This window comes from Phyllobacterium sp. MT110, assembly GCF_058792715.1.
The window spans coordinates 1-57,671 of record NZ_JBXAFE010000004.1; the positions used below are offsets into that span (position 1 = coordinate 1).

47 protein-coding genes and 1 pseudogene (1 of these 48 running past the window's edge) are annotated in these 57,671 nt (G+C 55.9%); 19 read left to right on the forward strand and 29 right to left on the reverse strand.

Going from position 1 to position 57,671, the window contains the following annotated elements; all coding sequences use genetic code 11:
• Positions 1 to 47: 47 nt before the first annotated feature.
• The gene (locus tag AC1Q5O_RS17930) at positions 48 to 1,022 is read right to left on the reverse strand and encodes an MraY family glycosyltransferase (RefSeq protein WP_492564804.1); all 975 of its coding nucleotides are present in this window, start codon (positions 1,020 to 1,022) and stop codon (positions 48 to 50) included.
• A gap of 539 nt (positions 1,023 to 1,561) precedes the next feature.
• On the opposite strand from AC1Q5O_RS17930, the gene AC1Q5O_RS17935 reads away from it, so the two are divergent.
• From AC1Q5O_RS17935 to AC1Q5O_RS17960, 6 genes are all read left to right on the forward strand, one after another.
• Positions 1,562 to 2,401 carry a helix-turn-helix domain-containing protein gene (locus tag AC1Q5O_RS17935; RefSeq protein ID WP_492564806.1) on the forward strand — a complete coding sequence of 280 codons (840 nt, stop codon included), beginning with the start codon at positions 1,562 to 1,564 and terminating at the stop codon, positions 2,399 to 2,401.
• A gap of 714 nt (positions 2,402 to 3,115) precedes the next feature.
• The gene (locus AC1Q5O_RS17940; protein ID WP_492564808.1) at positions 3,116 to 5,137 is read left to right on the forward strand and encodes an AfsR/SARP family transcriptional regulator; all 2,022 of its coding nucleotides are present in this window, start codon (positions 3,116 to 3,118) and stop codon (positions 5,135 to 5,137) included.
• A 33-nt stretch (positions 5,138 to 5,170) separates the two neighbouring features.
• Positions 5,171 to 5,407 (forward strand): hypothetical protein, encoded by a 237-nt coding sequence (locus tag AC1Q5O_RS17945; protein ID WP_426137087.1) that lies wholly within the window; start codon positions 5,171 to 5,173, stop codon positions 5,405 to 5,407.
• Positions 5,408 to 5,813: 406 nt separating this feature from the next.
• Entirely contained in the window at positions 5,814 to 7,070 is a 1,257-nt protein-coding gene (locus AC1Q5O_RS17950; protein ID WP_492564811.1) for a YcaO-like family protein, read from the forward strand.
• On the forward strand, positions 7,067 to 7,813 hold the full coding sequence (locus AC1Q5O_RS17955) for a TfuA-like protein (protein WP_492564813.1): 747 nt from the start codon (positions 7,067 to 7,069) through the stop codon (positions 7,811 to 7,813). Before AC1Q5O_RS17950 ends, AC1Q5O_RS17955 begins: the two co-directional genes overlap by 4 nt.
• A 245-nt stretch (positions 7,814 to 8,058) precedes the next feature.
• Entirely contained in the window at positions 8,059 to 8,925 is an 867-nt protein-coding gene (locus AC1Q5O_RS17960) for a Hint domain-containing protein (protein WP_492564815.1), read from the forward strand.
• Positions 8,926 to 9,098: 173 nt separating this feature from the next.
• On the opposite strand, the gene AC1Q5O_RS17965 is transcribed toward AC1Q5O_RS17960, so the two are convergent.
• From AC1Q5O_RS17965 to AC1Q5O_RS17995, 7 genes are all read right to left on the reverse strand, one after another.
• Positions 9,099 to 10,748, reverse strand: coding sequence for an FAD-dependent oxidoreductase (locus tag AC1Q5O_RS17965; protein ID WP_492564817.1), 1,650 nt, complete (start codon positions 10,746 to 10,748; stop codon positions 9,099 to 9,101).
• A 358-nt stretch (positions 10,749 to 11,106) separates the two neighbouring features.
• Complete coding sequence (locus AC1Q5O_RS17970) at positions 11,107 to 12,027, reverse strand: carbohydrate kinase family protein (RefSeq protein ID WP_492564819.1); 921 nt, start codon at positions 12,025 to 12,027, stop codon at positions 11,107 to 11,109.
• Complete coding sequence (locus AC1Q5O_RS17975) at positions 12,024 to 13,058, reverse strand: ABC transporter ATP-binding protein (protein WP_492564821.1); 1,035 nt, start codon at positions 13,056 to 13,058, stop codon at positions 12,024 to 12,026. Before AC1Q5O_RS17975 ends, AC1Q5O_RS17970 begins: the two co-directional genes overlap by 4 nt.
• The gene (argH, locus tag AC1Q5O_RS17980) at positions 13,058 to 14,572 is read right to left on the reverse strand and encodes an argininosuccinate lyase (protein WP_492564823.1); all 1,515 of its coding nucleotides are present in this window, start codon (positions 14,570 to 14,572) and stop codon (positions 13,058 to 13,060) included. The genes AC1Q5O_RS17975 and argH overlap by 1 nt, the downstream gene beginning before the upstream one ends.
• 5 nt (positions 14,573 to 14,577) lie before the next feature.
• The gene (locus AC1Q5O_RS17985) at positions 14,578 to 15,435 is read right to left on the reverse strand and encodes a carbohydrate ABC transporter permease (protein ID WP_492564825.1); all 858 of its coding nucleotides are present in this window, start codon (positions 15,433 to 15,435) and stop codon (positions 14,578 to 14,580) included.
• Position 15,436: 1 nt separating this feature from the next.
• On the reverse strand, positions 15,437 to 16,381 hold the full coding sequence (locus AC1Q5O_RS17990; RefSeq protein ID WP_223615318.1) for a carbohydrate ABC transporter permease: 945 nt from the start codon (positions 16,379 to 16,381) through the stop codon (positions 15,437 to 15,439).
• Positions 16,382 to 16,393: 12 nt separating this feature from the next.
• A complete protein-coding gene (locus tag AC1Q5O_RS17995) occupies positions 16,394 to 17,641 on the reverse strand; it encodes a sugar ABC transporter substrate-binding protein (protein WP_492564828.1) in 1,248 nt (415 codons plus the stop codon).
• Positions 17,642 to 17,897: 256 nt separating this feature from the next.
• On the opposite strand from AC1Q5O_RS17995, the gene AC1Q5O_RS18000 reads away from it, so the two are divergent.
• Positions 17,898 to 19,121, forward strand: coding sequence for an ROK family protein (locus AC1Q5O_RS18000; RefSeq protein WP_492564830.1), 1,224 nt, complete (start codon positions 17,898 to 17,900; stop codon positions 19,119 to 19,121).
• Positions 19,122 to 19,137: 16 nt separating this feature from the next.
• Positions 19,138 to 21,537: a PIG-L family deacetylase gene (locus tag AC1Q5O_RS18005; protein WP_492564831.1), complete on the forward strand. Its 2,400-nt coding sequence runs from the start codon at positions 19,138 to 19,140 to the stop codon at positions 21,535 to 21,537.
• Positions 21,538 to 21,599: 62 nt separating this feature from the next.
• Here the strand turns inward: AC1Q5O_RS18005 and AC1Q5O_RS18010 are convergent, their stop codons facing one another.
• Positions 21,600 to 22,403, reverse strand: coding sequence for an anti-sigma factor family protein (locus AC1Q5O_RS18010; protein WP_492564833.1), 804 nt, complete (start codon positions 22,401 to 22,403; stop codon positions 21,600 to 21,602).
• Positions 22,400 to 23,005: a sigma-70 family RNA polymerase sigma factor gene (locus tag AC1Q5O_RS18015; protein ID WP_492565281.1), complete on the reverse strand. Its 606-nt coding sequence runs from the start codon at positions 23,003 to 23,005 to the stop codon at positions 22,400 to 22,402. Before AC1Q5O_RS18015 ends, AC1Q5O_RS18010 begins: the two co-directional genes overlap by 4 nt.
• Before the next feature lie 496 nt (positions 23,006 to 23,501).
• Between AC1Q5O_RS18015 and AC1Q5O_RS18020 the strand changes: the two genes are divergently transcribed.
• The 3 genes from AC1Q5O_RS18020 (at position 23,502) to AC1Q5O_RS18030 (ending at position 25,443) form a co-directional block, all read left to right on the forward strand.
• Positions 23,502 to 24,476 (forward strand): MBL fold metallo-hydrolase, encoded by a 975-nt coding sequence (locus tag AC1Q5O_RS18020; protein WP_492564835.1) that lies wholly within the window; start codon positions 23,502 to 23,504, stop codon positions 24,474 to 24,476.
• Between the two features lie 75 nt (positions 24,477 to 24,551).
• Positions 24,552 to 24,962 carry a tetratricopeptide repeat protein gene (locus tag AC1Q5O_RS18025; RefSeq protein ID WP_492565283.1) on the forward strand — a complete coding sequence of 137 codons (411 nt, stop codon included), beginning with the start codon at positions 24,552 to 24,554 and terminating at the stop codon, positions 24,960 to 24,962.
• Positions 24,963 to 25,029: 67 nt separating this feature from the next.
• Entirely contained in the window at positions 25,030 to 25,443 is a 414-nt protein-coding gene (locus tag AC1Q5O_RS18030; protein ID WP_492565285.1) for a DoxX family protein, read from the forward strand.
• A 25-nt stretch (positions 25,444 to 25,468) separates the two neighbouring features.
• Here AC1Q5O_RS18030 and AC1Q5O_RS18035 read toward each other — a convergent pair whose 3' ends face one another.
• From AC1Q5O_RS18035 to AC1Q5O_RS18060, 6 genes are all read right to left on the reverse strand, one after another.
• On the reverse strand, positions 25,469 to 26,257 hold the full coding sequence (locus tag AC1Q5O_RS18035) for an ABC transporter permease (protein ID WP_492564837.1): 789 nt from the start codon (positions 26,255 to 26,257) through the stop codon (positions 25,469 to 25,471).
• Positions 26,254 to 27,105 carry an ABC transporter permease gene (locus AC1Q5O_RS18040; RefSeq protein ID WP_492564839.1) on the reverse strand — a complete coding sequence of 284 codons (852 nt, stop codon included), beginning with the start codon at positions 27,103 to 27,105 and terminating at the stop codon, positions 26,254 to 26,256. The genes AC1Q5O_RS18035 and AC1Q5O_RS18040 overlap by 4 nt, the downstream gene beginning before the upstream one ends.
• Positions 27,106 to 27,137: 32 nt before the next feature.
• Positions 27,138 to 28,214 (reverse strand): ABC transporter substrate-binding protein, encoded by a 1,077-nt coding sequence (locus AC1Q5O_RS18045; RefSeq protein ID WP_492564841.1) that lies wholly within the window; start codon positions 28,212 to 28,214, stop codon positions 27,138 to 27,140.
• A gap of 1 nt (position 28,215) precedes the next feature.
• The gene (locus tag AC1Q5O_RS18050; RefSeq protein ID WP_492564843.1) at positions 28,216 to 29,097 is read right to left on the reverse strand and encodes an ABC transporter ATP-binding protein; all 882 of its coding nucleotides are present in this window, start codon (positions 29,095 to 29,097) and stop codon (positions 28,216 to 28,218) included.
• 28 nt (positions 29,098 to 29,125) lie between these two features.
• Positions 29,126 to 30,481, reverse strand: coding sequence for an LLM class flavin-dependent oxidoreductase (locus AC1Q5O_RS18055; RefSeq protein ID WP_492564844.1), 1,356 nt, complete (start codon positions 30,479 to 30,481; stop codon positions 29,126 to 29,128).
• A 152-nt stretch (positions 30,482 to 30,633) separates the two neighbouring features.
• On the reverse strand, positions 30,634 to 31,053 hold the full coding sequence (locus AC1Q5O_RS18060; RefSeq protein WP_492564845.1) for a winged helix-turn-helix transcriptional regulator: 420 nt from the start codon (positions 31,051 to 31,053) through the stop codon (positions 30,634 to 30,636).
• 100 nt (positions 31,054 to 31,153) lie between these two features.
• Between AC1Q5O_RS18060 and AC1Q5O_RS18065 the strand changes: the two genes are divergently transcribed.
• Positions 31,154 to 32,275, forward strand: coding sequence for an NADH:flavin oxidoreductase (locus tag AC1Q5O_RS18065; RefSeq protein ID WP_492564847.1), 1,122 nt, complete (start codon positions 31,154 to 31,156; stop codon positions 32,273 to 32,275).
• 279 nt (positions 32,276 to 32,554) lie between these two features.
• On the opposite strand, the gene AC1Q5O_RS18070 is transcribed toward AC1Q5O_RS18065, so the two are convergent.
• Positions 32,555 to 33,523 (reverse strand): NAD-dependent epimerase/dehydratase family protein, encoded by a 969-nt coding sequence (locus tag AC1Q5O_RS18070; RefSeq protein WP_492564849.1) that lies wholly within the window; start codon positions 33,521 to 33,523, stop codon positions 32,555 to 32,557.
• Positions 33,524 to 34,115: 592 nt separating this feature from the next.
• On the opposite strand from AC1Q5O_RS18070, the gene AC1Q5O_RS18075 reads away from it, so the two are divergent.
• Positions 34,116 to 36,785: an autotransporter outer membrane beta-barrel domain-containing protein gene (locus tag AC1Q5O_RS18075; RefSeq protein WP_492564851.1), complete on the forward strand. Its 2,670-nt coding sequence runs from the start codon at positions 34,116 to 34,118 to the stop codon at positions 36,783 to 36,785.
• A gap of 196 nt (positions 36,786 to 36,981) precedes the next feature.
• Here the strand turns inward: AC1Q5O_RS18075 and AC1Q5O_RS18080 are convergent, their stop codons facing one another.
• Together AC1Q5O_RS18080 and AC1Q5O_RS18085 are read right to left on the reverse strand one after the other, a co-directional pair.
• Positions 36,982 to 39,459, reverse strand: a complete 2,478-nt coding sequence (locus AC1Q5O_RS18080) for a glycosyl hydrolase family 28-related protein (RefSeq protein ID WP_492564852.1) — start codon at positions 39,457 to 39,459, stop codon at positions 36,982 to 36,984.
• A 254-nt stretch (positions 39,460 to 39,713) separates the two neighbouring features.
• Positions 39,714 to 40,253 (reverse strand): acyltransferase family protein, encoded by a 540-nt coding sequence (locus AC1Q5O_RS18085; RefSeq protein WP_492564854.1) that lies wholly within the window; start codon positions 40,251 to 40,253, stop codon positions 39,714 to 39,716.
• Positions 40,254 to 40,933: 680 nt separating this feature from the next.
• Between AC1Q5O_RS18085 and AC1Q5O_RS18090 the strand changes: the two genes are divergently transcribed.
• Positions 40,934 to 42,196: a hypothetical protein gene (locus AC1Q5O_RS18090; RefSeq protein ID WP_492564856.1), complete on the forward strand. Its 1,263-nt coding sequence runs from the start codon at positions 40,934 to 40,936 to the stop codon at positions 42,194 to 42,196.
• Positions 42,196 to 43,158 carry an SGNH/GDSL hydrolase family protein gene (locus AC1Q5O_RS18095; protein ID WP_492564858.1) on the forward strand — a complete coding sequence of 321 codons (963 nt, stop codon included), beginning with the start codon at positions 42,196 to 42,198 and terminating at the stop codon, positions 43,156 to 43,158. Before AC1Q5O_RS18090 ends, AC1Q5O_RS18095 begins: the two co-directional genes overlap by 1 nt.
• 273 nt (positions 43,159 to 43,431) lie before the next feature.
• Here AC1Q5O_RS18095 and AC1Q5O_RS18100 read toward each other — a convergent pair whose 3' ends face one another.
• Complete coding sequence (locus AC1Q5O_RS18100) at positions 43,432 to 44,658, reverse strand: acyltransferase family protein (protein WP_492564860.1); 1,227 nt, start codon at positions 44,656 to 44,658, stop codon at positions 43,432 to 43,434.
• 595 nt (positions 44,659 to 45,253) lie between these two features.
• Between AC1Q5O_RS18100 and AC1Q5O_RS18105 the strand changes: the two genes are divergently transcribed.
• Positions 45,254 to 45,922 (forward strand): FkbM family methyltransferase, encoded by a 669-nt coding sequence (locus AC1Q5O_RS18105; protein WP_492564862.1) that lies wholly within the window; start codon positions 45,254 to 45,256, stop codon positions 45,920 to 45,922.
• Between the two features lie 232 nt (positions 45,923 to 46,154).
• Positions 46,155 to 47,822 (forward strand): glycoside hydrolase family 140 protein, encoded by a 1,668-nt coding sequence (locus AC1Q5O_RS18110; protein ID WP_492564864.1) that lies wholly within the window; start codon positions 46,155 to 46,157, stop codon positions 47,820 to 47,822.
• A 165-nt stretch (positions 47,823 to 47,987) separates the two neighbouring features.
• On the opposite strand, the pseudogene AC1Q5O_RS18115 reads toward AC1Q5O_RS18110, so the two are convergent.
• Positions 47,988 to 48,177: pseudogene (locus tag AC1Q5O_RS18115) on the reverse strand (NADP-dependent oxidoreductase); the annotation flags it as partial.
• On the opposite strand from AC1Q5O_RS18115, the gene AC1Q5O_RS18120 reads away from it, so the two are divergent.
• A complete protein-coding gene (locus AC1Q5O_RS18120; protein WP_492565316.1) occupies positions 48,118 to 48,339 on the forward strand; it encodes a hypothetical protein in 222 nt (73 codons plus the stop codon). The pseudogene AC1Q5O_RS18115 and the gene AC1Q5O_RS18120 sit on opposite strands and share 60 nt — an antisense overlap.
• 49 nt (positions 48,340 to 48,388) lie before the next feature.
• Here AC1Q5O_RS18120 and AC1Q5O_RS18125 read toward each other — a convergent pair whose 3' ends face one another.
• The 4 genes from AC1Q5O_RS18125 to AC1Q5O_RS18140 all read right to left on the reverse strand — a co-directional run bounded on the left by AC1Q5O_RS18125 (position 48,389) and on the right by AC1Q5O_RS18140 (position 53,008).
• Complete coding sequence (locus AC1Q5O_RS18125) at positions 48,389 to 49,159, reverse strand: pyrroline-5-carboxylate reductase (protein ID WP_492564866.1); 771 nt, start codon at positions 49,157 to 49,159, stop codon at positions 48,389 to 48,391.
• A gap of 271 nt (positions 49,160 to 49,430) precedes the next feature.
• The gene (locus AC1Q5O_RS18130) at positions 49,431 to 50,729 is read right to left on the reverse strand and encodes an MFS transporter (RefSeq protein WP_492564867.1); all 1,299 of its coding nucleotides are present in this window, start codon (positions 50,727 to 50,729) and stop codon (positions 49,431 to 49,433) included.
• Between the two features lie 42 nt (positions 50,730 to 50,771).
• Complete coding sequence (locus AC1Q5O_RS18135; protein ID WP_492564869.1) at positions 50,772 to 51,707, reverse strand: dihydrodipicolinate synthase family protein; 936 nt, start codon at positions 51,705 to 51,707, stop codon at positions 50,772 to 50,774.
• On the reverse strand, positions 51,704 to 53,008 hold the full coding sequence (locus AC1Q5O_RS18140) for an MFS transporter (protein ID WP_492564870.1): 1,305 nt from the start codon (positions 53,006 to 53,008) through the stop codon (positions 51,704 to 51,706). Before AC1Q5O_RS18140 ends, AC1Q5O_RS18135 begins: the two co-directional genes overlap by 4 nt.
• A gap of 152 nt (positions 53,009 to 53,160) precedes the next feature.
• Here AC1Q5O_RS18140 and AC1Q5O_RS18145 point away from each other — a divergent pair, with 152 nt between their 5' ends.
• A complete protein-coding gene (locus tag AC1Q5O_RS18145) occupies positions 53,161 to 53,847 on the forward strand; it encodes a FadR/GntR family transcriptional regulator (protein WP_492564872.1) in 687 nt (228 codons plus the stop codon).
• Positions 53,848 to 53,860: 13 nt separating this feature from the next.
• On the opposite strand, the gene AC1Q5O_RS18150 is transcribed toward AC1Q5O_RS18145, so the two are convergent.
• The 4 genes in view from AC1Q5O_RS18150 to araH are tightly spaced (at most 19 nt apart) and all read right to left on the reverse strand, a layout consistent with a single transcriptional unit that may run on beyond the window.
• Complete coding sequence (locus tag AC1Q5O_RS18150) at positions 53,861 to 55,573, reverse strand: IlvD/Edd family dehydratase (RefSeq protein WP_492564874.1); 1,713 nt, start codon at positions 55,571 to 55,573, stop codon at positions 53,861 to 53,863.
• Positions 55,574 to 55,592: 19 nt separating this feature from the next.
• Positions 55,593 to 56,375 (reverse strand): SDR family oxidoreductase, encoded by a 783-nt coding sequence (locus AC1Q5O_RS18155; protein WP_492564876.1) that lies wholly within the window; start codon positions 56,373 to 56,375, stop codon positions 55,593 to 55,595.
• A complete protein-coding gene (locus AC1Q5O_RS18160) occupies positions 56,372 to 57,286 on the reverse strand; it encodes an aldose 1-epimerase (protein WP_492564877.1) in 915 nt (304 codons plus the stop codon). Before AC1Q5O_RS18160 ends, AC1Q5O_RS18155 begins: the two co-directional genes overlap by 4 nt.
• Before the next feature lies 1 nt (position 57,287).
• Positions 57,288 to 57,671, reverse strand: the final stretch of a protein-coding gene (gene araH, locus AC1Q5O_RS18165; RefSeq protein ID WP_346305398.1) for an L-arabinose ABC transporter permease AraH. The gene runs 567 nt beyond the window's last position; 384 of the gene's 951 nt are visible here — the last part of the coding sequence; the start codon falls outside the window, past its right edge — the gene reads right to left on this strand; its stop codon occupies positions 57,288 to 57,290.

Below are 57,671 nucleotides of genomic sequence, written 5' to 3' on the forward strand. Positions count from 1 at the left end.
CCCCGGAAGACCGGCGGCCGCAGCACCTGGGGAAGATTCAAACGGCACTATTGGGGAGTATTGATCCGGTAGTGACAGGCCCCCACCAGAATACCGACGGCCCCGACGCCACCGCAAATCGCAGACGATGCCACTATGATATTTGTGGTCATCGCGTGGGAGTGCGATCTGTCCAGCAGCAGGTGATGCAGATGCCAGCGGTCAGCCGTTAGCGGATTGCGCCCCGCATGCAGCCTTCTCACGATAAGACTGATGGTATCTGTGACCGGCACAATGACGATCCATAGCAAGACAGGAAAGGCAATCTCGCTCTGCCGCGACAAAGTGATGATCAAATAGGCAATGGCTGCACCCAGCGCTGTACTGCCGGCATCGCCAAGAAATATTTTGGCCCGTGCAGACCAGGGGCTTCGCATGTTGAACAGGAGAAAACCGCAAACCGCGGCGAGAAGAACGAGGCCGGAAACACCCAGTTCTCCGAGCCCCTTATAGAACGAAAGCAGACTTATCCAGAAAAGGGCAGCTGCAGCACAACCACCTGCAAGTCCATCCACGCCATCAATCATGTTCCATGAATTGACCAGCCCAATAACGAACAGAATAGCAACGATCGTGAGGACAGGCAGCGCTGAACCAATAAGGGCCAGTGGCAGCATGTTTGCTACATAGATACTCGGTGCTGCCAGCGGGATTATCAGAATGGCGCTTGCCAAGAATTGCACAACGAGCCGCGTTCGAGCCGAAAGTTCCGTTCGATCGTCCATCACGCCGATGCCCAGGATTATCAGAATCCCGATCCAGAAACTGACCGGAAAAGGCGCTACGCCTCGGGATAAAAGACTGACCAGAAAAAATGCGGAAAAGATCGCGATCCCGCCGCATAACGGAACAACGTTTTCGTGTTGTTTTCGGCTATCCGGATAATCGACGAGCGCCAATGTATGGGAAGCCTTTTTGAGAAATCCTATAAGCAATACCGTCATTGACAGCGTTGCAAGACAGCTGGTGAACCAGAACAACAAGGTCTACCCCCACTTGGTCGTGCATTCACCAATGCCAAGTGTCATCACCTTCATTGTTGACGTGAATGCTTTTCCCAAAAAGGTAGCGCCACACTCAAACCAATTCCATTTAGGAGAAATGACGAGAAGGTCCGCCTGAAGTATGAGGTGGCATGGACCTTTTGAGTACGGTCACAAAAATGGACGCCATCATTTCTGTCCCGCACCGTGTTTCCTTCGCATACTCCGCGAACAAGGCCTACTAAAGCTTTGGTATAACAAGCCTATCAGACTATATTTTCCCTCCAGGTAAAAACTTTGAACTACCGAAACTATGACACTGGCCGGAATAAGCAAACTATCTGGCCTATCTGAAACAGATCCAAATAATCAATCTACGTAGTCAAGTCACGCCCGCGTCACTCTCAAATAACTAAGTTAATCTTTATTAATGCCACATGCGCATTTCCACGTAGATCAATCTTATTGATTACTTGGGTAAAAATAACAGAAAAAACAAAAAACTTGCAGGTCTATTCCTGCCAAAAATGGGGGCAAGCATGAACGGTAATGTACCTTTTAATTTAAGTGAGTGCGTGAACTACGAACCCGGAAAGAACTTTGAAAGCAAATCTGAAAATGCCATCTTCATTTATGCTGAAACGGGTGTCGTCTTCCAAGGACTTGTGAAGTCATTGGAAAGAACATTCGCTGATATTCGGATAACACTGTCGAGTTTTCTGCCGGATTCCCAGGACCCCGACACGGGCGTTGGATTGGTCCTTTTGCAGACCGAGCTGATCACCGACCTCCCGGATTGCATTGAACGCTGCAGGACATGTTTTCCGAATGCATCCATCACGCTCATGATCAATGGCGACGGATTTGCATCGCAGGGGTTGAACAGGTTGTTCTGCGACCGACGAATCCAGGGCCTGCTTCCGTTTACCTTGAAGCTTGACATCTGGCTGGCTGCCATATGGCTGCTGCTCAATGGTGGCGAGTATTACCCATACGGTGCCATGCAATCGCTGGAAAAGCTGGCGAAGGACGGCCACGCCCGCCATCAGCAACCGTCACTCGTGGAGGGTAAAAGGGGACCGATGTCCGGCACCAAGCCAATCGATACATTGACGTTGCGCGAACATCAAATTCTTGAGCTTCTCTCCGAAGGACTGCAAAACAAGACCATCGCCGACCGGCTCAGCCTTTCCGACCACACGGTCAAAGTCCATGTTCACAATCTCATTCGGAAGCTCAAGGTACACAACCGTACACAGGCCGCGGCAGTATACCGTAATCACCTTGATCACGAATCTCTGCAATCGGCTTTCAGCCGGAATACCGAGCGAGCCTTCAGCCGCAATACGGAGATAACGGAACTAATGATCAATATCTGAAGGAGAGCGCCGTGAACCGGCCTGTCTCAGAATGACATGGCGCTCTTCGAATTGTTCAATCCAACCGAACCCATCCCCACGCAACGAATGTCGGATGTTGCCTTATGAACCTGCTTTCCCCCACAGCGGTGGGCCGTCAAACGGCCTCAACCATCGACATTGGCATGACCTGTGCCGCGGCCGGGCCATGCACAATGTCGATGCGAGTTGGATGAGCGGGCTTGGCGCGCACTCGTCAACGGCGATACGCACAGACGTGGAATACTCCCCAACACTGCCAACATCACTCAATATAAATATATTTCGCAGTATCTTTTGTATATAATCACCATATTTGGTATTCATATATTTATGGGAAATCATAATTATGTGAATACCAAATAATATAAAAATAAAATACAATGAATCAATAAAATTGACTTATTTATAATTGATTCGTTATATCACCCGTTTGCGCCGCGCTCGAAGCGATCCAAGGCCGAACGCATTTTATATCAAAATCAACCATTTCAGGGTAATTTTAAGCTGAGCATACATCATTGGGTGAAATGGCGACCGCCCTGCTTAATTCCAATTTATTACGACTTAGGTTGATAATTACTATAGAGAACTACTGCAACCTATAGTAGATTTGATTGTGAGGACAGGAAGTAAACAACAATAATACGCATCTCTAATCATAAATAAGGGTGACATACGGGGGCATTGGCCATCATGCGGTTGACGGTTTTAGGAGAGGCTACGGTTAGTATCGGCGGGCACTTGGTCCCGCGCGCACCTACGAACTTCCTGCGCATTGTCACCTACATCCTCCTGGAGAGCAACTGCCACTCGGTATCGCGCGCTAAGCTGGCACAAATACTCTGGTCGGAAACCGACCAGGCGCACGCCAGCATGAACTTGCGTCAAAGCCTCGCGCGCATTCGCAGATTTCAGGAACAATTCGGCATCACCCTGATTGAAAGCGATGCTGCCTATGTCAGGCTCAATCTGGCCTCCGTCAGTCAAGGCCTTCTCGAAATAGACCTTGTCGAGTTTTTCAACTGCGCCGAACAAGGGGGGCCAGAATCCGCCCTCAAGATCTCCGAACTTTATCATGGCGATCTTCTGGCGCAGAATGAGCCAGACAACTCTGATTTCGACGAATGGCTGGATATCAAACGCGCTAAACTTCGTGACGATGTGATCCTTACTCTGCGGTCCAGTCTTGATCTGCCGCATTTCAGCATTGATGAAAGGCGGCAATGTGCACGCAAGCTGATCGAAATCGATCCCTACCAGGAGATCGGCTATCGCACGCTCATGCAAACTGCATCCCAACTTGGGATGATCACAATGATCGAGAGAACCTTCCGGGAATGTGCTAAAAAATTACGCGATGACCTGGATATCGATCCAGAGGTCGAAACAATCGAGCTTTACCAGAACCTGCATTCGAAACGATCTCTCAACCTGCCGCAAGTTGTCAGCCATGCACCGCTGCTGGGGTCCTTGTCTCTCAATGATGTGGACCATCACCGGTCGTATTTTCTTCAACCATCAAATGCCCTCGAATTATCGAAGCAACCCATACTGCCAAAAATCATTGTGTTGTACCTGCCGCAAAGCCTTGCGGACCCCATGGAGCAATTGGCCGCTTCTCTGGTTGATGATATCACGATAGGATTATGCCGGTTGCGCACGCTGTCAGTGGTTGCGCCCTACACGTCCATCCGGGTTGTCACGGAATCCAGCATCAATGGCTTTTCTGACCTTCACGAACAATTGGGCGTGGACTTTGTTTTCGACAGCAGGCTCATGCGCGGCGATGGCTTTTGTTTCCTGTCGGTAAAACTCATCAACACGCGTACGCGGGAGATCGTCTGGGCGGAAAAGCAGAAATTTGATTATACATTGCCCGAACAGCAGTATCGCCATCTGTCCATGCGCATCGTTCTATCCATCGTTTCCACCATCGAAAGAGAAGAGCTGGATCGCTACAACAGGCTGATTCAGAATCCCGATGCCTATTACTGGTACCTTGTCGGCAAGAGAGAGATCGACAGCCTGGATCTTACAAAAGTCCGCACGGCGCGGGACGCTTTCAAGAACGCCTTGACCGCAGCGCCAGACTTTGTGCCGGCGCTGAGCGGTGTCGCGCGAACGATGCAGCGCGAATGGCTTGTTCTGGCGCGCAATGAAAAGGATATTCTGCTTGAGGGTGAGCAGATCGCCAAGAAAGCTGCACCAAACGACCCGGATGACGAGCGGCCTTTGCGTGAGCTTGGCACCATCAATATGTATCTTGGCAAGTATGACGAAAGCCTGGAATATTTTGATCAGAGCGAAGCGCTCAACCCGCAACACGCCGACCTTCTTGCCGACTATGCCGATGCCTTGACCCATTCCGGCGAGCTTGAGTTGGCTCTCAGCAAAATCCAGCATGCGATCGCTTTAAACCCGCTGGCGCCGGATTATTATTATTGGGTCGGCGCAGGCACCTTTCACTATCTCGATCGCTATGCCGAGGCCATCGCGTTTATTCAGAAGATGAAAAATCCGCGCGCGGCAGCCCGCTTGATGGCAGCGTGCTGTGCAAGATTGGGTGAACACGAACAAGCCGCAGAATACAGAAACTATGCTCTGCAAGATAACCCGTCGTTCCGAATTGATGAATGGGTAAAGTCGATGAGCCTCAGAGTGCCTGCCCACCGTAGGATGTATGAAGAATCTTTACGCGAAGCGGGATTCCAGTGACAAAACGTCCAATCCAAACAGGGGAAAACATGCATGGAAAAGTATTTTATCATCGGGGAAGCCGGGACTGATGAACTTTGGCTTGTTAACACGAGCGAAAACCGTGTTGAGAAGTTGAGCGGCATTGCCGCAGGGCCCGTTATCGAAACAATCAATACAGCACGGAAAAACGGATTGACGCTCATCAAAGGCATAAGTATCGCGATTGCCACAAATAGCCGAACGGGCGCGGATGTGAAAATGTCAGTTACCGACCCAACAGTTAAGTAAAATAGAAATGTCGTTGGATAAGAAACCTTATCAATAATAATGAATTGATCTAGAAACGAATCAACGTACGGTTGCTATGTGGTTCTCCTTCATGGAAAGGTTACTCGCATGGCAAAGTTTTACATTATCGATGAGCCCGAGACCGACACGCTTTGGCTGGTAAATCTGGAAGAAAAAACCGTTGAGAGTCTTGATCGGAGCATGATTGAATGCTCTGGATCGGCCGGGCATGACTTCATAAAGACTATAAGTAGCCGTTCAGAAAACATAATGATTACTGAAGGTTACCGGAACGGACCCGCAGAAAGACTATCGTCCGCTAGCCCCTTGCAATAGGCTGCGCTATTCCAGAGGATCATCGCATTTATCGATATGGTCACGATGATATCGGTTCGCTGGAGTAACAATGGAGCAATTGGCCGCGACTTCAATTCTGGATAGGCTGGCGGCGGACGAGGTAAATCTTTGTTCCGCCGCCAATGTGGAACAGCAGTCTTCGACGAGATTGATGGACGCAGATTTGACGGTGCAGAAATTGCGCCCATATTTTTCCCGTTTGGGTATTGTCCGGCTAGCTGAGACAACAGGGTTGGACCGGATAGGAATACCCGTGTGGATGGCGGTTCGCCCGAACAGCAAGACCCTGGCGGTTAGCCAGGGCAAGGGGATCACCACAGCTCACGCGCGCGCTTCCGCTGTGATGGAAGCTGCTGAGATTGCCATAGCCGAAAACATACCGCTCGCGTCTATCAACGCCACCCGCCAGGATTTACTGCATGCCGGCAAAGCAGTCTTTGACGGCCGGATGCTGATTATGAAGGGCGCCGATGAACCTGCGTCCGACGCGGTTGATGAATGGCTCGAGGGCTATGATCTCCTGAAAAAGAGCAAGGTTTTCGTTCCGAAAGAACTCGTATCTCTGGATTTTACCTCCGCGCGAAAGTCTCGCCATTACTGCCAGTCAACCGATGGCCTTGCCTCGGGCAACTGCCTGCTTGAAGCTGTTATTCATGGTCTGTGCGAGCGGGTTGAACGCGATGCCACCGAATTATGGCGTTTCAAGCGTGACGGCGCAGTCCATGCCCAATGCGTTGACCCCGCCGTGTTCTCAGATGCCGGCATCAGTTGGTTGGCGGAGAGGATTGCGCATGCGGGTTTTCTGCTGCGTCTTTTCGATATTCGTTCAGATATTGACCTTCCGGCATTCATGGCAACCATCAACCCCATCGCACGGAAGGGCACCTATCTGCATTTCGATCTTGCTGCGGGGTATGGTTGCCACCTGTCGCCGCGCGTGGCTGCCATGCGGGCAATCACCGAAGCGGCCCAGACGCGTATCACCAATATTTCAGGCGCGCGGGACGATTTCGATCCTTCGGAATATGCACAGCGCCTCGCTCCGGACCTTGGTGTTTATATAAACGCAGAGCCAAGGGCTCATTGGCAGTTTGATGAACCGGTGCCGTCTCAGCGCGCTCGTCTCGATACTTATCTCGACCCTTTGCGCAGACGCGGTATCGGCAGTGTGATTGTTGTTCCGCTCGGCGGCGAAGAGTGCGGAATGTCCGTTTGCCGCGTCCTGATCAATGAGCTGGAAAGTCCGGCCGGGATACGCAAACATCGCTTTGGTGGAAGGGCGCTGAACGCCATGTTGCTGCAATGAAGATCCTGTTTGCAGGCCCAAGTCTTTCGGGAACCGAGTTTGTGCCGCTGCGCTCAAACGAAGACCGGTTGCTGCCCCATCTTTCATTGACATGTCGAGGCCCTGCGAAGTGCGGGGATCTCACCCGAGCGGTGGACGAAGGTTACAACGTGATCGGGTTGATCGACGGCCGATTTGAGGACGTTGCTGCGGTCTGGCACAAGGAAATACTGTATGCGCTTTCGCGCGGCGTTACGGTCCTTGGCGCAGCGAGCATGGGCGCGCTGCGCGCTGCCGAATGTCATCCATTCGGCATGATCGGTATTGGGGATGTTTTTGCGCGCTACGCTTTCGGCGGATTGGAAGACGACGCTGCAGTGGCACAAGTGCACGCGCCGGCCGAGTTTGGCTATACCGCCTTCACGGAAGCCATGGTCACCGTAGATGCCACCCTGGATGCCGCATTGGCTGCGTCGGCGATCGCTCCCGGGGAGCATGCGCTGATCCGCGACAAAGCCAATGCAGTGTTCTTCAAGGACAGGAGCTGGGCTTATATATTCGACGTCCTGGCTTCCGATATCGTTCACGCCGCCGAGCGCCTGAAGCCTTTCATTCGCAATGTCAAAAGACAGGATGCACAAGCCTTGTTGAAAGTGCTGCTTGAAGGCAAACACCCGGACGAAGCCAAGAAGTCAGGGGCGCCTCTTACCGGCTGGTTGTTCAACGAAACGACGCAGTGGCAAAAACTCCGGGCTCAGCACTGAGGCGATCAACCGGGGCGGCAAAAAGCCTATCCTTGGAAGATATAAGCGCCAGCACATCTTAGATGTATCATCCCTCCTCCAAAAGGATGCGGCTTTCGCTCCTGGTTGGTTTTTTTCAGCACCCAGTAGGCCGATTTCAGCATCGGACAGCCGCCAAAATCCAAAGCGTTTCCCGCCATGCCTTCCGATAGGATGGTCATCGGAATATTTGGATTGAAAGTTGCACTGTAACCACGGAGGGGACTATGTCACCAACTACAGAGCGGCACCGGCCACTCAGCCACGCGCGACGGCACTTTCTCGGCGTGGTGGTTTCCACAAGCGTCAAGGTCGCGGCAATCACCGGCCTGGCCACGGCCATGTCTTCCTTCCCCGCGCGGGCCATGGGGAGGAGATGGTGGAGACATAGCGGCGAGCCCAGCCACAACCCGGGCGGCAACAATCAGAACTGCTTTCTCCGGGGTACCTCCATCAAGACCCCGACAGGTGAGGTTTGCATTGAAGATCTTCGGATCGGCGATAACATTGAAACCATGAACGGCAAAGCTGCCACCGTGAGATGGATAGGGCGCCAGGTTTACAAAAGGAACAGCCCGTCCTGGGCAGCCAGCGTGATGCCAATCCGTATTTCACGCCACGCTTTTGATCAACGAACACCCCACTCGGATCTCTACCTCTCCCCTAATCACGCGCTGTATATCGATGGCGTTCTCATCCGTGCAAAAGACCTGGTCAACGGCCTCTCCATTGCACCATCCCTTCCCGCTGACCGTCAGATCATCGAATATTTCCACATTGTGCTTGATACCCATGAGGTGGTCTTCGCCGAGGGTGCACCTGCCGAAACCTTCCTGCTCCGCGACAGCAATCATGAAAGCTTTACAAATTTCGCTGAATACACGCGGCTCTACCCTGCAGGCCTCTGCCCACCCATGGTGCCGTTCGCACCGATCGTTGGTTATGAAGGCGGGCGGGAGAACCTGATGGCTCTTCTGCGCCTTGGCATACCCCGCTTCATGGGCTTGCGTGACCCGGTTCAGCATGCCCGCGACAGGTTTGCCCTGCGTGCACGGGAAACCGCCGGCGCTGGCCAACTGTACGACATCGCCTAAGCGGGGAACGCCACGGCAAGGAAGCGGTCATACGCTGCAGGCTGAGTGTTACAAGCAGGTGTTTCCTTCCGGGAACACCTGCTTTGAAACGTTCAACAATGATCTTGCATGTTATTTGCAAGGCGTTCCCGGCACCGCAGAATGCGCTTGCCTGGCCGGAACCCGTCAGTTCTTTACACGGCTTGAGCGCGTTCCTCGCCTGCCCCAAAAGCTCCGATACTCTCATGAACGCCATGCAGAGCCTTGATATGATCGGCAAGGCGCAACGCCAGCGCGACAATTGTCAATGTCGGCATATCATTGCCACATGTCGGAAACACCGAACTGCCGGCAACGTGCAGGTTGTGGATGCCATGCACCGTGCAGTTCTGGTCCACGACGCCCATATGCGGGTCGATATGCATCCGGGTCGTTCCCATATGATGATTGCATCCGATGATTGAAAGCTCCGGCTCCATGGCCGTCCGTTCGAGATCGACATGTCCGACGCCGGATGCTTCAAACTCGTCCTTTATCAATCCCAGCATCCGTGAGTGGGTGCGCTTTTCCAGATCACCAACACGCCAATCAAGCGCTGCCCGATTGAGACCCAACCTGTCCCGTTGCTCTGACAGGGTAACCCTGCTCTCTTTGTTGGGAACGGGTTCGATAACACTCTCAATCTGAAAATAATCGGACTTCGCGGCAAGCCGCAACTTCCGATAGAGCAAGGATGCCATCAGATTGGGGCTGCCGAGCGCGACAGTGGCAAACGTTCTCAGTTTGAAGTCGCGATAGTGCCGCCAACAAATGGCGTTGTATATCTCGTGGAACCGCTCGGTGAGTTTGCTGTCTTCGCCAGCCCGGCACGCCCGGAAATATGTACGGCATTGTACCAGTTCTTCATCCCGCTGAACCTGTTCGGTCAAGCCGAGATGCGCGCTTGCGCTGGTACCATCCACGGCTAACTTGGGGTTGTGATAGGTGTAGCGGGCATCATAGAAGCGAAACGCGGCGGCATTGACCGCAGGTATCATCTGGCCGCGGCGAATACGCGGGTGCTCCATGAAATAGCGGCCAACCACATCGTGCTGATTGCCAAGCCCTCGCTGATCACGCCGATTGGAAAGCAGGAGAAGACGCGCGTTTTCGATCCCGCCCGCGGCAAGAATTACCCTATTGGCCCGCACGAACATCATCTTTTGCCCATACGTTGCCACATGCACGCCGGTCACGACCGATGGATCTTCAAGCGTTGCAATCTCTGTCGCATTGGCGTTCAGCAGCACTTTCGTCGTTTGGGCGGTGCGTAGAAACATCCGATAGTCGCGGCCAAAACGTGTCGGCGGGCTAAACTTGCTTACCATTGTCTCAAGCGAGGCGTCATTCAGCTCAAGCAGTATGGAACGGTCACCCACGAGGTGTTTGTGCCAGAACTGCGGTTCAAAACCATGATCATTGACCTGAACCAGGTTGCTAGCACGTGCATAGAACCGCTCCAACTCCGTCAGATCAAACGGCCAGCCGCTGTTGGGCACCCAGTGCCGTGGCTCAAAATCAATGCCGATGAACGGTCGTATCCACCCGCCCCAGCAATTGGAACTACCGCCGAATTGCCGGGTTCTGGTCGCTTGAAGGTCGTAAGGGATACCAAGGTTTTCGCCTTGGTAAAGGGATTGCGACGCGGCGTTGAAGTTCAATCCGCCGCCTTCGAGAACGATTGTTTCAATGCCCCGCTTCTGGAATTCGAGCGCAAGCGTGATCCCTGCAACACCACCGCCAATGATGCATATTGCAGCATCCAGGACCGAACCCGCTGGAAGTTCTCTGGCGTCAACAAACATGGCGTGAAAGCCCCGATTGAGCAAAGCTTAAAACAATATTGAGCGATATGACCTGTTCCATTGCCGATCGACCTCAAGCCAGAACGAGCAAGACGAATTTTATTGCTCACAGAGACAATCCGCCGGTTGGCGGCTTGTCTGTCCCCATTGGATATTTGAAGGCGATTATAGGGCTGGATGGCCTCGAAGCGGAATATGCTGCGGCGGTTAGGACAAGTAGCCCTTTTGAGTAGCGCCCTCCCCATTCGGGCTACCGCTTACACACCCGATTAGATAAAATCGAAAGCCAGACGGCCATTTCTTTTGAGACCTGACGTGCCAAGGCATTTCCCGAAATGCGGGCTTGGACAGCCAGCAATTATGATGCGATGCCAGCCACATCCATTGCCTGCCCGAGTGCTGTGGCGCCGCCGGCGGCCTGGACAGCCAAACTTCCCAGAGCAACACCGGCATCAAGGCAGGATTGCGGATTCAGCCCGTTGAGCCAGGCATTGATGAACCCGGCATCGAATGCATCACCGGCACCCGTCGTGTCAACGACCGCGACGCTCGGAGCAACGCTGTAGAAATAACGGCCGTCCACCATCAGATGGGCACCGCGCGCGCCGGATTTGACGACAACGATCGGAAAGTCTTCAGCGAGCTTGCGCAGGCTTTCAACCGGGTCGGACAGTCCGGTGATCGCCGTCGCCTCTTCCTCGTTCGGCAGGAAGATGTCCACATCCGCGCAGTTTCCAATAAAGGCAGGATCAAAAATCAGGGTTTCATCCCAGCTGGGATCGAGAGAAACCGTCAGGCCATGCGCTTTCGCATTCCGGACCAGATCAGGAATCTCAACGAGAGTGGCATATTCAGCGATATGGAGATGTGTCGCCTTCTCCCAGGCGAGAGCCGGCAGCAACGCCGCCGGCCGTGCTGAACCGGCCCGCCGCGACAGGAACGCCCGCTCGTCACTGTGATTGATCGCAACGGAGACCTGGGGACCAGCATCCGGTGCCTGTTCAAGAAAGCGCAGATCAACGCCGCTTGTCCCGAGTTGATGCAGCAGTCCCACGGACAGGGAGTCCGTACCAAGCCGGGCAAGGAGCGCCGCGGTCCTGCCCGTATGGGCCAGATAGGCCGCGACGATGAACGCGCCGCCGCCGCCGGTGATGGCCATGTTGCTGGCAAAGACTTCACGCCCGAGCACCGGCATTGTCTCAAGCCCGGTAAAAATCAGGTCACAGTAAATCCTGCCGATACTCAGAACGGCGTTCATTTCGGGTGAATTGGATTTCATAAACGGCCCAGCGACTTCTCGGTTTTTGCATCGAAGAGGTATAGTGCCGTAGGCACGGCATAGGCAGTGACCATGCTTCCTGTCGCCGGGATCAGTTTGCCCGGTGCTGTTGCAATGACCGATTGTCCTGCGACATCGAAATGCACCAGCGTTTCGGATCCAAGCGGCTCGACCGCCGACACGACGCCCTCCAGTTTGAAACTGCCCAGCGCGGCCTCCCCGATCACCAGATCGTGCGGGCGAATACCGATCAGCATGGCGCCACCGGCTTCCACAGTGACGCCCGTATCTGTCCGACGCCCTGGAATGAGGTTCATTGAGGGGCTGCCGATGAACTTTGCGGTAAACACATCCAGCGGGTTTTCGTAGATTTCCATCGGCGTTCCGGTCTGCAGGATGTGGCCGTCGCGCATGACCACGATCCGGTCGGCCATGGTCATGGCTTCTACCTGATCGTGGGTGACATAGACGATGGTCGTGCCCAGCCGCTGATGCAGACGTTTGACCTCGATGCGCATTTGCGCCCGCAGTTGCGCGTCAAGATTGGACAAAGGCTCGTCGAACAGGAAGGCAGAGGGATTGCGCACCATTGCACGGCCGATGGCGACGCGCTGGCGCTGGCCGCCGGACAATGCCGAGGGACGCCGTTCGAGCAAGGCGGTCAGCCCAAGCATTTCGGCAGTCTCATCGATGCGCTTGTCCTTGTCTTCCCTCGACATTTTCGAGGTATAAAGACCAAAGCCGATATTCTGCCGGACGGTCAGGTGCGGATAAATGGCATAGTTCTGGAACACCATGGCAATGTTGCGCTGCTTGGGTTCCCGCTCATTGACCACATCACCACCGATACGCAGCGTGCCTCCGGAAATATCCTCGAGGCCCGCAATCATCCGCAGCGTCGTTGATTTGCCACAGCCGGACGGACCGACGAAGACAACGAATTCGCCATCGGCGATCTCTAGGTCGATGCCGTGGACCACATCGGTCTTGCCATAGCGCTTGACCAGGCCCTGAAGTTCAATTGTCGCCATCAGGCAGCTCCTACCAATGCTTTGAAATTACGGTCAAGTTCATGGGCCGCCCGGCTCTCGCTGGCTGCATGATCGGCAGCCAATTTCGCGAACGCCGAAGCCCTGTCGCGATAGGACGATAATGCCTCGGCCATGGGTTCGGCGGCAGGACCGCCGAACCGGCTGCGGACACGGACAAAATAGTCCGGCGATACAATTTCCGCGAACTGATCGCGATCAACCGACGGCTTGCGCCCGGTCGCATGTTCGAACGCCGCCAGAAACGGCTCGAAGCCGTCGGTGGGCAGATCTCCTTGTTTGGCAACGACTGCCTTGGCGACCGTGGCGGCGATTTCATGCGCTTCCCGGAACGATAGGCCTTCGCGACGCACCAGTGAATCGGCAAGTTCGGTGATGGTAATGCAGGAGCGGCGGATATTGCCGGCGACACGCTCGGAATCGATACGGATCGCCGACACGAAGGACGCCATGAGATCAAGAACGCGCCCGGCGGAAACAAAGGCCTCATAGCCCATCGACTGGGTTTCGCCCTCGCTGTCATTCATGTCGGTGAACGGTGTGTTGTGCATGACGTCAAGCACGGTCCGCGCCCGGCCGAATGTCTGGCTTGCCAGCAGCCGCATGTGCTCTATGGGCACCGGATTGCGCTTCTGCGGCATGATGGACGAGATTTGCACCAGCGCATTCGGGACATAGACCTGCCCCACTTCAAAGCTCGTCCAGAACTGGAAATCCTGGATCAGCCGGCCAAGGTGCAGGAACAGCAATTCGATGGCACTGTAGGTTGAGGTGATATAGTCGACCGCGGCGATGCAGCTGTAGGAATTGCGCAACGGGGCGGAAAAACCGAGAAGCTCCGCCACGCGGGCGCGATCGATCGCAAATCCGGAGGTGGTGATCGCTGCGGCACCCATGGGGCTGAGATCGACGATCTGCCGCGCTTCCTCGAAACGGTTCATGTCGCGTATCAAAACTTCGATGACGGCAGACAGGTAATGGCCGAAGGTCGTCGGCTGGGCCGGCTGGCCATGGGTATAGGCAACGATCAGCGTTGCCTTCTCGCGCTCGGCGGCATCGATCAGGGTATCAAGCAGATGGCGCGCCTTGCCCATCAGTGCATCGATACGTGTCTTCAACCCAAGCTTGAAAAGCGTATGATCGATATCATTGCGCGAACGGGCCGTGTGGAGACGTCCTGCAATATCGGCTCCAATCCGGTGTTTCAGTTCCTTCTCGATCAGGAAGAAGAAGTCTTCCACCTCTCCCGTATAGACGAGCGAGGCCGGATCGATGTCGCGGTCAATGGCTTCGAGCGCTGCCCCGATCTTGGCGGCCTGATTGCGCTCGACGATACCCGTTTCCACCAGCATCACCAGATGGGCGCGGTCGATGCGGCGGAAGCCATCGACATGATGCGACTTGGCGCCGTCAAACAGGGGGCGCAGCACCGCTTCCTTGTAGACCGGATCGGGAAAGAGGCTTTTGTCCGAGAGACGCGGATCATTCAACGTCATGGCGATTATCCTTTCAGTCCGGCCAGCATCACGCCGCGTACGATGTAGCGCTGCAGCACCAGGAAAACGATGAGCGTCGGCAGCGTGGCGATGGCAGCACCCGTCATGATCAGCTCCCACTGGATCGACTGTTCGACGGCAAAGCTCGAGAGGCCGACGGGAAGCGTGTAAAGTTCCTTGCTCGTGGTCACGATCAGCGGCCAGAAGAACGCCGTCCAGTTGCCAAGGAAGGTGAAAATGGCAAGAGCAGACAGCGCCGGCGTAACCAGCGGCATCGCCACCTTCCACCAGATCTGGAACTCGTTCAGACCATCGATCCGCGCAGCTTCCAGAAAGTCGTTGGGGATGGTGTCGAAGAACTGCTTCATCAGAAAAGTCCCAAAAGCCGTCATCATGCCCGGGAACATGATGCCCCAATAGCTATCCAGCCAGCCGAGCTGGCTTGACATGAGATACCACGGAATAACCAGCATCTCGGTCGGAATCATCAGCGTCGACAAGATGGCAAGGAAAATCAGGTAGCGGCCGCGGAATTCGAACTTGGCCAGCGTGTAGCCGACAAGGCTGTCGAAGAAAACGTTGGAAAGCGTCACCGTGACGGCGACAATGCTGGAATTGAGAAACCAGCGCATGAAGCGGCCGTCGAGCAGCACCTTGGCATAGTTCTCCAATGTCGGCGCTGTAGGAATGATGCGCAGATCGTAGACCTGACCTGCCGTCTTCAGCGAGGTGGAGAACATGAACAGCAGCGGCGTGATCATGATCAGACCGCCGATCAGAAGAAGCGTCCAGACAATGATCTGCGCGGGTTTTATGTTGGCGCGGTACAATCCTGCCGGCTTCGGGAGCGTAGCACTCGTCATATCATTTATCCCTCAAGACGCGCAGCTGCAGCAATGACACCACCAGCAGGATGGAAAACAAGACAACCGTCTGTGCCGCCGCATAACCCATCTGGTAGGATGAAAACGCTGTCTGGAAGATCATCAGCACCAGGGGTTTCGTCGAGCCCAAGGGACCGCCGGGATCGTTGGTGGTCATGTTGTAGACCTGATCGAAAATCCGCAGGAAGCCGATGGAGGAAAAAACCACCAGAAAGACCGTCGTTGGTTTGAGCAACGGCAAGGTGATGCGGCGCAGGATGGCCCACTCGCCGAGGCCATCGATGCGGGCGGCTTCATAGTAGGTACCGGGAATGGCGCGCAGACCAGCCATGAAGATAATGATCTGGAAGCCAAGACCAGCCCAAATCGAGGTCACCATGATGGATGGCAATGCCTGACTGACTGATCGGATGAACGGCTGCTGCGGCAAGCCGAAAAGCCCGAGGACATCGTTGATGACGCCGATCGGTGCCGGCTGATAAAACCATCGCCATACCCAGGCCATGGCGGCTGCCGTGGTCAGAAACGGCAGGAAATACAGCGCCCGGATGAAGGCGTGCATGAACCGCACGCGATCGAGATAATAAGCTATGGTGAATGCAAGGAGCAGGCTGATTGGTGTGCCGATCAACAGATAGGTGAAGGTATTGCGGAAGACTTTCCAGAACTGCGGATCGGTGAACAACCGCTCGTAATTGCCCAGACCGATGAACACCGGCGGCCGCATCAGATCCCAATCCGTCAGCGACAGCCAGAAGGCTTGCAGGGTCGGATAGAAACGGATGACGCTGTAGAACAGGATGGGCAGGGCGAGAAACGACCAAACCCAGATCAGCCGCTTGGTTTTCATGGACAGCCGGTCCCACACGGGCCCGGTGGGGCGGCTTGCGACCGCCCCTTCCGTATTGACAGGTGTGGAGACCATTGGACGGTGCCCTTACTTCTTGGCAGAATCGATGATTGCCTGTTCGGCGGTTGCCGCCTGGGCAATCGAGGCTTCCGGCGACTGTCCTTCCAGAAGAACACGGTTGGTCATGTCCATGGCCGTCTGGCGTTGCGCGGCCTCGTCGACGAATTGCGTGGTATGCGCATATTCAAGACCCTTGAGGAACGGGCCAAAGATCGGATCGGCCAGATTGGCTTCCGTCAGGGCGGCGGAACGGCGCGCGGGCAACTCGCCCACTGTCTTCAGCCAGATGTCCATGGCTTCCGGTGACGAGATATAGGCCAGGAACTTCTTCGACGCTTCCAGTTTTTCCCCGCTGACGCGTGCGCCGATACCATTGGCGAAATAGCTCGCATAGTTCGACCGCACGCCTTCCGCATTGGCTGGCAGTTCGGTGACGCCCCATTCGAAGGTGTTGATCGTCTTGAAGGAGCCGAGACGGAACGTCCCGTCGATGGTCATGGCCGCCATACCAGCGCGAAACGCCGCCTGGCCTTCGTCCATGAAGCCGACCTGGCCGATCTTCTTCTCCGTCTGCAGGCTGGTGTAGAACTTCAGGGCCTTGATGCCGGCGTCACTGTTGTATGTGACCTTGCTATTGTCGGCCGAATAGGGTTCGCCGCCATATTGCCGGATGAGAATTTCACGCCACCACTGGTGATCCTGCCCTGCCATATCCAGCGTGGTGCCGGCGACGACAAGGTTTCCGGCTGCATCGCGCTTGGTTGTCGCAACGCCCGCTGCAACAAAATCGTCCAGCGTCTTCGGCGGATTTTCAATGCCCGCTTCTTTCAGCAATTTCTTGTTGTAGAACAGCGCCAGCGAGCGGACAGCCGTCGGCAGGCCATAGTAGTCATTGCCCCTTTTCATCGCTGTCACGATGGGGAAGAAGTCGCTTTCAATCTTGTCGTGCGGAAACGTGTCGACCGGCAGCGGCTGCAGCAGCTTGCCCGCAACGAACTTGTCGAGCCATCCGTAAAACAGTTGCATGACATCCGGACCCTTGCCGCCCATATTGGCTGCAACGATGCGTGTCTGGTAATCGGCATAGGGGAAGGTCGTCTGCTTGACGGTGATGCCGGGATTGGCCTTCTCGAAATTGGCAATCAGCTGATCCATTGCCTTGACGCGGGTTTCGTACACATACTGCCAATATTCGATCTCGACCGCCTGCGCCGTGCTTGCGGCAAACGTGGCGACTCCGGCAAGCAGACCGGCCAATAGAATTCCTTTACGCATATAAACCTCCTGTGCCCTGCCATATCCATCATCGGATGCAGAGCTTCCTTGTTCCCCAGGCATCGGCGATGCCCATGACCTCATCCCACCGCATGGCAATGTTTCTGCTGCAGCAACCGCGAACGTTGTCGCGGCTTACTTATAAGCTTCACCGTCAGCGATGATTTGTCAATAACATACTTTACTTGAATTATTGTATTGCGTCAGAACACCTCTTGGAGATATCGGTAAAAGACTGGAATCGAAGGTTTGTGATATGACCCGACAGATGAGCGGTACGCATCAGATTGCCATCGGCAAAAACCCCGAGCGCAGCCGGCATCACAACCGGCGCGTTGTGCTGGACGTCGTGCGCATTCATGGCTCGCTGGGACGCATGCACATCGCCAAGCTCACGCAGCTGACCGCCCAGGCGGTGGCCAATATCGTTGATGAACTGGTAAACGACAACCTGCTGATGGAAGTCGGACGCCTGCGGTCCGGTCGCGGCCAGCCTCCCATACAGTTCGCAGTCAATCCCGAGGGGGCCATTACCATCGGCATCGAGATTGCCGCGGATCACATGGTGATCGTTGTTTTGGACCTCGCCGGCCAAGTGCGTTCCAAGGAAATCGTTCCCGTCAAAAACACCACGCCCGAACATTTCATTCCCCGCTTTGTCGGCGAGGTGGACAAGATTCGGGGCCTCTTCAAATCGAAGCTGCTTGGTATCGGCGTGGTGATGCCCGGACCGTTTGAGATCGATGGTATGACGTCCGTTGGCCCAACCACCCTTCCCGGCTGGGGAGCGATTGACACTGCAAAAGTTCTATCCGAGGCGAGCGGCGAACTGGTCATCGTTGAAAACGACGCCACCGCCGCCGTGGTAGGCGAACGGCTGTTCGGTGCCGGCCAGACAATTTCTGATTTCTGCATGATTTACTTCGGAGCCGGTATCGGCCTTGGCGTCATCCACGAGGGAACACCGTTCCGCGGTGCTTTCGGCAATGCCGGTGAAATCGGACACATCGTGGTCGCACCGCGCGGAAAGCAATGCCCGTGCGGCCAGAGCGGCTGCCTCGAACTCTACGCCTCGCTGCATGCCCTGAAGGAAAAGCTGCGCGAGGCAGGCATCGCCGCCAGCGAATTTTCCGACCTTGAAGCCCTTCATACCGCCAACCATCCCGTTCTCAGAGCGTGGATTGGCGAGGCCGCAGACTATTTGAGCCCGATGGTTTCGATGCTGGAAAATATTCTTGATCCGGAAACCGTGATGCTGGGCGGAGCCATGCCGGATGCAATCATCGATGACATCATTTCCGCCATGCATCATTTGCCGGTGTCAGTAGCGAGCCGCCGTGTGCGCTCGCTCCCGCGCGTCCAGCGCGGCCAGACGGGTCAATTGACTGCCGCACTTGGCGCGGCCGCGCTGCCGCTCTTCGAAGTCGTGACCCCCAAACTCGATACATCGCCAACAGACATAGCCCACAACACGTTATAAGCGGCAGGAGGATATCGTGCTGACGTCCCATAAGCGGATCGAACGACAAAAGTCCCGGCCGGCCCTCGTCCGGCTGCACCATGCGCTGTCCCGATTGACATCGACCGTGACTGTCATGAACACCGGCGCTCATCCCGATGACGAGCAGAACGGTCTCTTGGCCATGTTCCGCTTCGGCCTGGGAATGCGGGTTGTGATCGCCTGCTCGACCCGTGGCGAAGGCGGGCAGAATGCGCTCGGGCCGGAGCGACTGGGGGCGCTCGGCGTGCTGCGATCGCGTGAATTGGAGGAGGCGGCCAGGCAGCTCGATGCGGATGTCCATTGGCTCGGACACGGGCCGGAAGACCCGGTGCATGATTTCGGTTTTTCCAAGGACGGCGACGCGACATTTGCCCGATGGGACGAAAAGCGCATCGTCGAGCGCCTGGTGCGCGCCTATCGGCAGGAGCGGCCGGATATCGTCATTCCAACATTTCTGGATGTTCCCGGACAGCATGGTCATCACCGCGCCATGACCCGCGCTGCCGAAGCGGCCATTGCCCTCGCAGCGGATGCCGAGGCCTATCCCGAACATTTTGCCGAGGGCCTGACGCCGTGGCGCGTGGCCAAGTACTACCTTCCCGCCTGGCCGGGCGGCGGCGACACCTATGATGACGAGATTCCCCCGCCGGATACAACGATTGCCATCGACGCCTCGGGTACCGAAGCGGCAACAGGAGCCGCTTACGATCATATCGGCGAATGGTCACGCGCCTATCATGCCTCCCAGGGCATGGGGATCTGGCGCGATATGCCGCGATCGGCGTGGCCGCTGCATCTGCTGTATGGTCCGAGGGGAAGCCGATCCGAGTGTTCCATTCTCGAAGACATTCCAGCGACATTTGCAGAGCTTGCCAACACTGCAGATCATTCCGTGAGCCAAGCGCTCGCATCGGTCCACGACGCCCTCAATGCAGCCATCCAAGCCTTTCCAGACCGCGACCGCATCACCGCGTTCCTCCTGGGTGCTGCCGGCCATGTCGACAGTATCCAAACGCTGGCCTCACCGGACTTCATGGCACGGCACGGACATCGGCTGGATCGCAAGCGTCGGGAAATTGACGCGGCATTGCTTGAAACGGCCGGGATAGACGTGCGGGCGGTTACAGAACCGCAGCACCTGTCACCCGAAAGCACCGGCCGCATTACGGTGCACATGGACAATCCGTCCATCCCGCTCCCCGGCGATATATCGATCATGCTGCCATCCGGCGTAACTGTTACGCGATCGCAGGACGCCGCAAGGTCTCGGTCCTTCGACATCGAAGCGTCTGCAGCGGCAGCGCTGACAAACCCATATGGACGCACCTGGTCAAGCCTCGGTGGAAACGGCGTGGCTTTCGCCAATGTTACCGCCAGAATTGGCAACCGGCAGGTTCAAGGCACGTTCGATCTTGAAGAGCCATTGAGCATCGTGCCCAGGCATTCCCTGACACTCCTGCCCGAGGCCATCATCGCCAAACGCGGTGACCAGACGCGCAGCTGGCAGATCGGGGTCGACGGGATGGATCCCGCGGTTGCTTTGCGCTTTGACGCGCCGCCCGGCTGGACAATCAAGCCGCAGGACGGCAAATGGCTGCTGTCTGCTCCGGAGACGCTGCCCGCCGGGATCACCCAGATCACACCGGAGATATCCGGGCACCCGGCCATGCGCACCACATCCATTTCCTACCCGCACACCGGACGCTCGGTATTCATCGCCCCTGAACGGCTACGAGTGTTGACGCTGGACTTGAAGCTGCCGGAAGGCGCCAAAATTGGCTACGTCGGTGGCGGAGCCGACAAGGTCGCCCTGTGGCTTCAGCGCATGGGACTGGATGTCACGGAACTCGACACGGAGGCCCTTGGCGGCGACCTCTCGTATTTTACCACCATAGTCGTCGGCATTTTCACATTCGGCCTGCGGAAAGACCTGAGCACAGCGACTTCGCGCATTCACAATTTTGTTGAAAACGGCGGTCATCTCGTCACGCTGTACCATCGTCCCAGTGACGGCTGGATTTCCAGCGTCACGCCGCCGCGCTATCTGAAAATCGGATCACCGTCACTGCGTTGGCGCGTGACCGATCCCCACGCCCCGGTAATGATATTGTCACCCCGACACCCCCTGCTGACAGGCCCCAACATCATTGGGCCAGCCGATTGGGACGGATGGGACAAGGAACGCGGACTTTATTTCGCGTCGGATTTTGACAATGCCTATGAGCCGCTATTGTCCATGCATGATGCCAACGAACAGCCGCTGAACGGCGGGCTGATCTCAGCCCGCATCGGCAAGGGCAGGCACACCCACACCGGCCTTGTCCTGCATCATCAGCTCGACAAGCTGGTGCCAGGCGCGTTCAGACTGATGGCCAATCTCGTACAGCCGGCCTAACGAACATGAGCATGGGGATGAGCCGCTGAGGCCCGTCATTCGAAGACCTGTTCCTTTGATCCCTACTTCTCGACAGCCGCGACAAAATCCGCGCGGAAGGCCGCAAGATCAGCAACGCTGACATCCGACACCGCCCAGAATGTCAGGCCGCCACTGGACCATTCGGCAAAATTATAGCCCTCGCGTGTCCTGCTTGCCGCCGCAATGGGAGATGCCGGCCAGACGAACACATTGATGACATGACCGTGTCGGCGGTACACCAGAACCGCCACCACCCTGCCGTTGATATAGTCCACGCGGCCGCCGACAAGGGGGAAACCCTGTGCTGAGAGGTCGATGACCGGCGGAGAATAATCGATCTTGCCGTTGAACCAGGGTTTAACGGTATGTTGATCGGATGTCTGCACATCGGTCAGGTGGTCGACGAGCAGGGATCGCACGTGGCTGGCAAGAATCTCATCCTGGAGTACAGCGGTCTGGGGCGGCACCGACAATACGAGAAAAATACTTGCAGCCAATGCCGCGAATGACGGAACAAAACTCCAGCGCCTGATGAAATCCGCGGCTGTCCGCCACGTGGCGAGGCGATATGCCGATGCGGGGGAGCTTGATGGCGCTCCGTCGATCTCATGTGAAAGTGCTGACACGATCCGCTCGCGAACACGCTCGGGCATCTGCCACCGGACACCACCCTGACCTATGATGTTTTTCAGTTCCGTGAACTTCTCCAGCTCCGCTGTACAGTTTGCACAGGTGGCAAGGTGCTCTTCAAATTGCAGCGCGTGCATTGAGTCGAGCTCGCCATCGATGAAGCCGTGCAGCATGACAGCCCAGTCGGAGCATTTTTCCGGTTTGGTCTCGCTCATGATGCTGCCGCCTCGTTGCTGGCTTCACCGTGCCAAGCCTTGGCGAATTCCTGCCGGGCACGGGCGAGCCGTGACATGACCGTCCCAATGGGCAGGTCTGTGATGTCGGCAATCTGCCGATACGAAAGCTGTTCAAGTTCGCGCAACACCAATATTTCACGCAACGCATCGGGGAGCGAATATATGACCATACGGACATGCTCGGATTCCGTCTTGCGGATCAAAGCGGCCTCGGGCGTATCCTCTTCGGTGGCGATGTTCTCGGCGATAGAGGCTGACACCCCGTCACTATTGTCCGTCAGAGGCATTTCAACGCGAGACTTGCGGCGATTTTCCTGCAGCCAGACATGGTAGCAATTCCTGACAATGGCAAAGACCCAGGATCGCGCGTCACCGCCGCGATACCCGTCAAAGCTGCGATAGGCGCGCAGGAAAGCATCCTGAACAATATCCTGCGCGGCGTCCCCGTCACGACTCAGAAAGCGGGCAAAATTGTAAGCGGCATCCAAATGCGGAATGATCAGCCGGTTAAATCGCGCTGTAGCATCGGCCGCAGGGCGCACCCTTTCCGAGGCGACGCCATGACCCGCCAGCCCTGCCATATGCACAATGAGGCCCGGCAATTCCCCGCCTTGCCCGCCTGGGGTGCACCGCGACAGCACATTTGCCAGAAATGCGCGCATACCCGCCACCCGCAACCGCCAGGCAAGCGCCGCACGGGTGGAATTTGGAACAAGCATGGATATGGTTGCCGGGTGTATTTGTGTCATGGTGTTCCCAAGCGGCACGGTCGCCGCGCTTGAATCCTCTCCGAAATTCCACAAGCCGTTTGTTACCTAGATCGAACGCAACGTCAGAATATTCCCGAAACCCGCAAATTATTTCGCCGCTGGCGCAGAATGCTCATCTTACACCGTTTTACGGTGCCTTGCGCAGCTCCTGTCCGTCAGAATTACTCCAACATTTTCAATGCCTTGCATAAAAACCTACGGCCAATGCGAATAAACCCCTGCTGATCTCAATCTATTTCATCAGCGGAGGCACTGATCGAACCATGTTCTCCGTTTGGCTAGAGCTTTCCATTGAAGGAGAATTCCAATGTTCGACATTACACGTCGCGCCGTTCTCGGGTCCGCGGCCGCTGCGGCGGCCTTCGGGCTTTCCAGGCAACTCGAATTTATCCCGCCGGCATGGGCTGAAATGCCAATCGAACCGTCCGTGGGCTTTTACAAATACAAGGTCGGATCGGTCGAGATCACGGCCATCTATGACGGCATCTGGCGCAAACCCCATGACCCGGCATTCATCAAAAATGCTTCTGTCGATGAGACCAAGCAGGCCTTGGCAAAGGCGGGCCTGACCACTGAATTCATGCCCATTCCGCTGACTGTCGTCGTGCTGAAAATCGGTGACCGGCTGGTGATGATGGATGCGGGCTCCGGCGTTGGCCAATGGCAGGCGAATGCCACCCATCTGCCGGCAAACATGCAGGCGGCCGGAATAGATCACACAAAGATCGACACCGTCATCATCTCCCACTTCCACCCCGATCATGTGTGGGGATTGATGGAAAAGGAGACGAATGCCCCGGTATTTCCAAATGCCGAACTGGTCGTGAACGAGACCGAATATAATTGGTGGACCGAACCGGGACGCGTTGACAAGCTTGCAGAGGGCCGCAAACCGGCCGGCAAGCGTATTGCCCAGGTTTTCCCGACATGGAAGAATTGGCATCTGGTCAAGGATGGCGCGGAAGTCGCCCCCGGCATACACCTGATTGCGGCGCCTGGTCATACACCCGGACACTCCGCTTTCCTTGTCGCCTCTGGCAATGAGCAATTGCTTGTCTCGGCCGACACGATGTACGTGCCTGCCCTGCTCGCGCCCCACCCGGAATGGCAAGGCAGCTATGATCAGGATGGCCCGACCGCCATTACCACCCGCCGCAAGCTCATCGATCGTGTGATCGCCGACAAAATACAGATCTGCGGTTCACACTTTCCGTTCCCCGGCTCGGGCACCTTCGTCAAGGACGGCAACGCCTACGGCTTCACGGCCACCGTCCAGGCTTAGAAACACAAAGGAGATAGGATCATGATCAAGAATGCATTCATCGGCTTTGTAAGCCTTGTCACTGCTGCAACCCTTATGCCCGGCACCATTGTCGCCCCGGCCTACGCCGTCGATAATATGGAGACGGCAGGCGCTCCGGATCTGACATCCGCGCGCGCAAAGATCGCAGCAAAGAACTATACCGGCGCTTTGGAGGAGCTGCGTGGACTGGCCGAAGACAGCCCACAGGCCGACGTCTACAACCTTCTCGGCTACACACTGCGCAAGACAGGTGATTTCGAAACATCCCTGACCTATTATACCAAAGCCTTGGAACTCCAGCCTGATCACAAGGCCGCCCGTGAATATTTGGGCGAGCTCTATGTCGAGACCGGCAAAATGGACAAGGCAAACGAGCAGGTGGCATCGCTGACACGGCTCTGTCCGAATGGCTGTGAAGAGCTTGAAGACCTGCAAAAATTCATTGCCTCAAACGGCACCAAATAACGCTAAGGCAGGCGGCTCACCGCCGCCTGCCTTTTTCGCCAGCCAAAAGGGAGAAAACGTCGTGAACATGATGGCAAAAGGCACGCATCTCGCCGATGTTTTGATGCTGTTCAGCCGGCTGTTGCTGGCCTGGATATTTCTGCACGAGGGTTTTACGCTGGCCGCAAACCTGGATGGGACAATTGCAGTCATGGCAAAGCTCGGCGTGAACGCACCGCTTGCCCTGGCCACCATCGCCCTTCAGATCTGCGCTGGCATCTCCATCGCTTTTGGCTGTTACGCCCGCCTTGGCGCTTTGGCACTGGGGATATTCTGCCTGCTGACCGCGCTGCTGTTCCACACCAATTTCGCCAACCAGAACGAGCTGCTGCATTTCGAGAAGGACCTCGCCATTGCGGGCGGCATGTTTGCCCTGGTCGTTGGCGGCGCCGGGAATCTGTCGCTTGACAAATTGATGCAGCCACACCCGATAAAGCCCTGACGGTGTCCTGGATCGGTCATCGAGTTCAGTGCGCCGTGACGCGCCAACGCAGGAGGTAGGCTTCCCCGGCAGCAGCAAGCCGGTTGAGAAAAAAGCCGACCAGACCGAGGATGATGACGCCAACCATGACCAGAGCCATATCGAACCGCTCGCGTCCGGCAATGATCAATCCGCCGATGCCGGGCCCAACGGCGAGAAAATATTCGGCGCCAACGGTTGCCAGCCAGGAATAGATCAGGCCGAGATGAACGCCGGTGGCGATGGATGGCATGGCGGCGGGCAGGAAGATGCGGGTGACACGCTGCACCGGCGTGAATTTCAGCGCCCGGCCGACCTCGATCAGATCGCGCGGCACATTGCGCATTCCCTCATAGGTATTCAGAACAACCGGAATGAAGGCAGCGATGGCGACAAAGACAATCTTTGCCTGTTCGCCAAATCCGAACCAGATGGAAATCAGCGGTATCCAGGCCAGAAGGGATATCTGCTTGAACCCGTTGAATGTAGGGGTGACGAGGGCATCGGCCCACCGCGACAGCGCCAGAAGGGTTGCGAACACAATGCCGATCGCCGAGCCGATGACGAACCCGGCGATATTGCGGAAGAGGCTGGCGGCAAGTTCACCGAACAGGTTGTTATCAACGAGTTCCCGCTTTGCGGTGAGGAAAACATCTTCCAGGGAGGGAAGAAAACGCGCATCGACCAAACCGCTGCGGCTCGCCACCTCCCAAAGGATCAGCAAAAAGACTGGCAAGGTCAGCCCGCGCCTGATCTTCACGGCCTTCGGCGTTTGCATGGCGGACAGAACGGTCATGCCTCACCCTCGCTTCGCTTCCAGCGCTGCAGATAGCTTTCCGCGAGATCAAATCCCTTGTCCATCACAAAGCCGACGACACCGATGACGATCATTGCCACGATCACCACATCGAGCCAGAACATCTGGCGTCCCCACACCAGCAGGTAGCCAAGCCCTTCCGATGATGCGAGCAGTTCCACGCCGACCAGCGCGGTCCAGGAATGCGTCAGACCGTAGCGCACGCCGGTAAAGATCGAGGGCGCCGCGCCCGGCAGAACGATCAGCCGCAATGTCTGCAGGCGGCTGAACCGCAAGGCGCGGCCGACTTCGACATAATTTGCGGGAACCGAACGGATACCGGCAGCGGTATTCATCGTCATCGGCACCAGCGCACCCTTGGCGATGACGATGATCTTCAAGGTCTCCCCGATACCGAAAATCAGCATCAGGAGCGGAATCCAGCCCAGGGTGGGTATCTGCGCAAGGGCCAGAAAGAGCGGCCGCATATAGTCGTCGGCGGTGCGTGACAGCCCCATCGCCATGCCCAGCGACAATCCGGCAATCGCCCCGAACAGAAATCCGAAGACCACCCGCCGCAGGCTCATGCCCGCATGATAGAATATCTCGCCGGACGCGATCATTTCAACCGCGGTGGAATAGACATAGGCGGGCGATGGCAGGATCTGCTCGGGCAGCCAGCCGCGGCTTGACGCCAGCCACCAGTACAAAACCAGCATCACCGGCAGGATCAGGCCAATGGCTGCACGCCGTACAGCGCGCCGGTTTCCAAGGCGCTTCCATCCTGTTGTCTTGTCGCTGCCGACGGCGCCAACTGCGCCAGTGGCCGTATCTGTAAAACTGCTCATGCTATGGTCTGCCACCCAACAGCATGTCCTGTTCAGGAACCGGCCGGCTTGCCGTCGGCACCATAGGCTTGCCAGAAAGTCTGCAGCCCCAGTTTTTCAAGTGAAGCCTTCAGATATTTCGGCTCGAACCATCCATCGGTGCTCACCTCGCGGCGGATCAGGCCGAACGCCTTCGCCTTGACGCCCTGCTCCTGATACTGGGAGACAAGGAGACCATCGATCAGCGGCGAATTACGGTAAGCGAGCGTGTCGTTGCTGAAATAGTCTTCGAGAATGGGGATCGGCGTGCCTGATTTGTGCCAGAGCTCGAACAGCGCGGCGCGGTTCGGCTCGTCGGATGACCATTGGGCTGCTTTGACGAACGCATCCACAACGCGCTGCGTGATCTCGGGATGCTTTTCAATGAAATCCTCGCGGGCAATAATACCGGCATTGCGGCCATAGCGCGGATCCTGCCCCTTGGTCGTATAGATCACCTTGGCATTGCCTTTGGCCGCAAGATTGATCAGCTGCGTATCGCCGAAGGCGGCATCGATGTCCTGACTGGTCAGTGCGGCGACCGTACCGGCACTGTCGAGGTTGATGACCTGGATATCCTTCTCCGTCAGGCCGTTGGCTTCCAGAATCTTGATCGCCGAGAGATGGCCATTGGTGCCGCGCTGATAGGCGACCTTCTTGCCCTTCAAATCCGCAACCGACTTGATATCGGCATCTTTGGCCACGGCGAGGTAAAGCGGCTTGCGCGCGCCGCTGGCCAGGAGATACTTGGTCTTCAAACCGTTCGCCCGGCCGATCAGCGCCGGAAGATCGCCCTGATAGGCGAAATCGAGCTGATCGTTGCTGAACCCCTCGTTGACGGCGGGCCCGGCACCCTTGAAGAAGAACCATTCGATCTTGATGTTGGGATCGTTGGCGAATTCCTTTTCGAGATATTCGCCAGCCCGCGCCGTTGCAGCCGATGTGCCCTCGGCAAAGGGCCGGTTGTCGACGCCGATGGCCGCGTAGCCGACATGGATCGTCAAAGGCTCGGCCGCACGTACAGGCGCCGTCAGAAGGGAAACGGTGAAGACAGCCAGGGCCGTCCGCCGCAAAATCGTTGAGAATGTCATCTCATATCTCCGTTGTCGAAAAGGCCGGCTGTGCATGTTTGGTGCGATGCGCGGCATGAATGGGGTGTGCGGGTGCGGCAGGTCGTTTTGCTGCGACCGGCCGGGATACCGGCTTCGGCGCCTCGCCGGTGGTGCCGTTGAGAATATCAAGCACCTCATTGCGGATGGCGGCGAGCTCCGGGGATGTGCGCTCGCGCGGATGCGGTAAATCCACCGGCACGATCTGCCGGATCCTGCCCGGGCGCGGCGACATGACCACCACCCGGTCTCCCAGATAGACCGCCTCGTCGACATCATGGGTCACCAGCACCATGGTAAACTTTTCCGTTACCCATATCTGCTGCAGCTCGCCTTGCAGCCTTGTCTTGGTAATGGCATCCAGCGCTCCGAAGGGTTCATCCAGGAACAGCACATCCGGCCGGTTGACGAGGCCGCGGGCAATCCCGGCACGCTGCGCCATGCCGCCGGACAGCTGATGCGGATAGGCTTTTTCAAAGCCCGAAAGGCCAACGAGCGCGATCTGCTCGCTCACCAGCTGGCGCTTTTCCGCTTTGGAAAAAGCCGTATTCTCCAACCCGAGGGCAACATTGCGCTCGACGGTCAACCACGGGAAAAGCCTCGGCTCCTGAAAGACGATACCCCGGTCGAGGCTGGGACCATCGACGCGCCTGCCCCCGTGTTCAATCACGCCGTCGTGCTCGACATCGAGACCTGCGCCGAGGCGAAGCAAGGTCGACTTGCCGCAGCCGCTCGCCCCGACAATGGTCACGAACTCGCCCGCTTTGATGTCAAGACTGACATCGTCAAGGGCTGTCAGCGTCGTGCCGTTGACATTGAAGTGTCGGCTGACATTGCGGATTTTCAGATGAACAGGGTTGGTCATGATGCCACCTCTTTCGCTGTCAATCGTTTCATTCGGCTGCAACAGCCGCCTGCGCCGGGTGCGACGGCTCGCGCAGCCCGAGATGGCTACGCAAGGTGCGGCCGGCATAGTCCGTACGGAACAGACCGCGGCGGCGCAGCTCCGGCACGATGTGTTCGACAAAATCCGTCAGGCCAACCGGCAGATGCGGCGGCATGACGTTGAAACCATCGGCCGCACCGGTGGTGAACCATTCTTCCATCTGGTCGACGATCTGTTCGGGTGTTCCGACAATTTGCCAATGACCGCGCGCACCTGCCACCCGCAGATACAACTGGCGGATGGTCAGGTTTTCGCGGCGGGCCAGATCGAGCAGCAGCTTCTGCCTGCTTTTACTGCCATTGGTTTCCGTGACCTCGGGAACCGGTCCATCCAGCGGATAGGTTGACAGATCGACATCTCCGCCCATTCCATTCAGCAGCGACAACCCCACCGCCGGGTGAATGAGTTCCTGGATCTGTTCGAACTTTTCCCGTGCCTCCGATTCGGTCTTGCCAATGACCGGGAAAATACCAGGCATGATCTTAAGATCGTCAGGCGAACGGCCAAAACGGGCAAGCCTGCCCTTGACGTCGCTGTAGAATGCACGTGCATCCTCGATCGTCTGGTGAGCCGTGAATATGACTTCGGCAGTACGGGCGGCAAGATCCCTGCCCGGTTCCGACGAACCCGCCTGCACGATGACAGGATGCCCCTGCGGCGCCCGCGAGACATTGAGCGGCCCGCGAACCTTGAAGTGCTTGCCCCGATGATTGAGCAGATGCTGCTTGGCCGGATCGTAGAAGATGCCGCTATCCTTATCACGCAGAAACGCATCCTGTTCCCAGGTGTCCCACAATCCGCGCACGACATCCGCGAATTCCTCGGCACGGTCGTAGCGCTCGGCATGGGCGACATGGTGGTCACGGTTGAAATTCTGCGCTTCATCTTCACTCGCCGATGTCACAAGGTTCCAGCCTGCGCGGCCGCCGCTGATGTGATCAAGCGACGCAAACTTCCGGGCGATATGGTAGGGTTCGTTGTAGGTCGTGGACGCCGTTGCGACGAAGCCGACCCGCTCGGTCAGGGCGGCAAGCGCCGAGAGAAGCGTCAATGGCTCGAACTGCGCGACATAACGGATGGCCGTACGGCTCAGCGCCTCCGTATCCGTTCCGCGCGTACCGACACCATCGGCCATGAAGATCAGGTCGAACTTGGCTGCCTCTGCAATCCGCGCCAGCTCCGCATAATGCGCGAAGTTCGACCCGGCATCGGCCTGTGCCTGCGGGTGCCGCCAGGCGGCGATATGGTGGCCTGTCGGATAGAGAAAGGCGCCCAAACTCAATTGGTCTGTCCGTCTGGTCATCGATGCTCCAGGATCATGAGTGAAGCTGGAAGCCTAACCTCCGCGATTTAATCTCGACAGAAATGGTATTCTTTAAATCATGGGGTTTCGGGTTTATTGGTCCGCGCGGTGCCGATGCGGTAAAACCAGAAAGAAATTCTAGTCCGTACCGTTCAATCAATAGCGGCCTTCATGTCGCGCTCACCGCCAGGTGAGGTTGTATAACCGATTGCGCGTTGGTCGAACGATTGCCGAGCTTGTTCAACCTCGTGCTCATGCTCCAGCGCCCAGGTGCATAGAGCACCAAATGGCTCCTTCAGCGTGTGGCCGAGCGGCGTGACACTGTATTCAACGGCAATCGGAGAGATGGGAATGACGTGTCGCGATACCATTCCGTTTCGCTCCAGCCGCCGTAAGGCTTCGGTGAGCGCCTTCTGCGTAATGCCGTCGATGCGGCGCTTTATTTCATTGAAACGCAGGGGATTGCCACAGAGCAGCGACAGAATGAGCACGGACCATTTGTCAGCGATCTGATCGAGCAGAAGGCGACTGGGACCGTGTACGGCGCACATTTTGTTCCGATCCTCGGTCATGATGGTTTCCTCCTGTATACCTGATCTACATTAAGTGCCTTATTGACACTAGGTTTACAATATATACCTGTGTGCTTCAACACAATCGGAGTACCTATCAATGTCTGCACCGCAAGTGGCTGCCCTCTTCAAGCCATTCAAGATCAAATCATTGGAACTCAAGAACCGCATCGTCATGGCGCCAATGACGCGCACATTTTCCCCTGGCGGCGTGCCTGGCGAGAATGTGGCAGCCTATTATCGGCGGCGTGCTGAAGGCGACGTGGGACTGATCCTGTCGGAGGGAACGGTGATTGACCGACCTGCTTCCAAAAATCACCCGGATATTCCGTTCTTTCATGGCAAGGCCGCCTTGGATGGATGGGCGCACGTCATCGAAGAAGTACACGCAGCGGGCGGCAAAATGGGCCCGCAGATCTGGCACACCGGTTCCACATCCCATCCGACGACTGACTGGCGTCCGCCATCACCGGTTGAAAGTCCTTCCGGTCTACTCGGTCCCGGCCAGCCGCGTGGCAACGCAATGACGGACGAAGACATCGCCGATACAATCGCTGCATTCGCCCGGGCAGCCGCAGACGCCAAACGACTGGGTTTTGACGTGGTCGAAATCCACGGGGCGCACGGTTATCTCATAGACCAGTTCTTCTGGGCAGGAAGCAACAAGCGGACAGATCATTTTGGCGGAGCGACGCTCAAGGAGCGCGCACGATTTGCCGCCGAGGTGGTGAAGAGCGTCCGCAGTGCGGTTGGACCGGATTTCCCTGTTCTCCTGCGCGTCAGTCAATGGAAGCAGCAGGATTACAGCTACCGGCTGGCGGAGACGCCAAACGAAATGGCCGATTGGCTCGTGCCCCTTGCGGAGGCGGGCGTTGATATATTCCATGCCTCGCAGCGGCGCTTCTGGGAGCCTGAATTTCCGGAAATCGACGGCGAAGAAGGCCTGAATTTTGCAGGCTGGGCAAAAAAGCTGACGGGCGCTGCCACAATCAGCGTGGGGTCGGTGGGACTGTCCGGCGAATTCCTGGCCGCCTTCGGCGGCGAGAGTTCCCAACCTGAAAGCCTGGACAAATTGGTTCGCCGTCTTGAACGCGAAGAGTTCGACCTGATCGCAGTCGGCCGTGCTCTTTTGAACGATCCCTCGTGGATCAAGAAAGTTCGCAGTGGCGACACGGAAAACCTGAAAAGCTTCAGCCCTGCCGCAATGCTCGAGCTGGCATAGGACACTAGCCACACCAATCGTCAAAGCCACGGCATGCCTCCACCCTGGCTTTGACGGCCGTTTGCAACCAAAGATAGAGTCGCTCAAGCCTGTTGCAACACCGCTAGATTATCCTGCTCGCCAATTTGTATGGCTTTCCCGCATTCTGGGTGTTGTGATTTATCCCAAAAGCTGCCTCGGAGGCTTACCCGGGCGGCTATCGCGCGGTAGGTCGGTTGAGATATCAGGTTCCGATATCCCCGATACGCCGCGCCGAAACACCCGCCAGATACATCTTCCTTAAAGCGGATGAACCCGTGATGGGAGCGTGCCGGATAGAACTTCAATTTGGCGACAGGGATTGTCGACGGCATTCCAGCCCGTCGATTGCAATTTCGCTGAACTTGCCACGAGGTCCCCATTCAGTCTTTTCCGGCGATCGCTCTGGCCCGTCACGCGCGTCGCAATGTTCAGTAGCCAGGGCGGGAAGGAAAACAAATTGGGCGTTCGGCCCAGACCGCGGCGGGCGGCAGCAACGATTTCCGACACGGTTACTGGAACTCCATCGGAAACGATGAATGTGCCACCGTTGGTCTCTGCCTCATTCAGACTATGGATAATAGCGCGGCAAAGCGCCCCGCGATCAAGCAGGGACCGTTTGCCTTCCAGCGAATTCAGCGGCAACGGCACGGGCAATGCTGCGAGCTTCAGGAGCGTCGCCAAGTTACCCCCTACACCGGCACCATAAACGAGAACGGGCCGCAGAATGGTGAAATTTCCGCGGGTAAGCGCTGCAGCGATTTCGGCCTCGGCTGCGAGCTTGGTCCGGCCGTAGTCGTCGCTCGGTTGCGCGGGATCGCTTTCCAGCGCGATGCCCTCGTGAACGCTTCCGCACTGCGCGCGTATCGTTGAGACAAAGACGAATTTGCCTGTGATGGTTTTATGTGCGGCCTTTGCGAGTTTGGCTGACAGAACGCAATTGACGGCATGGTAGACCTCGGCGGACACGAGAACCTTGGGGTGGTGAATAGCGGCCAGATGAACAACGTGATCGATCCCGCCAAGAATGCGTTCGAAGGCCTCGACCGGTTCGTCCGATGAAGGTAGAAGCACTCGTTCCATCCCGTCAGCACAGGCTTTGTTGCTGTTTCGCGCAGCGGCGATCACTCTGTAGCCGGTCGCCTTCAACTGCTCGACCAGTTCAACACCGATGAAGCCCGAAGCTCCTGTCACGAGTACAACGCCGCGTGCCATATGATTTTCGCTCATGCGATCTCCACAAATCTCTCAAAGATTTACAATCGTATGCTTCCGAGGTTTATTCGTCCGTCGCTGAAAATTGCGCATTTTCATCCGCTTCAGTCATTCAACATTGGTTTCGAACTTAGCATGTCGTTGTTGCCGTCCATACTCAAACGAAAGGCCGAATTTCGGGCCCCCTATTAGGTCAAAAGGCGGTTCATTCAGGTGGTGTGTCGTCCTGGGGCCGCACACATCCCGGATTGCTTGTACTCGAAATCGCGAGATATCCGGTTCAGGCGATGCACTGTTTGGGTGGCGTCCTCTCGGACATGTCAAGACGTTCCATATCGCAACACCAAAGGCCGGAAACAGTCGATCTCCAGCAGACTTCACATACTCGGCCAGGTTCGCACCGCAATGACCCAGGCCTCGCGCAACTAAGTATCAAATTCGCAACACTGGTGATCAAACACCATGCTCCGCCTGTAATATGCGCATAAACTAAGTATTTGTCTTTATGAGTTAGCTTTGACTCGCGCTAAGAATGAGTTCTATATCGTTGGACAAGGCTGGAGGGGAAATCCAGATGCGTCAGCCTCATTTGGGGGGAAGAATGGGCATGAACCTGCGTAAAGGACTGCGTGTATCGACTGCACTGACTGCGGTCCTGCTTTCTGGAACTGCTTATGCTGCCAATACGACCTATTCGGGCAATAGTTCGGCGAACAACGACACCATCACCAACAATTCCGGCGATTTCACAACGTTTCGAGATACAAGCCAAGGTGGCACCGCAACTATTACGAACAACACCGGCGGCGAGACGGATTTCATCAACAGCAGCACGGCTCAGAATGCGACAATCAGCAATCTGGGCGGTCTGACGCTTTTCAGCAATTCCAGCAATGCTGGCAGCGCGACCATAACCAATGGCACCGCGGGACTTACGCGGTTTTTCAGCGGGACAACCGCCCAGAACGCCACCATCATAAACAACTCGGGCGGCACGACCCGATTCGAGGGAAACAGCAACGCAGGCAGCGCCCGCATCACAAATAATGCGGGTACGCTAATATTCTTTGATACATCCACCGCAGGCAATGCCACCATCTCCAATGCTACTGGCAGCACGACATTTTTTGTCAATGCAACCACAGCAGCCAACGCCGCAATCACCAATAATGGTGGCAATACGGAATTTGACAACACCAGCGTGGCCGCCAGCGCATCAATTACCAATCTCAACAACGGTCGAGTTACATTTTTTAATACAAGTAACGCTGGCAATGCCACGATCACAAACAACAATAACGGTCTGACGCTCATTCGCGGAACCAGCTCAGGTGGAAATGCCACAATCACGAGCAATAGCGGCGGTCGAACGCTCTTTGCCGATAGTGGCTCTGGCGGCAATGCCAGGCTGATTGCGAACGGCACGGGTCTGGTTGATTTTTCCAACGGGCCAGCCACCAACACTGCGGGTTCCCTCGAAGGCAGCGGCCAATTCTTTCTCGGCGGCGTGACATTGACAGTCGGCTCAAACAATCTCTCGACCGGAGTCTCCGGAACCATTCAGGATGGGGGGTCTGGCGGTGGAACCGGTGCCTCGCTGGTCAAAGTCGGCACTGGCAAACTCACACTGTCGGGAAACAATACATATACCGGTGGCACCACCGTTCAGGCCGGTACGCTGTCCGTCAATGGAACCTTGGCGGGGACGCTTCAGGTTTTGAATGGTGGCATTCTGGCGGGCACCGGCACGGTTGGAAACACGACGATTGCCTCCGGTGGCATGATTACACCGGGCAATTCAGTAGGCACGCTCCATGTCAATGGAAACATAACCCTTGCCGCCGGATCGGTCTATGATGTTGAGATCGCGTCGACAGGCGCTTCAGATCTCATCGCCGCCACCGGCGTTGCAACGCTTCAAGGCGGGTCGGTATCGGTAGCCGAACTCGATGCCGCAACCAACTATCAGACGGGTCAGACCTACCGGATACTCACCGCGCAAGGGGGCGTCAGCGGGACGTTCAATCCGAGCGTCATGACCAATTCGGCCTTTCTTGACGCAACGTTGACCAATACCCCCAACGCGGTCGATCTGACGATAGCAGTCAAGCAAATGTCGGGTGGCGGCAGTACAGGCCCGTTCCCGATCGCTGCCATCACTAAAAATCAGATTGCAACCGCAGGGGCTCTCAATACCTTGCAGCAGAGCGGCGCCTCACAGGCACTTTACAACAAACTGCTTGTCCTGGACGCAGCCTCAGCGCGCACCGCTTTCGACGCCTTGTCGGGCGAAATCTACGCCTCCGCAACAACAGCACTAGTCGAGGACAGCCGTTTCATCCGCGATGCGGCGACCAACAGAATCCGAGCAGCCTTTGATGGCGTGGCTGCGAGCTCTGTACCGGTCATGGCCTATGGCGAAGGCGGACCGCAGACTACATCCACCTTGAGCGAACAATTCAGCATATGGGGTACGGGTTTCGGCAGTTGGGGTTCGACGGACAGCAATGGAAATGCTGCCAGCCTTGACCGCTCGACCGGCGGTTTTCTCATCGGAGCCGATGCTATTGTCGTCGACAACTGGCGTCTCGGACTGCTTGCCGGTTACAGTCACACATCCTTTAGTGTCGACGATCGAAACTCTTCCGGTGATAGCGACAATTACCATCTCGGTGTCTATGGCGGATCGCAATGGGGCAATCTCGGCTTCCGGGCGGGCGCAGCCTATAGCTGGCATAATATCGGCACCAGCCGCTCGGTCGTTTTTCCTGGATTCACAAACAATGTATCGGCAGATTATGATGCCGCCACGGCACAAGTCTTTGGTGAGTTAGGCTACCGCATCGATACAAATCGCGTTGCCTTCGAGCCTTTCGCCAATCTTGCCTATGTCAATTTCAGGAACGATAGCTTCAACGAGAGCGGTGGCGCAGCAGCCCTAGCCGGCAGCAAAACCACCACGGACACCACGTTTACGACGCTGGGCCTCCGAGCTTCAACGGACTTCGTGCTGGGTGGCATGACATCAACCGCGCGTGGCATGCTGGGGTGGCGTCATGCGTTCGGCGACACGACCCCCGAATCAAATCTCGCCTTCACTGGCAGCAACGCCTTTGTCATTTCCGGCTCGCCGATTGCCGAAGATGCACTGGCTCTCGAGGCAGGTCTTGATTTCAAGCTCTCATCTCGCGCAACTCTCGGCATTTCTTACAACGGTCAGCTCGCCAGCAAAGCCCGGGACAACGCATTCAAGGCGGATATCTCGCTCAAGTTTTGATAAGAGAAGAATATTACGAAGCAAACTCAGCGCCGCCGATCCATAGGCAGCTGCCGACAGCGCAACGGTATTTGAGGCGGTCACGACCCGTTATCACGATATCTCCGAAGGCATTGGACCGTATGTTTGCGTGCCAGGTAAGCCCGTCGAGGTCATGGAAAATTTCGGCATACTCCCCAAAATTGGGATGAGACGTTTATTTTGGCGGACCGGCGTTGCCCGAAGCAAATCCCGTCCACGTTGAGCCTATATTCAACAAGGTGTTCTTGGGTTGCAATGTCAAGAAACCCACGCTTCCAGACAAGGGTGCGGACCCGCGATCGAAAACATTCTTGTAAAGGATGGTATTGTATTTGCGCGCACTATACAGGGACGGGGGAATGAAATGACCATCATAGGTCCACAGGAGGTGAAAGGCATCAATGAAGCCGTAGCGAAGATTCGTGAACCGGTTTCCTTCGAAAACCGTACCGTTGTAATCGGCACCTTTGTAACCCCAAGAATCATATTCAACGCCGATATGGGCCAGATTGTTGAATGTGTTCTTGCGGTAGATGTTGCCAAGACCACCCCAGACACCAGCAGTCCCTGACTCAGTAAAGGTGGTGCCGACGTAAAGACCACTATTGCTGTCGGTAATTACGTTATTCGAGTATTGCAAGAAGTAGGGACTTAGTCCGCGTGTCGACGTCAACGCTACCGTCATCATGCCGTGGCGCATCTGAGAGATATGATTGTGATCCACAACGGCATCGTACACGTTCCCAAAAAGCAGAACGGCAGTGGAGTCCGAATCGTGTTGATCGTAGCTTGAGCGTCCCTGGAATGTATTGTTGTAAATCGCGACATGCGAAGCGGTGGAAGCCCGCGCGAATTGGCTCAATCTATCGGGGATTACATTCCATGGCGCGTCCAAGTTTACAGTATTGTTACTCACCGAGACAATGTGACGGCGCTGTCCGGCACCCCTGCCAGCGACGATAACCAGATCTTCCCCACCAGCTTTCGATGAGGGGGACAATGAAATGAAGGAAACCGTATTTGCGGTGGCTTCCTTGAAGCCATCCATCAGTTCACTCGTGACGATCTCGAAGCAGATCTGTTCGCCCTTGTTACAGTCTACCTTCGTGCAGTCATGGGGAGCCGCCCGATGGGATATGTTGTCACCCCAATACAGGTTTTCCATGCTGCCGAAATGGCCTTGCCCGACAAAGAACCGGCCGATGCCCTGCCCGTCATCGCGGCTTTCATCGGCATTGGCAAGGTCGTTGCCGAGCATCGAAAGATCACGCCCGCCGGAAAGCCAAACGACAGATTCACCATAGCCTGTCATGCGGAACCGATTGTTGGTCATAAAAATTTGCCGGCTACTTCCATAGAAGGATCCGTTTTCGATCAGTTCGGAGGCATCGATATAAAGCCCCGAGGCATTGTGTGCTTCGAGCGCCGGCACCCCCCAGGCTTTGATCCGCACGGATTGCAGCCGCAGATTTGAGGCTGACGGCACCAGCAGCAGGGGATGGGAATCCGTTTTTCCATTGGCGTTGAGCGTGAGTTTCTCGAATTGCACGTTCTGCTGGGCGCCACCAACCATGCTGCCATTGATATTTTTGCTTAGTTGAATTTCCGTGGAATCCATGCCGTCGCCCAACCAACGGACGTTGCTTGGAGCCTGGAGTGCAGACTCCACAAGGTAGGTTCCAGATGGAAAGTAAACGGTAGAAGGGGCAGCATTTCCCGCCGCAGACAAGGCCGCCTCAATGGCCGCGGTGTCGTTGGCGCCATTTGCGACCGCACCAAAACTCTTCACATTGAAAATCTGCTGATCTTGACCGGCCCACGGAGCTTGGCTCAGAACAGTTAAAGCCAAGGGGCCGCTCCAACCGAAGCGGCCGCCATGGCCGTTGTGAATCCAAACTTCATAAGAACCGGCCGCCAATTCGGGAACCTTGAAATCAACCTTGAACGGATTGACCGAAATCGGCGTCACATATCGACCGGCACCAGCAGCTGGTTTAATGTAGACAAACGATCTCGATGTGCCATTGGAATTGGACAGATTCCGGCCGTAGACTGAAACTATTGTACCGGAAGGCGCACTGCCCGGACCTATCCACCAAGCCTCAGTGCGATTGATGGCGAAGGCCTTGCCGCGAATCCCGTCGCGCTCTGGCCAGATCAGGTACATCGACCAGGAAGGTAACCAAGCCGGCAGCAGCACCGTCGCTACCGTCTCATCGGCGCGCAATGCATTGATCGAAATCACCGATCCATTTTGCGCGGAGGGCTCTTGAGAAAAGACTTCGAAGCGAGATGGGCCGTCCAACTTCACACCCGTCATTGAAATCACTTCGTCGCGATCCGCCGTCCTGGAAATCTCTGCAATCGTTGGACCGGCGGGATTGGGCGTGTTGGCAGGAGGGTCGAAACTATCCACTTCGCTGGGCAGTGCCGGCTCCGGGTTGGGTACTGGAAAGCCAAAATCGCCGGGTGTCGCTCCGACTTGTGCAACTTGCCAGGACTTCTCCGGCGATGTGTCGCGATGCGACGGTCTTACATCGCCAAGGCCTTCGCCGGACCACGAATTAGCGGCTGCTCGCGCGCTCGCCGAAAGACATGCTGACGCCATTGAGCCCATAACTAAAAGAAAAAGGCATTTTGCGAATTGACTCATACCTCATGTCCGGTCACTGGGGGATATTTCGTTAGCGCGCAAAAAACCAGAAAGGCTGTGCGACCAACCTTGCGATGCCGCTGACATCGGCGTTTCGAGCACCGACGAATAGATTCTAGCGGGTCGACTTCAGTTACTCGACATACCTGATGAATCCTGATCCTCGTGTCACAGGTGCGAGCTCTCGATTGACGCTCATTCATGCAAACACGCGCCAAAAAGTGCGCGATCCTTTTCAGTGGCTTGCGCGGTGATCAGGCATCTTTTCTCTTCATCAATTTACTTGGCTCCAGTCCCACCGGAAGCATGAAGTTTTCGCGCATGGCAACAGAGGTATCATCTGCCATCGCGGCTGTTAGGACCTCGCCCTTGGTTCGAGCATTCGCAATTGCCCGAAAAGCCGTGACGGCAATGATTAAGCCGACAAGGAGATAGATTACCAGTTCAAGCATGATCGTCCAGATAACGCCATCGACATAAGGGCCAGAAGGCAACAGAAGAGCCGAGTGGGCATACATCTGGATAATCTGGGGTAGTGGGAAAAGTCCAAATATGAAAAATAACATCGCCCCGATCCATGAACACAGCCAAAGGCAAGGTAAAATCCGCGAGAACCGATTTTTAAAAAATTCAGTGCCGGAAGATGCTCTTTCAACGCCAATTGATATAATATCGCCCGAAATCAATCCAAAGCCCGTTTTGCGAATTTGTCCCGACGGGTGATACATTACCACCAGGAGTGCGGCGCAAAGGCGGAATACATCAGGGACTGGATAGTTGTTGGAAGCCTTCATGATTTCTTGCGACCAACCTTCCCGGATGTTGTTGGGCTTCCTTTGTTTGGTCCCAAAGCATACAAAGGAGCGGAATTCGGAAGCAAGGTCACTATTCGGATTGTCGCACATCCGTTCGGATGAATTTCAAGTTGTTCGTTGGGATGTAAAACCAAACTCACGGCTTGCCGCACCCGGACCTGGTTTGGATATTCCGGGCTGTGCCGGATACATGAGCTTTTGTTCTGCCTGACCGCTGCGACAGGCATTGCCGTTCCACCGTCAGGACTTTAACCTGGACACAGGCCCTGGGCCTTCAATTCGCTCGCAATGCCGAATTCTCGCCGCACCGATAAACCAGCGATCGATCCAGATCGACGACTGCAAACGCGTAACGTCATCCGGAATTGCCGGGAGCATGCGCTGCGCTGACCGAGGCGACCTAAGAAACCGGCAGCCCTCATTGGGACACAAGTTCGTCAACGTCGTAATCCAACCGGACAAAGTAGCGGAAGGCTCCGTTTGCGGCCTCGCCGCGCATCATCTTGTCAAACATCAGGAGCACTGCCTTTCGGGGCAGACCCTATTGGATGACATATCAAGGGATTCCGGGTCCATTATTGCACCACTACGCCTTATGACCGAATTGATTTCAATTCCGCTTCCATATTGAATCAATCAAAACAACTTAGAGCGAAGAGATGACCTGGTTTATCATTTGGTTGCTTGTAGTACTTTGTTTTGGAATGTTGGTTCACGGGCTCCTCGTGCCCGGGCGATTTTATCAATACCCTTTTTTTGCTGCTGGAATATTCCTCACCTTTGTGCTGCCGCAATTACCAGGTCTCGCCAACAGCCGATTTATACCGGAAGCAGCTCTGATCAAGACACTGATTTTCTCATTTTTTTGTCTTGCAATGTGCGGAATTGGATGGCGCTTTGGCATGCGGTCGAAGACGCTAAAGGATCATGCCTTTAGCGAGCCACATTTGTTGCTGGCCGCTGCCTTTCTATCGCTTGTTGGAGCATATTTCTTCTTTAAGTTTGGGCGTTTGCCCGACGAAGAGCGCTTACGCGGCATATTGACGGGTACAGCTGTAGCATATTTGTTTTTTGCCAAATTACTTACATATGGTTTTGCGCTCGCCCTCCTATGCTTTGCGCGTCGAGCCTCAATACCAGCACTGTGTATAATATTGTTTGATACGCTTTTTTATCTGGAGCGGATTGTCATTGCCGGGCGGCGGGGAGAAACGGCTGAGTTTTGTCTTCTTATCGCGCTTGCTTTTTGGTTTCAAAAGCGATGGGCTGCGCCGCGCATTGCTGTTGTTGGCGGCCTCGTGTTCAGCATTGTTGGCTTGCTCGGAGCTGGAGAATATAGAGAAGCGACCTACTATGAACAGCAGGGCTGGGGCGCAGTAGCGAATATCGATCTCGCAGCCAATTGGAATCGCATGCTGAAGGAAGGCGGCTCCGAGATGACCAATGCCGTGGTTGCGATTGATCACGTCGATCAGAGCCAAGTGCTCGATTTCGGCATCGAACATTGGAATTCTCTGGTATTTAGTTACGTGCCCGCCCAGTTAGTGGGGACGGATTTCAAACGGTCTCTCATCATCGATATGGCGCCCATATACGGCAAGTTCTATTTTCCAGGCATCGGCTCAACATCGACTGGTATGGCGGACGCTTTTGCTTCGTTCTGGTATTTTGGGTGCTTGAAGTTCTTCCTGGTAGCGTATCTTATGGGGCGGCTGTATGACTCTGCATTGAGGGGCAATACGGCAAGTCAAATAATCTATATGCTATCGGCTGTGCCCTCCATTCTCGTAGTAAGCCATTTCACAAACGAAATCGTCATCGCGTGGGTTCACATGGCGGTTTTCCTTGTTCCCGCACTCTACTATGCTCGCGTTACAAACTACGTAGCACCTCCCAACTTAGGCAACATTAGGCTTGGATAATGAAGAATGCATTTGCTCGGCGCAGACTTTTCCTAGCTGTCACCATAGTGATCCTTTTGACGATCGGTACGGAGATTGGCCTTCGGTTAGCGGTCGGATTAGGTAACCCTCCCTTATTTCAAAGCGACCCACAAATTGGTTACATGATGGTTGCGAACCAAGAGGTTTACAGATTAGGAAATCGAATAAAAGTTAATGCGTTTCATCAACGCTCAGATGATTTGACAGCGCTTCCCATGGACGGAATTGAGCGTTTGTTCTTTTTGGGAGATTCCATCACCTTTGGTGTTGTCGGCGTCGATCAAACGGAAATTTTTTCTGAACTGGTGGGTGCAGATCTTCGTAAGACAGGTCAGAAGATTGAGGTGATGAATGCCTCGGCCGCGTCATGGGCTATTGGCAACGAACTTGAATATGTTCGGCGCTTCGGCACGTTTGGCAGCAAGATTGCCGTTTTGGAAATAGGTTCTGCCGACCTGCTTCAACCAACCAGTGTTGGCGACGGTGTTGGCGTGAATGCAGGTCAGCCCGACCGAAAGCCTTTCAGCGCCATAAACGAACTATTTGACAGAATCGTGATACCGCGGATTGCCGAGATCTTGGGTTATCAACCTAGCGATAATGAACCAGTCAGCGTTGAAGATCGAGCCAGGCAGTTCAAAGAAAACATGCAGCACTTCGCTGACTTGGTAGCAGCTGTCAGACAACAAGGATCCTTGCCTCTGGTGGTGATGATGCCTGTGCTACCCGAGATAGTACAAAACCCATTTCAGCGATATGTGCCCTATCGAGATAGCTTTCGCAAATACCTCCAACAATTGAATGTGCCATTTGTTGATATGTCGGTTGCTTGGCACAACGATCCTAACGCCAAGTCCTATTATACTGATGGAACGCATCTGACGGCCGCCGGAAACCGGGCTGTCAGCAAGGAAATAGTGGCAGCCATCAAAAGGATGTAGCAGGGTATTTCGGCCTGCATGAGTTGTCGGCCGAGGCGAGAATTTTGCTGGTGGCCGAGCGCCACTCATTACCCGACTCTAGGGAAAAAGTTGAAAAGTCAGACGCTCGCTGTCTGATTGACGACACAGCATCTTCCTTAAAAATTGGCAGCGAGACCTTCATTGTAAAAGCAGCATCGGCGACGGGATCGATAGCAACGGAAAGCGATGACACTGGACCACCCGGTCGACGACCGAGGTGTGTTGAACTCTTGAGTGCTGCACCAACGCCGCTTACTTGGCAACTTCGTTGACCAGGGCGGTATCGTCGGATTTGTGAGCGTTTGGCCTGAGCAACGCGATCGGCATCCGCTCGCGCTTGTAGACGAACAATCCCTTCAACTTCAAAAACTGTTTTTCATAAAGGTTCCAGGAAAGCCACGCGGCAGCAACAAAAACCAGGAGGCACACACCTATATAAAGCAACAACGCAATGGATTCTGGAAGCAGCAGCGCAGAAAATGGTGTTGCAGGCAGGTGTGGCAGAATGAGATGGTGGAGTACGTAAAGACCATAACTGTATACGCCGAAAAAGCGAAGCAGGCGACTGCTGAATATCCGGCGGACCAGCGGATTCGGGTAACCCGGCAAACACATCACCAGCAGGCCACCCCACCCGAATGCGAGAATGGAGAACCCGAATGTATTGACGAACCGATCACTGAACCAAATGCCATCTCGGGCGACAAACACTACCGACATGGATGCCAAGGCCGCAACTGTACACCACGGTGCAGCCGCGTAGAGCCTAGAAGGGGCCGAAGACTGGCGTACCGCCAAAGAAATCAGCGCACCGATTGCAAGGGTATCAATGCGCGCCGGGGTCAATGTGTACGAGGCGCCATTCGGCAAGTGTAGCATGGCCATCATCAAGCGAAATGCCAGTGCACCCAAAACCAACAAAATGCAAATTTTGAAAAACCTGTTCCGTGGACAGAAAAAAACAACGAAAGGCCACAGCAGATAGAACTGTTCTTCGACTGCCAAAGACCAAAAATGTACGAGCGCCAACCAATCCACATTAAAAAAATGCGCTCCGCGCGCGGCCACAAATCCCCAGTTGATCGAAAATGTCCAGAAATACAGCTGATGGTCTGAGATAAATTGCAATTTGGGAGTGTTGTAGAGCCCAAAGACCGGGAGGATGACGAAAACAACGATGAGAACGCCATAGTATAAAGGAAAAATGCGCAGGACTCGTCTGCCGAAAAACGCTTTGAAAAAATTTGTACTGCCCTTGTTGTCCAACAATATCCCAGTAATAAGAAAGCCTGAGAGGACAAAGAAGAGATCGACTCCCGACCAGCCCACGCCGGCTAGTTTGTAGAGAAATGCCTTGTCCCCGGCCTCGAAGGGATATCCGAGCACAATGTGAAAAATCATCACGAGCAGTACCGCGAAGCCCCGTAGACCATCCAAAGCTGCCAAGTGGTTTTTCTCGGCTTTGGTGTCGTTTCCCAAAGAGTCCATCGCTTTGGCTGCTCCTGATATCCGTTGAACCCAACGCGTCCGAACCTCAGATCGTAGGTGCCAAGTCAAGCGATCACCATTTGAATAAAAGGTGCAGGCGCTTCATCCGTTAGTGGTGTGAATCAAACCAGAGATTTGCACGGTATGGGCGGCGGATATTGATCGGATCTCCCACTGGCTCAGCGGTGCATCGATTGATCAAAGCGATCTTCACATGCCGTATAAGTTTGTTTTTAACTGGCATTTTCCGATTCGCTCGAAGTTTACGTTCAGAGATGACCAGCCGGATCGACGATCCGTATCGGAAGCGACAGCATGCACAACGGCGATGCCAAATGCGGCCCCGGTGTCGCTCACTGTCCGAGCCAACGTCCCGGGGGTATTCAGTACGTCTTTCGGTCAACTGGACAGACTTTCACGCCCTATCTAGTCTGGCGGAAGCGGGACGGAGATTTGAGATATGTCGCAGCGAACGGTGTTGGATCGGACTAGGGACATGGGCCGCCTGTTCTCCGAGTTCGGCCCTGGGATGCAACCCCTGAGGTTCCTTTGGGCTCTGGCCAACGGGAAGTCCCAAGATCGCCGGATGTCGTTCCGCGTGCGGTCGTTGGGGTCCCGCCCCGTATCCGTGCGCCCGGGCACGAGCGACCTCGTCGTGCTTTATGAGACATTCGGTGCCTCTTACGACATGCCACCAAAAATCCTTTCGCCGGAAACGACAACACGCATCTGGGATCTTGGTGCCAATATCGGCCTGACCGTGGCCCGCTATGCTGCGGCATTTCCAAGAGCCAGGATCAGCGCGGTGGAGTTGGATGCAGCCAATGCCGATCTCGCCCGCAACAATGTCATCGCCTTCGCTCCGCGCTGCGAAGTCATCACCGGAGCCGTGTGGATCGAGGACGGTACGATCCAGTATGTCATTGATGAGGGCATGGAACACGGAGCGCACGTGACTGGCGGCACTGCGGGCTCTCGGACACGGACGTCGCCGGCTTGGTCGCTCAACACCCTTCTCAAGGATGACCCGCGCGTCGACTTTATCAAGATGGATATCGAAGGCGCGGAAGCCTTGGTCCTCAGGCAGAATACCGAATGGGCGGGCAAGGTCGCTTGCCTCAAGGTCGAATGCCACACACCCTATACGGTTACGCAAGCTGCTGCCGACCTCGAAGCGCTCGGTTATGATGTCGTGCAGGACTCGAAGCACTGGGCGTCAGTGCTCGCGTTCAGGCCGGACCTGCTTGCCAAATAGCGCGACCGATAAGAGCGTACAAATGCCGCAGCAGAGCTCGAATTCGCGTATAGCCTCACACTCAAATTGATCGTTGAGGCTATGCGCCGATTGTTCAATACGCGCTTGATCACGCTATCCTGCAAAGACATAAACAAGCGATCAGTTACTGCAGAGGTACCAATCTTTGGGAACGCGTTTCATTGGTGCTACTATGCGCAGGGGCCAAAGTTTTTGAATCGGGATTTGGCTTATGGCCTTATATTTCGAAAAGTCGAACCAGCTTTGCAGGCCGTCGCATCATCGCATTTCCGGTGGCACGCATACCTATGCCAGGGGTGAGGTTCAGCATCCAATACTGTCACCTGGTCATGCCTGGGATGCCGATGGCAATGAATACGAACGCAGAAGGGGAAATCACGCTGTCGAACGAGGCCAAGCGGATCAACCGGCACTTGAGATAACCGTGTGTCAGCCCGCGCACGGCTTGGCAATTGTCTGGTTGAGCGCTCTTCGGAAACGGTTTTCCGTTGCTTCAGCATACGAGCTGCTCCAATCCGCGATCTCGAATTGGCGGCCAACGGCTGATCTCAGCAGGAAATACATTTACCGGCTGCTTCTGTTATTCGTGTCTCTGTACCCATTTGCCGCCAATGCGCAGCATACAATATTTCCGCTGCGCATTTCCGAAAATCACCGCTATCTGGAAGATGCAACAGGCCGGCCTTTTCTCATTACGGGTGACTCCGCATGGTCATTGATCGGCGATCTTTCGCGCGAAGATGCCGACAAATATCTCGCGGACCGCCAACGCCGCGGCTTCAATACGCTTATTATCGGGTTAATCGAGCATAGGTTCAGCCGCAACGCGCCGCGCAACTTTTACAAACGCGCCCCTTTCGAAGAAAATGCTGCCTTCTCCAAGCCGAATGATGCCTATTTCGATGACGCCGACTGGATCCTGCAGCAAGCCCGCGACCGGGGCTTCCTGGTACTGCTAACTCCAGCCTATATGGGGGTGAATGGCGGCGCCGAGGGTTGGTACCAAGAAATGCAAGCAGCGGGGCCTGACGTGCTCAAGTCCTATGGACGTTATCTTGGCGAACGCTACAAGAAATATAACAACGTTATCTGGGTACAGGGCGGCGACTTCGATCCGCCAGACAGGACTCTGGCAAACGCCCTTGCCGAAGGAATTGCCGAGACGGATCCTGACGCGTTCCAGACTATTCATGCAAGGCTGGATACGGATGTCGCATTGAATTGGAAAGCAGCCTCTTGGCTAAACCTCGATACTATCTACACCTATGGAGACGTGGCAGCGAAATCCCTTCTCCGCTACATCACAGGACCGGTCACCCCATTCTTTTTAATTGAAAGCATTTACGAAGAAGAACACAACGCTACCGAGCAGAACATTCGAGCAAATGCCTATGGTGCGATCCTGTCAGGCGCGTGCGGCCAGATCTTCGGCAATAATCCCATATGGCATTTTGGTGGCCCTGGTGTTTTTGAGCAGCCGAAGACTTGGCAGGAATCCCTGGCAAGCCGCGGCACACAGAGCATGACGCATCTCAAAGCGTTCTTCGACAAAATTGCATGGTGGACACTTGGACCTGAGCAAGGGAAACTATTGGTCGCCCCGAACCCGCTCCTTCCCGGAGAGGCGATCGGCAGCCTGTCGGTGGACGGCACCCTTGCCGTCATCTACCTGTCCGACCGGAGAAGTGTTGCCCTCAACATGGCTTCACTCTCGCCGTCAGCGCAACAAGCGCACTGGTTTGACCCTTCCTCCGGCAAATTCAGCGAAGCAGTACCGAAGAATACTGACAAGGCCGGCATCACAGAATTTCAAATACCTCAAGAACGAAATTCAGCGGGTTTCTCTGATTGGCTGCTCATGGTGACCAATCGCAACTGATAGCGCCAGCTTTAGAGCTGCGTTCACCGCGGAACCCTAGTTTGATCCATCATGATCGGCGTTGGTGCAGCACTCAAAGACCGGCGCCGAAGGCCACTGGACTTGCCTATCCGCAAAGTCGTGTGGAGCCCGGTAGAGAGCGCATAAGCTGACTTGTCAGTTCGCCGACAGCGGATAAGTGCTATCCAGGACGACGCGGATCGTTCCGCCGTCAAGCAAGGGTGCGACTTCCGCTAACTGGGCTCCTTTCGAACGGACCTGGGCCGCCGAGAGCATCGAGGACAAGATCAATGTCATGCGCAACGCCTTCGGGAGGCGTTTTGGTGTAATCGATAAATTCGTCTGCCCTGATGTCAATGGTGCTGAAAAAGCGAACCATGGAGTAGACTTCATCTCCGACCGCGAAGCCCTGAACATCATCAGCGACGACATGTCGGTACCGGCTCAATACTCCCCAATGGCGCCGTTTGAATCTTCCCAGTTCGACCTGCCACCGTGGTACATCATCTTGCGGTGATTCCTGCGCGCTGCAACGCCACTTTGCTGTGGCAGTTGTTCGGCACACTTTATCGCTGCTCTATGCGTTTGAGTACGGATTCAAGAGCCAGCGTCAGAGCCTTTGTGCCGCCATTCTCGGTAAACTCCGTGAAGACCTGCTCATTCAGACCGCCCTTTGTCGAAAAATCGGACGCCATCGCCTCGAACGATCGCTCCTCCGATGCGCCCGTTGCGTGGGACAGGCCGCCAAACAGCTGCCTCAAATAGGTGCTCGCTTGGTCATAGGACATTCCTTCCGCTTCAAGCCAGCGGGCGCTTGTTTCCAACAGGCCGAAATATGTACCCATCAACGCACTCGCCGCGCCAAAAAGATCGTACTGCTTGAGATCTTTTGCCTGGACTGCGGTTCCCAACGACGAAAACAGATCAGCTATCTGGTCATGAGGTGGATATATGGCTGTGGCGCCCTGTAGATCAGCCACGAAAGGAAGAGGAATTGCCCGGGTAATCGTGACGGGCGCGTCAATCCACCTGGCAAGCGCTTCGATTTGGATAGCGGCAATAAAGCTCACCACATGTTGATCGTCGCGAAATCTGAGTTCCCCGATCACTTCCTCGGCAATTTGCGGTCTTACCGCAAGAAACACGATGTCGGTGCTGTCAACCACATCCTGGTTGTCTTTTCCGACGCGCACGATCGGAAACATCTCATCCAGTCGGGAAGCGACGCTTGAACTGCGAGGCGAGACAACAAGGGTTTCGACATCGGATCTTGATTTCATTAGGCCAGTCACGACCGCCTCAGTTATCGCGCCGGATCCGATGAATCCCAGTCTCATGAGCTTCCCTCTCATTCGCATTGCGTTATCGCGTCCACAGTGGTCAATCAAATGAAACCCGCTATGGCGAACATTGACAGACTAATGGTCTCTCGGAGGTGGGTCCAGCCACATCCATCCGCGACAACAGCACATTGCCCCCAAGCAAAGCAGGAACTGTTGGTTTGTCAGTGCTGCGGCTGCCTGAATTTAATGTGTTGACGCTGTCGACTGAACCGATCTCCAATCTTCATTGACCAACCGGGTGGGCCAACCAGGGTCCGAACCCGCTTCATGAAATTTTCCCGCTTTCTTGAGGCTGCTCTTCACCCCGAGAAATCAGCCGCTCGACGATGAATACAAGGCATCCCGCCACCGTCAAACATGCCGCGAGAAATAACATCGGTGCAATCGTGCTGCCCGTCGCATCCTTTATCCACGGCACGACGTTTTGAGCAATGAACCCGCCCAGATTGCCGACCGAGTTGATCGCGGCCAACCCCGCTGCCGCGCCGGCGCCTCTGAGAAACCGCGAGGGCATGCTCCAGAACACGGGTTGCCCGGCGAATATTCCGCCGGCGGCAAGGCAAAGAAACGCAAACTGCAGCGTCTGATTGGAAATCACGGCAGATAAGACCAGGCAGATCGCGCCAAAAAAGGCTGGTACGACGATGTAAGGCGTCTGCCAGCGTGCCCGCGCCGCCATATGCGGCACGACATAAAGCGCCACAGACACCACCACCCAGGGAATGATGTTCAAAAAGCCGTTGGCAACATTGCCGATGCCGAAGCTTTTCAGAACGGTTGGCAACCAATAGCTCAAACCATAGGCCGAGAGCGGAAAGCCGATGAAACATACCGACATGAGCAGAACACGCGGGTCAAGGAGCGCCTTGAATGCATGGCCGCCTTCCGTCCCGAGATTTGAATTCTCGTCATCGATGCGCTTTTTCAGCCAATCCTTTTCCGCTGCCGTCAGGAATGTTGCCTTTTCCGGCCGGTCGTCCAGATAGAACCACGTCACGATCCCGGCAATCACAGCGGGAACGCCGGTCACAAGGAATACCCATTCCCAGCCTTTGAGGCCAAGAAGGCCATCCATGGCCAACAACGATCCGCCCAGCGGCGCTCCGATCGCATTGGCAACGGCGCTGAATATCATGAAGAGACCGACCATTGCGCCGCGATAACGCGCTGGATACCACAGCGTCATGAGATAAAGTACGCCCGGGAAAAAGCCGGCCTCACACACACCCAGCAGAAAACGAAGGACGTAAAACATGCCGGCGCTCTGCGTGAATGCCAGCGCTATGGTCACCAGGCCCCACGAGACGAGAATTCGGGCGAACCATCGGCTCGCACCGAATTTTTCCAGAAACAGGTTGCTTGGGACTTCAAAGATGAAATAGCCGATAAAAAACAGCGATGCTCCAAGCCCATAGGCGTACTCGCTCATGCCGAGCGCATCGACCATCTGCAGTTTGGCAAAGCTGACATTCTGCCGATCGATATAGGCAATCAGATAGAGGATGCCGAGGAATGGCATCAAGCGCCACGATATCTTGCTTATCAGCTGTTTTTCTACGACCATGATATTCTCCAAGAGGCATTGTGAGTGAAGCTGCCGAATCCATCAGGCCGGCTGTTGCTGGGCGTCTGTTACTGGTGTTTGTCCGAACCGGCCGAGGCGCCGGGCGTGAAGCTGCACCAGCCGCTCACCGAAGGCGGTCGGGCGCATCGCCGGGGCTCGGTCGAAAACCTCGATCCCAGCCCGTGCGGCGAAGAGGCGTTTGCCGTAACACATCAGATGTTCGATTCCCTGCATGACAAACGCCACGGCGGGCAGTATCTGCGCATAGGTATCTTCCGCCGATGCCAGATTGCCGGACCTGTAATCCTTATAGGCCCGTACGGCATAATCGATGATGTCCGGCGCAAGGATATAGCCGGCGCAGCCTCCATTGAGCCCATCGATCAGTTCAAGTCCGCCGCGGCCATTGAACACCGGAACGCTGCTGCCTATCGCCTGAATGAGTGTTTCGACATCCACAGCCGATGCCTCGGCTTTCAGCAGGCGGATATTGGGGTGACGGGTGGTAAGAGCCGTCATATCCGCTGCCCCGAGACCGCGGCCCAGAAATGCCGGCGCATTCTGTATGGCGACGGGCAATGACGTGGTGTCGGCCACCCTTCCGAAAAAGGAGATGTATTCCTGCGCATTGAAGCTTCCGGCAATGGGCGGCTGGAGGATAACCCAGTTCGCCTCTACCCGTTCGGCATGGCGCACCTGCGCGATCTGTTCGGCAACAGATGTGCCGAAGATCGTAAAGGCCAACGGCAGGCGTCCGGCATTGTCCTCGGCCAGCCAATCCATGACCGTCCGCCTCTCATGTTCGGTCAATTTGGCGACTTCCGTCGCCAACCCAAGCGCAGCGATACCCTGCACGCCGGTCGAAATGGCAATATCGGTCTGCTTGCGCATGGCTTGGCGATCGAGTTTTTCGTCCCGGTTGAAGAAGGCATACAAAATGGCGTGGATGCCGGAAAAATCATTGGATGTAGCGTTCAAAATTGTTTCCCCAGAATAGGCAATTGCAGATTGGAACGAGCGCGGCGTGCAAGGGCAATGCCCAATATCCCGCCGATGACAAGCGCAGCAGCAACAAGGCCCAAGGCTACATTATAGTTGCCTGTTGCCTGCCGGATGCTGCCGATAACCGGTGGCAGTGCAAGACCGGCGACATTCGCAAGGGCGTTGATCAACGCGATGGAGACAGCAGCGGCAACGCCGGATACATATTCTGTGGTGACAGCCCAGAATATCGGAATGACCGCCCAGTTCAGTCCAACGGAAAGAACGAGCAAGGCGTAGCGGACATAGATATCACCGGAAAAGACTGCCGCGATGATCGCAACGCCTGATGCGACAAGAGGAAGGCCGAGATGCAGAGCTCTTTCGCCAGTCGCATCGGAATGCCGGCCATTGAGAAACATGAAAATGCAGGCTGCAACAAATGGCACTGCTGAAAGCAGGCTGACGATCAGATTGTTGCTGCCCGACAGATCTTTGACGATCAAAGGCATGAAAAGTGTCAACCCGATTGTGCCGAAGGCCTGCAGCAGCCAGAACACCGCCAGCAACCAGATGTGCATATCAGCAAACGCTGCAACCCAGGAGGTCTTGTGCGATACAAGCGCCGCCTGTTCGCTCTGGATCGCCTGTTCCAGACCGCTCTGCTGCTCCGGCGTCAGCCAGCGTGCATCGGCGGGCCGGTCCGGCAGGAACCTGAGGACCAGGAAACCCAACAGGATGGCCGGTACGCCTTCGATGAGGAAAACCCACCGCCAGCCCGAAACGCCCAGTACACCGTGGGCATTCAACAGCAATCCTGAAAGAGGCAAGCCGATAACGGAAGCAAGAGCAGCGCCGATATAGAAGAACGACATGGCATGGGCGCGATCCCTCGATGGATACCATCTGGCAAGATAGTAGATGATTCCCGGTGTAAATCCGGCCTCCGCTGCGCCCAGCAGAAGACGCATGCCGTAAAGCTGGTAAGCGCTCGTTACCAGCGCCATGCCTGCGGCGATGATTCCCCATGTCACCATGATGCGGGCGATCCACCGGCGCGCGCCAAATCGCGTCAGCGCGATATTGCTGGGAATTTCGAAGACGATGTAGGTGGCAAAGAACAGGCCAGCCGCAATCCCGTACATGCGCTCTGTGAGTTGCAATTCCGCGTTCATCCCCAATGCCGCTACGGAGATGTTCGACCGGTCGATATAGGCGACCAGATAAAGCAGCATCACAAAGGGCAAAATGCGTCGGTTGACGCGCCTGATCGCGTCGGACGTGTTGTAAGCAGTCATTTATTCCTCCCCAGAGCCGCTCTCCCAAGCGGCCTATCAAACATCATACGTTTAACATATGATGTTTGATAGGCAAGAAACTTTTTTGGAGTTCCATCCCGATTGTGTATGGGTGATGAAGCGCGCAACAATTGGTCGATGAGGTAAAAGCCATGAGAATCCGGAAGCCGAACCGAACCCGGATTGTAGTGGCAGCGCTCGGGGCCCGCATCGCAAGCGGCGAGTTTGCGCCCGGGGCACTCCTGCCCTCGGAAACGGTGCTTGAGCAAGAATACGAGGTCAGCCGTACCGTCATTCGCGAAGCCACCAAGATCCTGTCGGCCAAAGGCCTTGTGACCGTGCGCCAGCGGCATGGAACCCATGTCAACCCGCGTGAGCAGTGGATGTGGATGGATGGCGAGCTCATCAGCTGGCTGGCAAACGGCAAGGCCGCCAAGAGCGATCTTCTGGCATTCGCCGAGGCACGGCAGATCATCGAGCCCGGCGCTGCAGCTCTTGCCGCTCTGCGGGCAACGCAGAAACAGCGCATGGAGATCGTCGCAGCCTATGAACGGATGAAGACAGGCCACGCCTCACCGCAGGAGGCCATACTCGCCGACAAGCAGTTCCATCTTGCCATTCTGGACGCAACGCACAACCCTGTTTTGCAGAGCCTGCGCCAGACGATCGAGTCCATTCTGGATGCCATTTTTCCCCACACCGTTGGCACATTCACCCACAACCTCGACAATCATGGCGAGGTTGCCGATGCGATAGCGCGCGGCGATCCCGAAGCCGCACGCGCCAATATGGAGAAGGTCCTGCAGCATACCACGGGGTTTCTACAGTCCGTCGGTTGAAGCAAGCGCAGCTTTAATGGCTCTCGCGCGGTATCCCGGCACCGCGGCACCCCACCAGAAAATCAAGGTCAGCCCCGCGGTCAGCCTGCAGAACACGCTCTGTATAAAGATGCTGGTACCCGCCTTCCATTGCCGGGACAGGAGCCCGCCAGGACTGACGGCGCAATTCCAGCTCAGCGTCAGACACATCCAGATGAAGTTTTCGCGCTTCGACGTCGAGTTCGATGACGTCGCCGTTGCGCACCAGGGCCAGCGGACCGCCGACAGCCGCTTCCGGTGCGACGTGGAGGACAACCGTCCCGAATGCCGTCCCTGACATACGGGCATCGGAGATACGCACCATGTCGCGCACGCCCTTCTGCAGCAGCTTCTGCGGCAGAGCCATATTGCCGACCTCGGCCATTCCGGGATACCCTTTGGGACCGCAATTCTTCAGCACCATGATACAGGTTTCGTCAATATCCAGCGCCGGATCGTCAATGACGGCCTTGTAGTGGTCGATGTCTTCAAAAACCACGGCACGCCCGCGATGGCGCATGAGTTCAGGCGATGCAGCGGAGGGCTTTATGATCGCGCCCGAGGGCGCAAGATTGCCGCGCAACACAGCTATACCGCCTTGCGCCGTCAAAGCTTTTTCCGTCGGACGGATAACTTCCGGATCGAAATTCTCCGCCTGCGCAATGTTTTCGCCCACGGTTTTGCCGGTGACGGTCATTGCATCAAGCTCGATCAGGGCAGCTATCTCTTTCATGACGGCCGGAAGACCGCCTGCATAGCAGAAATCCTCCATCAGGAAACGCCCCGATGGCATGAGATCAAGGATCGTGGGAATGTCACGCCCGAACCTGTCCCAATCGTCGAGTGACAATTCGCAGCCGATCCGTCCGGCAATGGCCAGCAGATGAACGACGGCATTGGTCGAGCCCCCGATAGCCCCGTTTATCCGGATGGCATTGGCAAAGGCCTCGCGCTTCAGGATCGCCGAAAGCCGCAGATCTTCATGCACCATCTCAACGATGCGGCGCCCGGTCATGCGGGCAAGGCGTGCGCGATGCGCATCGACCGCCGGATAGGCGGCATTTCCCGGCAGGGCAATTCCCAATGCCTCAACCATCGATGCCATTGTCGACGCGGTGCCCATGGTCATGCAATGGCCTGGCGACCGGGACATCGCACTTTCAGCATTGGCAAACTCCTGTTCGCTCATGACGCCGGCCCGGACATCCTCCGAGAACTTCCACACATCCGTTCCCGAACCGATCTGCTTTCCCTTGAAGCGGCCGTTCAGCATGGGGCCGCCCGATATCACGATGGACGGCAGGTCGCAGGATGCCGCACCCATGACGAGGGATGGCGTGGTCTTGTCGCAGCCTGCCATGAGGACCACGCCGTCCATGGGATTGCCCCGGATCGATTCCTCGACGTCCATCGACGCCAGATTGCGAAACAGCATCGCCGTTGGCCGCAGATTGGATTCGCCGCAGGAGAAGACGGGAAATTCCAGCGGCAACCCGCCCGCCTCCAGCACGCCCGCCTTGATGTGTTCGACGAGACCGCGGAAATGCGCATTGCACGGCGTGAATTCAGAAAATGTATTGCAGATGCCGATCACCGGACGGCCATCAAAGGCATCATCCGGCAGCCCGCCATTTTTCATCCAGCTGCGATGGATGAATGCATCCTTGCCGTTGCCGCCAAACCAATGCTGGGATCGTCTCTTCGTCATGATAAATGCTCTGTCTTTGCTAATTGTTCGGGTGTTGCTGCTGGCTGAGACCGCCGTCCACGACAAGGCAGGCGGCGTTCATGAACGGGCACTCATCGGAAATCATGAACACAGCCGCTTGCGCGATCTCCTGCGGGGAGGCGATGCGCCCGCCCGGATGAAGGGCGAGTGTCTTGGCGCGCGCCGCCGCCGGGTCTTCAAAGCTGTTCCAGTAGTCGAGCACCTTCTGCGTTTCCACATAGCCGGGTGCCAGCGCGTTCACCCGTACCCCTTTGCCCGCATATTCGAGTGCAAGAGATTTGGTCAGGCCGAGCAGGGCATGTTTGGCGACCGGATAGGGAAAAGTCTGCGGTATGATCGTAAAGCTGTGTGTCGAGGCGATGTTGAGGATGACGCCGCCGCCCTGCTCCAGCATCGATGGCAGCACAGCCTTGCTGCAGTTCCACGCGCCTTTGACATTGACATCAAAGTTGCGGTTCCACTGCTCTTCCGTGGTTTCGAGAGGGGTGGAGAACACATTGATGCCGGCATTGTTGATCAGCGCGTTGATCGCGCCGATTTCCGATGCAGCCTGATTGACGGCGGCAAGAACAGCCGCAGCATCGCTGATATCAGCTATGGCAAATCCAACGGAAATTGACCTTGCCCGCAATTCATCCACCGCGCTTTCCAGCAATGCACGGTCCCGATCGACGAGAAAAAGCCGGGCACCTTCCGCCAGGCACGCCTCGCTGATTGCCAGACCAATCCCCTGCGCGGCGCCTGTGATGACTATCCTTTTCCCGGCAAGTCGGTTCGTCATGGCACTTCACTCCCATCAAGAATTGTCAGTGATAGTCTGCCGCTTATTTCCTCCCCCGGAGCCAGCAGTGCGAGCCCCATGGGATCGGCTTCGACAGAGGCCAGCGCATTCGGCGTATGGCTCATCGGTTCGAAGCAGAAGAAACTGCGGTCAGTGTCTGGCGCAAAGAGCATGAACCGCGCGAAGACTTCCGTGGCTTCCACGCTGAGAGACAGATTGTGCTCCGGCCATGCAATGGTGGCCTTGCCGCCCCAACCCTCGAATGCATTGTTGATCCAGCGATCCGGTAGCGGTGTCGAACGGGCAAAAACCATATCCTCAGGCGGCGCTTCAAGGGTATGCGGAAGATGCGATGGCGCCTCCGTCCACCAACGGACTGCCGATGCCTTCAAGGTCGTTGTGGGCGTTCGCGGAAAAAAGGGATGAAATCCAACACCGAACGGCAGTGTCTCGTCGCCGCTATTGGTTATGGAAAGCTGCATGTCGAGCGTGGTGCCCGTGAGCCGGATTGTTTGCATTGCCCTGTAAGCATAAGGGGAATTTTCATCCGCCTCCCTGCTGAATTCCATTGTCACCGCTTCAACCGATGCCTCCAGCACATTCCAGTCGCCAAGCCAACCGTCGCCATGGAGATAAAGGCTTTCCTGCGTATTCGGAACGAATGATCGACGCTTGCCGCCAAAGTGGAAACCGTTGCCGGCGACCCGGTTGCCGATTGGAGCAAGCGGAAAACATGCTGCCCGTTGCACCGTGAATTCCTGTTCCGTCCCGGTGTAGGGGCGCAGAAAGAAACGGCCATCCGACGTCTTGCCATCCACCACCGCACCGCCCTTTGAGGCGACGCGGACAGCCATATGCGCATTGTGCAGGACCAGAAAATCCGCTGGAACTGACTGTTTCCCGGATGGCATTTTATCGCCTGATGAATGCGCTGGACCGCAGATTGTCGAGCATCACCGCCAGGAGCAGGATAAGGCCGCGCACGATATACTGATAGAAGGCGGGAATGTTCATGAGGTTCATGACGTTCTCCGCAATGCCCATGATCATCACGCCCACAATGACACCCGCCATCGTGGCTCGTCCGCCCGCAAGCGATACGCCGCCGAGAACACAGGCGGATATGACTGAAAGTTCAAGGCCGACGGCCGCATTCGGTTGACCTGATGTAATACGGGACGCGAGCAGTATCCCCGCCACCGCACAGACCACACCTTGCAAGGCAAAAATCCAGATTCTGGTCTTGTCGACATTGACGCCGGCAAGGCGCGACGCCTCCGGATTGCCGCCAATGGC

Excerpts from the sequence above, each read along its gene's own strand:
- AC1Q5O_RS17935 (WP_492564806.1), top strand. The coding sequence starts at position 1,562 with ATGAACGGTAATGTACCTTTTAATTTAAGTGAGTGCGTGAACTACGAA.
- AC1Q5O_RS17940 (WP_492564808.1), top strand. The coding sequence starts at position 3,116 with ATGCGGTTGACGGTTTTAGGAGAGGCTACGGTTAGTATCGGCGGGCAC.
- AC1Q5O_RS17945 (WP_426137087.1), top strand. The coding sequence starts at position 5,171 with ATGGAAAAGTATTTTATCATCGGGGAAGCCGGGACTGATGAACTTTGG.
- AC1Q5O_RS17950 (WP_492564811.1), top strand. The coding sequence starts at position 5,814 with ATGGAGCAATTGGCCGCGACTTCAATTCTGGATAGGCTGGCGGCGGAC.
- AC1Q5O_RS17955 (WP_492564813.1), top strand. The coding sequence starts at position 7,067 with ATGAAGATCCTGTTTGCAGGCCCAAGTCTTTCGGGAACCGAGTTTGTG.
- AC1Q5O_RS17960 (WP_492564815.1), top strand. The coding sequence starts at position 8,059 with ATGTCACCAACTACAGAGCGGCACCGGCCACTCAGCCACGCGCGACGG.
- AC1Q5O_RS17965 (WP_492564817.1), bottom strand. The coding sequence starts at position 10,748 with ATGTTTGTTGACGCCAGAGAACTTCCAGCGGGTTCGGTCCTGGATGCT.
- AC1Q5O_RS17970 (WP_492564819.1), bottom strand. The coding sequence starts at position 12,027 with ATGAAATCCAATTCACCCGAAATGAACGCCGTTCTGAGTATCGGCAGG.
- AC1Q5O_RS17975 (WP_492564821.1), bottom strand. The coding sequence starts at position 13,058 with ATGGCGACAATTGAACTTCAGGGCCTGGTCAAGCGCTATGGCAAGACC.
- argH (WP_492564823.1), bottom strand. The coding sequence starts at position 14,572 with ATGACGTTGAATGATCCGCGTCTCTCGGACAAAAGCCTCTTTCCCGAT.
- AC1Q5O_RS17985 (WP_492564825.1), bottom strand. The coding sequence starts at position 15,435 with ATGACGAGTGCTACGCTCCCGAAGCCGGCAGGATTGTACCGCGCCAAC.
- AC1Q5O_RS17990 (WP_223615318.1), bottom strand. The coding sequence starts at position 16,381 with ATGGTCTCCACACCTGTCAATACGGAAGGGGCGGTCGCAAGCCGCCCC.
- AC1Q5O_RS17995 (WP_492564828.1), bottom strand. The coding sequence starts at position 17,641 with ATGCGTAAAGGAATTCTATTGGCCGGTCTGCTTGCCGGAGTCGCCACG.
- AC1Q5O_RS18000 (WP_492564830.1), top strand. The coding sequence starts at position 17,898 with ATGACCCGACAGATGAGCGGTACGCATCAGATTGCCATCGGCAAAAAC.
- AC1Q5O_RS18010 (WP_492564833.1), bottom strand. The coding sequence starts at position 22,403 with ATGAGCGAGACCAAACCGGAAAAATGCTCCGACTGGGCTGTCATGCTG.
- AC1Q5O_RS18015 (WP_492565281.1), bottom strand. The coding sequence starts at position 23,005 with ATGGCAGGGCTGGCGGGTCATGGCGTCGCCTCGGAAAGGGTGCGCCCT.
- AC1Q5O_RS18020 (WP_492564835.1), top strand. The coding sequence starts at position 23,502 with ATGTTCGACATTACACGTCGCGCCGTTCTCGGGTCCGCGGCCGCTGCG.
- AC1Q5O_RS18025 (WP_492565283.1), top strand. The coding sequence starts at position 24,552 with ATGCCCGGCACCATTGTCGCCCCGGCCTACGCCGTCGATAATATGGAG.
- AC1Q5O_RS18030 (WP_492565285.1), top strand. The coding sequence starts at position 25,030 with ATGATGGCAAAAGGCACGCATCTCGCCGATGTTTTGATGCTGTTCAGC.
- AC1Q5O_RS18035 (WP_492564837.1), bottom strand. The coding sequence starts at position 26,257 with ATGACCGTTCTGTCCGCCATGCAAACGCCGAAGGCCGTGAAGATCAGG.
- AC1Q5O_RS18040 (WP_492564839.1), bottom strand. The coding sequence starts at position 27,105 with ATGAGCAGTTTTACAGATACGGCCACTGGCGCAGTTGGCGCCGTCGGC.
- AC1Q5O_RS18045 (WP_492564841.1), bottom strand. The coding sequence starts at position 28,214 with ATGACATTCTCAACGATTTTGCGGCGGACGGCCCTGGCTGTCTTCACC.
- AC1Q5O_RS18050 (WP_492564843.1), bottom strand. The coding sequence starts at position 29,097 with ATGACCAACCCTGTTCATCTGAAAATCCGCAATGTCAGCCGACACTTC.
- AC1Q5O_RS18055 (WP_492564844.1), bottom strand. The coding sequence starts at position 30,481 with ATGACCAGACGGACAGACCAATTGAGTTTGGGCGCCTTTCTCTATCCG.
- AC1Q5O_RS18060 (WP_492564845.1), bottom strand. The coding sequence starts at position 31,053 with ATGACCGAGGATCGGAACAAAATGTGCGCCGTACACGGTCCCAGTCGC.
- AC1Q5O_RS18065 (WP_492564847.1), top strand. The coding sequence starts at position 31,154 with ATGTCTGCACCGCAAGTGGCTGCCCTCTTCAAGCCATTCAAGATCAAA.
- AC1Q5O_RS18070 (WP_492564849.1), bottom strand. The coding sequence starts at position 33,523 with ATGAGCGAAAATCATATGGCACGCGGCGTTGTACTCGTGACAGGAGCT.
- AC1Q5O_RS18075 (WP_492564851.1), top strand. The coding sequence starts at position 34,116 with ATGAACCTGCGTAAAGGACTGCGTGTATCGACTGCACTGACTGCGGTC.
- AC1Q5O_RS18080 (WP_492564852.1), bottom strand. The coding sequence starts at position 39,459 with ATGAGTCAATTCGCAAAATGCCTTTTTCTTTTAGTTATGGGCTCAATG.
- AC1Q5O_RS18085 (WP_492564854.1), bottom strand. The coding sequence starts at position 40,253 with ATGAAGGCTTCCAACAACTATCCAGTCCCTGATGTATTCCGCCTTTGC.
- AC1Q5O_RS18090 (WP_492564856.1), top strand. The coding sequence starts at position 40,934 with ATGACCTGGTTTATCATTTGGTTGCTTGTAGTACTTTGTTTTGGAATG.
- AC1Q5O_RS18095 (WP_492564858.1), top strand. The coding sequence starts at position 42,196 with ATGAAGAATGCATTTGCTCGGCGCAGACTTTTCCTAGCTGTCACCATA.
- AC1Q5O_RS18105 (WP_492564862.1), top strand. The coding sequence starts at position 45,254 with ATGTCGTTCCGCGTGCGGTCGTTGGGGTCCCGCCCCGTATCCGTGCGC.
- AC1Q5O_RS18110 (WP_492564864.1), top strand. The coding sequence starts at position 46,155 with ATGGCCTTATATTTCGAAAAGTCGAACCAGCTTTGCAGGCCGTCGCAT.
- AC1Q5O_RS18120 (WP_492565316.1), top strand. The coding sequence starts at position 48,118 with ATGCGCAACGCCTTCGGGAGGCGTTTTGGTGTAATCGATAAATTCGTC.
- AC1Q5O_RS18125 (WP_492564866.1), bottom strand. The coding sequence starts at position 49,159 with ATGAGACTGGGATTCATCGGATCCGGCGCGATAACTGAGGCGGTCGTG.
- AC1Q5O_RS18130 (WP_492564867.1), bottom strand. The coding sequence starts at position 50,729 with ATGGTCGTAGAAAAACAGCTGATAAGCAAGATATCGTGGCGCTTGATG.
- AC1Q5O_RS18140 (WP_492564870.1), bottom strand. The coding sequence starts at position 53,008 with ATGACTGCTTACAACACGTCCGACGCGATCAGGCGCGTCAACCGACGC.
- AC1Q5O_RS18145 (WP_492564872.1), top strand. The coding sequence starts at position 53,161 with ATGAGAATCCGGAAGCCGAACCGAACCCGGATTGTAGTGGCAGCGCTC.
- AC1Q5O_RS18150 (WP_492564874.1), bottom strand. The coding sequence starts at position 55,573 with ATGACGAAGAGACGATCCCAGCATTGGTTTGGCGGCAACGGCAAGGAT.
- AC1Q5O_RS18155 (WP_492564876.1), bottom strand. The coding sequence starts at position 56,375 with ATGACGAACCGACTTGCCGGGAAAAGGATAGTCATCACAGGCGCCGCG.
- AC1Q5O_RS18160 (WP_492564877.1), bottom strand. The coding sequence starts at position 57,286 with ATGCCATCCGGGAAACAGTCAGTTCCAGCGGATTTTCTGGTCCTGCAC.